General features: G+C 70.6%; 45 protein-coding genes, 2 tRNA genes and 1 pseudogene. 27 read left to right on the top strand and 21 right to left on the bottom strand.

Translation table 11 applies throughout. The annotated features are described in order from the left end of the window. Positions 1 to 30: 30 nt before the first annotated feature. A pseudogene (locus tag GVL03_RS22730) lies at positions 31 to 327 on the top strand (recombinase family protein); the annotation flags it as partial. An 838-nt stretch (positions 328 to 1,165) separates the two neighbouring features. Here the strand turns inward: GVL03_RS22730 and GVL03_RS12635 are convergent. Next, positions 1,166 to 1,241: transfer RNA gene (locus tag GVL03_RS12635), tRNA-Lys, on the bottom strand. Positions 1,242 to 1,381: 140 nt separating this feature from the next. After that, complete coding sequence (locus tag GVL03_RS12630; RefSeq protein ID WP_159501359.1) at positions 1,382 to 2,038, bottom strand: fasciclin domain-containing protein; 657 nt, start codon at positions 2,036 to 2,038, stop codon at positions 1,382 to 1,384. 235 nt (positions 2,039 to 2,273) lie between these two features. Between GVL03_RS12630 and sigK the strand changes: the two genes are divergently transcribed. The 4 genes from sigK to GVL03_RS12610 all read left to right on the top strand — a co-directional run bounded on the left by sigK (position 2,274) and on the right by GVL03_RS12610 (position 5,697). Beyond that, positions 2,274 to 2,864 (top strand): ECF RNA polymerase sigma factor SigK, encoded by a 591-nt coding sequence (gene sigK, locus GVL03_RS12625; RefSeq protein ID WP_159501358.1) that lies wholly within the window; start codon positions 2,274 to 2,276, stop codon positions 2,862 to 2,864. Next, positions 2,861 to 3,700, top strand: a complete 840-nt coding sequence (locus GVL03_RS12620; RefSeq protein ID WP_159501357.1) for an anti-sigma factor domain-containing protein — start codon at positions 2,861 to 2,863, stop codon at positions 3,698 to 3,700. Before sigK ends, GVL03_RS12620 begins: the two co-directional genes overlap by 4 nt. Positions 3,701 to 3,891: 191 nt before the next feature. Further along, positions 3,892 to 4,530 carry a DNA-directed RNA polymerase subunit beta gene (locus GVL03_RS12615; RefSeq protein ID WP_159501356.1) on the top strand — a complete coding sequence of 213 codons (639 nt, stop codon included), beginning with the start codon at positions 3,892 to 3,894 and terminating at the stop codon, positions 4,528 to 4,530. A gap of 282 nt (positions 4,531 to 4,812) precedes the next feature. Continuing rightward, on the top strand, positions 4,813 to 5,697 hold the full coding sequence (locus GVL03_RS12610) for an aminotransferase class IV (RefSeq protein WP_159501355.1): 885 nt from the start codon (positions 4,813 to 4,815) through the stop codon (positions 5,695 to 5,697). A gap of 147 nt (positions 5,698 to 5,844) precedes the next feature. On the opposite strand, the gene GVL03_RS12605 is transcribed toward GVL03_RS12610, so the two are convergent. The 5 genes from GVL03_RS12605 to pstS form a co-directional block, all read right to left on the bottom strand. After that, on the bottom strand, positions 5,845 to 6,675 hold the full coding sequence (locus tag GVL03_RS12605) for a type IV toxin-antitoxin system AbiEi family antitoxin domain-containing protein (RefSeq protein WP_159501354.1): 831 nt from the start codon (positions 6,673 to 6,675) through the stop codon (positions 5,845 to 5,847). A 244-nt stretch (positions 6,676 to 6,919) separates the two neighbouring features. Further along, the gene (pstB, locus tag GVL03_RS12600; protein WP_159501353.1) at positions 6,920 to 7,699 is read right to left on the bottom strand and encodes a phosphate ABC transporter ATP-binding protein PstB; all 780 of its coding nucleotides are present in this window, start codon (positions 7,697 to 7,699) and stop codon (positions 6,920 to 6,922) included. Between the two features lie 22 nt (positions 7,700 to 7,721). Further along, on the bottom strand, positions 7,722 to 8,825 hold the full coding sequence (gene pstA, locus GVL03_RS12595) for a phosphate ABC transporter permease PstA (RefSeq protein ID WP_159501352.1): 1,104 nt from the start codon (positions 8,823 to 8,825) through the stop codon (positions 7,722 to 7,724). 1 nt (position 8,826) lies between these two features. Then, the gene (gene pstC / locus GVL03_RS12590) at positions 8,827 to 9,783 is read right to left on the bottom strand and encodes a phosphate ABC transporter permease subunit PstC (RefSeq protein ID WP_159501351.1); all 957 of its coding nucleotides are present in this window, start codon (positions 9,781 to 9,783) and stop codon (positions 8,827 to 8,829) included. Positions 9,784 to 9,864: 81 nt separating this feature from the next. Beyond that, positions 9,865 to 10,959 carry a phosphate ABC transporter substrate-binding protein PstS gene (pstS, locus tag GVL03_RS12585; protein ID WP_159501350.1) on the bottom strand — a complete coding sequence of 365 codons (1,095 nt, stop codon included), beginning with the start codon at positions 10,957 to 10,959 and terminating at the stop codon, positions 9,865 to 9,867. A gap of 179 nt (positions 10,960 to 11,138) precedes the next feature. On the opposite strand from pstS, the gene GVL03_RS12580 reads away from it, so the two are divergent. Beyond that, complete coding sequence (locus GVL03_RS12580) at positions 11,139 to 15,083, top strand: Pls/PosA family non-ribosomal peptide synthetase (RefSeq protein ID WP_159501349.1); 3,945 nt, start codon at positions 11,139 to 11,141, stop codon at positions 15,081 to 15,083. Continuing rightward, positions 15,080 to 16,387 carry a M1 family metallopeptidase gene (locus GVL03_RS12575; RefSeq protein ID WP_159501348.1) on the top strand — a complete coding sequence of 436 codons (1,308 nt, stop codon included), beginning with the start codon at positions 15,080 to 15,082 and terminating at the stop codon, positions 16,385 to 16,387. The genes GVL03_RS12580 and GVL03_RS12575 overlap by 4 nt, the downstream gene beginning before the upstream one ends. On the opposite strand, the gene GVL03_RS12570 is transcribed toward GVL03_RS12575, so the two are convergent. The 4 genes from GVL03_RS12570 to GVL03_RS12555 form a co-directional block, all read right to left on the bottom strand. Next, entirely contained in the window at positions 16,326 to 16,943 is a 618-nt protein-coding gene (locus GVL03_RS12570) for a chemotaxis protein CheY (RefSeq protein WP_159501347.1), read from the bottom strand. The two genes, GVL03_RS12575 and GVL03_RS12570, sit on opposite strands and share 62 nt — an antisense overlap. 1 nt (position 16,944) lies before the next feature. Further along, positions 16,945 to 17,883, bottom strand: a complete 939-nt coding sequence (locus GVL03_RS12565; protein ID WP_159501346.1) for an NUDIX domain-containing protein — start codon at positions 17,881 to 17,883, stop codon at positions 16,945 to 16,947. Beyond that, positions 17,880 to 20,048, bottom strand: a complete 2,169-nt coding sequence (locus tag GVL03_RS12560) for an RNA degradosome polyphosphate kinase (RefSeq protein ID WP_159501345.1) — start codon at positions 20,046 to 20,048, stop codon at positions 17,880 to 17,882. The genes GVL03_RS12565 and GVL03_RS12560 overlap by 4 nt, the downstream gene beginning before the upstream one ends. 78 nt (positions 20,049 to 20,126) lie before the next feature. After that, positions 20,127 to 20,822: a winged helix-turn-helix domain-containing protein gene (locus GVL03_RS12555; RefSeq protein ID WP_159501344.1), complete on the bottom strand. Its 696-nt coding sequence runs from the start codon at positions 20,820 to 20,822 to the stop codon at positions 20,127 to 20,129. Between the two features lie 186 nt (positions 20,823 to 21,008). Here GVL03_RS12555 and GVL03_RS12550 point away from each other — a divergent pair, with 186 nt between their 5' ends. The 4 genes from GVL03_RS12550 (at position 21,009) to GVL03_RS12535 (ending at position 24,645) form a co-directional block, all read left to right on the top strand. Continuing rightward, the gene (locus GVL03_RS12550) at positions 21,009 to 21,305 is read left to right on the top strand and encodes a hypothetical protein (RefSeq protein WP_159501343.1); all 297 of its coding nucleotides are present in this window, start codon (positions 21,009 to 21,011) and stop codon (positions 21,303 to 21,305) included. 525 nt (positions 21,306 to 21,830) lie between these two features. Further along, on the top strand, positions 21,831 to 22,430 hold the full coding sequence (locus tag GVL03_RS12545) for an FABP family protein (RefSeq protein WP_159501342.1): 600 nt from the start codon (positions 21,831 to 21,833) through the stop codon (positions 22,428 to 22,430). Next, positions 22,430 to 23,536 (top strand): folate-binding protein YgfZ, encoded by a 1,107-nt coding sequence (locus tag GVL03_RS12540; RefSeq protein WP_159501341.1) that lies wholly within the window; start codon positions 22,430 to 22,432, stop codon positions 23,534 to 23,536. The genes GVL03_RS12545 and GVL03_RS12540 overlap by 1 nt, the downstream gene beginning before the upstream one ends. Next, a complete protein-coding gene (locus GVL03_RS12535; RefSeq protein WP_235038149.1) occupies positions 23,533 to 24,645 on the top strand; it encodes an FUSC family protein in 1,113 nt (370 codons plus the stop codon). Before GVL03_RS12540 ends, GVL03_RS12535 begins: the two co-directional genes overlap by 4 nt. Before the next feature lie 3 nt (positions 24,646 to 24,648). Here the strand turns inward: GVL03_RS12535 and GVL03_RS12530 are convergent, their stop codons facing one another. After that, entirely contained in the window at positions 24,649 to 25,464 is an 816-nt protein-coding gene (locus GVL03_RS12530; protein ID WP_159501340.1) for a class I SAM-dependent methyltransferase, read from the bottom strand. Between the two features lie 49 nt (positions 25,465 to 25,513). Between GVL03_RS12530 and GVL03_RS12525 the strand changes: the two genes are divergently transcribed. Further along, positions 25,514 to 26,263 carry a phosphoglyceromutase gene (locus GVL03_RS12525; RefSeq protein ID WP_159501339.1) on the top strand — a complete coding sequence of 250 codons (750 nt, stop codon included), beginning with the start codon at positions 25,514 to 25,516 and terminating at the stop codon, positions 26,261 to 26,263. Positions 26,264 to 26,325: 62 nt separating this feature from the next. Here the strand turns inward: GVL03_RS12525 and phoU are convergent, their stop codons facing one another. After that, positions 26,326 to 26,985: a phosphate signaling complex protein PhoU gene (gene phoU / locus GVL03_RS12520; protein WP_159501338.1), complete on the bottom strand. Its 660-nt coding sequence runs from the start codon at positions 26,983 to 26,985 to the stop codon at positions 26,326 to 26,328. A gap of 168 nt (positions 26,986 to 27,153) precedes the next feature. Here phoU and GVL03_RS12515 point away from each other — a divergent pair, with 168 nt between their 5' ends. Next, on the top strand, positions 27,154 to 28,410 hold the full coding sequence (locus tag GVL03_RS12515; protein WP_159501337.1) for a cell wall metabolism sensor histidine kinase WalK: 1,257 nt from the start codon (positions 27,154 to 27,156) through the stop codon (positions 28,408 to 28,410). Beyond that, complete coding sequence (locus GVL03_RS12510; protein ID WP_159501336.1) at positions 28,407 to 29,090, top strand: response regulator transcription factor; 684 nt, start codon at positions 28,407 to 28,409, stop codon at positions 29,088 to 29,090. Before GVL03_RS12515 ends, GVL03_RS12510 begins: the two co-directional genes overlap by 4 nt. Before the next feature lie 60 nt (positions 29,091 to 29,150). On the opposite strand, the gene GVL03_RS12505 is transcribed toward GVL03_RS12510, so the two are convergent. After that, positions 29,151 to 29,627 (bottom strand): DNA modification methylase, encoded by a 477-nt coding sequence (locus tag GVL03_RS12505; protein ID WP_159501335.1) that lies wholly within the window; start codon positions 29,625 to 29,627, stop codon positions 29,151 to 29,153. A gap of 175 nt (positions 29,628 to 29,802) precedes the next feature. Here GVL03_RS12505 and GVL03_RS12500 point away from each other — a divergent pair, with 175 nt between their 5' ends. Further along, on the top strand, positions 29,803 to 30,285 hold the full coding sequence (locus tag GVL03_RS12500) for a CarD family transcriptional regulator (RefSeq protein ID WP_159501334.1): 483 nt from the start codon (positions 29,803 to 29,805) through the stop codon (positions 30,283 to 30,285). 15 nt (positions 30,286 to 30,300) lie between these two features. After that, positions 30,301 to 31,500, top strand: coding sequence for a 2-C-methyl-D-erythritol 4-phosphate cytidylyltransferase (gene ispD, locus GVL03_RS12495; protein ID WP_159501333.1), 1,200 nt, complete (start codon positions 30,301 to 30,303; stop codon positions 31,498 to 31,500). Positions 31,501 to 31,779: 279 nt separating this feature from the next. Here the strand turns inward: ispD and GVL03_RS12490 are convergent, their stop codons facing one another. Continuing rightward, a complete protein-coding gene (locus tag GVL03_RS12490; RefSeq protein ID WP_373683843.1) occupies positions 31,780 to 32,238 on the bottom strand; it encodes a GNAT family N-acetyltransferase in 459 nt (152 codons plus the stop codon). A gap of 2 nt (positions 32,239 to 32,240) precedes the next feature. Next, positions 32,241 to 33,218 carry a DMT family transporter gene (locus GVL03_RS12485; RefSeq protein WP_159501332.1) on the bottom strand — a complete coding sequence of 326 codons (978 nt, stop codon included), beginning with the start codon at positions 33,216 to 33,218 and terminating at the stop codon, positions 32,241 to 32,243. Between the two features lie 62 nt (positions 33,219 to 33,280). Here GVL03_RS12485 and cysS point away from each other — a divergent pair, with 62 nt between their 5' ends. From cysS to GVL03_RS12470, 3 genes are read left to right on the top strand one after another with little or no spacing between them, the layout of a single operon-like run. Further along, positions 33,281 to 34,747: a cysteine--tRNA ligase gene (cysS, locus tag GVL03_RS12480; protein ID WP_159501331.1), complete on the top strand. Its 1,467-nt coding sequence runs from the start codon at positions 33,281 to 33,283 to the stop codon at positions 34,745 to 34,747. Next, positions 34,744 to 35,748: a 23S rRNA (guanosine(2251)-2'-O)-methyltransferase RlmB gene (gene rlmB, locus GVL03_RS12475; protein WP_159501330.1), complete on the top strand. Its 1,005-nt coding sequence runs from the start codon at positions 34,744 to 34,746 to the stop codon at positions 35,746 to 35,748. Before cysS ends, rlmB begins: the two co-directional genes overlap by 4 nt. A 21-nt stretch (positions 35,749 to 35,769) precedes the next feature. After that, on the top strand, positions 35,770 to 36,411 hold the full coding sequence (locus tag GVL03_RS12470) for an NAD(P)-dependent oxidoreductase (RefSeq protein ID WP_159501329.1): 642 nt from the start codon (positions 35,770 to 35,772) through the stop codon (positions 36,409 to 36,411). A 160-nt stretch (positions 36,412 to 36,571) separates the two neighbouring features. On the opposite strand, the gene GVL03_RS12465 is transcribed toward GVL03_RS12470, so the two are convergent. After that, positions 36,572 to 37,924 (bottom strand): DUF4032 domain-containing protein, encoded by a 1,353-nt coding sequence (locus GVL03_RS12465; protein ID WP_159501328.1) that lies wholly within the window; start codon positions 37,922 to 37,924, stop codon positions 36,572 to 36,574. A gap of 68 nt (positions 37,925 to 37,992) precedes the next feature. Then, positions 37,993 to 39,096 (bottom strand): ABC transporter ATP-binding protein, encoded by a 1,104-nt coding sequence (locus GVL03_RS12460; protein WP_159501327.1) that lies wholly within the window; start codon positions 39,094 to 39,096, stop codon positions 37,993 to 37,995. Between the two features lie 210 nt (positions 39,097 to 39,306). Here GVL03_RS12460 and GVL03_RS12455 point away from each other — a divergent pair, with 210 nt between their 5' ends. The 3 genes from GVL03_RS12455 to GVL03_RS12445 all read left to right on the top strand — a co-directional run bounded on the left by GVL03_RS12455 (position 39,307) and on the right by GVL03_RS12445 (position 41,630). After that, on the top strand, positions 39,307 to 40,242 hold the full coding sequence (locus GVL03_RS12455; protein WP_159501326.1) for a thioredoxin domain-containing protein: 936 nt from the start codon (positions 39,307 to 39,309) through the stop codon (positions 40,240 to 40,242). Positions 40,243 to 40,289: 47 nt separating this feature from the next. Next, positions 40,290 to 40,362 (top strand) — tRNA-Thr (locus tag GVL03_RS12450). Positions 40,363 to 40,667: 305 nt separating this feature from the next. Continuing rightward, entirely contained in the window at positions 40,668 to 41,630 is a 963-nt protein-coding gene (locus GVL03_RS12445; RefSeq protein WP_235038148.1) for a DMT family transporter, read from the top strand. 16 nt (positions 41,631 to 41,646) lie between these two features. Here GVL03_RS12445 and GVL03_RS12440 read toward each other — a convergent pair whose 3' ends face one another. Both GVL03_RS12440 and msrB read right to left on the bottom strand, forming a co-directional pair. Beyond that, the gene (locus GVL03_RS12440; RefSeq protein WP_159501360.1) at positions 41,647 to 42,162 is read right to left on the bottom strand and encodes a nitroreductase family protein; all 516 of its coding nucleotides are present in this window, start codon (positions 42,160 to 42,162) and stop codon (positions 41,647 to 41,649) included. Between the two features lie 20 nt (positions 42,163 to 42,182). Further along, a complete protein-coding gene (msrB, locus tag GVL03_RS12435) occupies positions 42,183 to 42,590 on the bottom strand; it encodes a peptide-methionine (R)-S-oxide reductase MsrB (protein WP_159501325.1) in 408 nt (135 codons plus the stop codon). A 67-nt stretch (positions 42,591 to 42,657) separates the two neighbouring features. Here msrB and GVL03_RS12430 point away from each other — a divergent pair, with 67 nt between their 5' ends. From GVL03_RS12430 to groL, 5 genes are all read left to right on the top strand, one after another. After that, the gene (locus GVL03_RS12430; protein WP_200847170.1) at positions 42,658 to 43,671 is read left to right on the top strand and encodes a DUF2332 family protein; all 1,014 of its coding nucleotides are present in this window, start codon (positions 42,658 to 42,660) and stop codon (positions 43,669 to 43,671) included. Between the two features lie 9 nt (positions 43,672 to 43,680). Next, entirely contained in the window at positions 43,681 to 43,977 is a 297-nt protein-coding gene (locus GVL03_RS12425; RefSeq protein ID WP_159501323.1) for a DUF3263 domain-containing protein, read from the top strand. A gap of 125 nt (positions 43,978 to 44,102) precedes the next feature. Beyond that, positions 44,103 to 44,615, top strand: coding sequence for a LytR C-terminal domain-containing protein (locus GVL03_RS12420; RefSeq protein ID WP_159501322.1), 513 nt, complete (start codon positions 44,103 to 44,105; stop codon positions 44,613 to 44,615). A gap of 135 nt (positions 44,616 to 44,750) precedes the next feature. Further along, the gene (locus GVL03_RS12415) at positions 44,751 to 44,954 is read left to right on the top strand and encodes a cold-shock protein (protein ID WP_159501321.1); all 204 of its coding nucleotides are present in this window, start codon (positions 44,751 to 44,753) and stop codon (positions 44,952 to 44,954) included. Positions 44,955 to 45,328: 374 nt separating this feature from the next. After that, on the top strand, positions 45,329 to 46,948 hold the full coding sequence (gene groL, locus GVL03_RS12410) for a chaperonin GroEL (protein WP_159501320.1): 1,620 nt from the start codon (positions 45,329 to 45,331) through the stop codon (positions 46,946 to 46,948). Between the two features lie 152 nt (positions 46,949 to 47,100). On the opposite strand, the gene GVL03_RS12405 is transcribed toward groL, so the two are convergent. Continuing rightward, positions 47,101 to 47,388 (bottom strand): WXG100 family type VII secretion target, encoded by a 288-nt coding sequence (locus tag GVL03_RS12405; RefSeq protein WP_159501319.1) that lies wholly within the window; start codon positions 47,386 to 47,388, stop codon positions 47,101 to 47,103. Positions 47,389 to 47,499 lie beyond the last annotated feature (111 nt).

The following is a 47,499-nucleotide window of genomic DNA, read 5'->3' as shown; positions in this document are numbered from 1 at the left end:
CAACGAGGTCCGCCCGCACGAGGCGATCGCTTGGAACCGGCCGATGGAGGTGCACCTCGGCCTGGCCGACCCCACCATCCCCAACTTCGAAAGAGAAGAAATCCTGCCAACTACTTGACGCGGGACACGGAGCTGGCAGAGGAGCTGTACTATCGGGGCCTCAAGACCCGCGCCACATCCACGCGGCCTGCTCGCCAGATCTCCGCGAACCAACTCGTGCGTATCCTGCAAGATCCGTACTATCTCGGCCTCGTCAAGTACAAGGGCGAGATCTTCAAGGGCAGGCATAACGCGCTCATCGACAGCGAACTGTTCGCGCGTGTTCAGGAGGTCGTCTCCCTGCGAAGCACGGGGGAGCGGAAGCGGATCCACGAGCACTACCTGAAAGGCAGCTTGTTCTGTGGCAGGTGCCGAGAAGAAGACCGCGTTGGCTGGATGGTGCTGGCCAACGTCAAGGGCCGTGGCGAGGAAACGTACCAGTACTTCTTCTGCCGTCAGAAGCAGGAACACCTCTGCGACAGTCGCTATGTCCAGACCCTCCGCGTCGAGCGAGCTGTCGAGCAGTTCTGGGACAGCCTGCGGCTCTCGCAGAAGCTTGTCGAGCACATTCGCGCAGGCATCCAGCGCACGGTCGAGCATGACCAGAAGACCACGCGTGAACTTCACGCTCACCTGACCGAAGAACTCCACCGGCTCGACGTCAAGCAGGAGAACCTGCTCGACCTGGCCGCTGAAGGCACGTTGCCAAAGGAAACCATCAAGAGGCGCATGAACGACATCGCCAAAGCCCGGAAGCGTCTCACCGAACGTCAGGAGGGCACCGAGCGCAAGTTGGCTTCGGTCCTGGACTACATCGACGCAGCGGTGGAGCTTCTTGAGAACCCGGGAGACCTCTACCGTCGTGCCAGTGACGACGTTCGACGCCAACTCAACCAAGCCCTCTTCAAGAAGCTCTATGTCTACATCGATGAGATCACCGATGCGGAGTTCAACCCACCGTTCGGGGACCTGATCGAGGCGGACAAGCTGCACCGGAGCGGTCAGAATGACGGCACGAGCCTGGACAGCAAAAGAGCCTCCGTCACCGAAGGCTCTTCGTTGTTGTTTTCTCCCTCTCAGGCTGTTCTCCGCATCGCTTTCGACGATGTTTCGAGTAACGACCATGTGGTGGGCCCCGTGGGGCTCGAACCCACGACCCGCGGATTAAAAGTCCGATGCTCTACCGACTGAGCTAGAGGCCCTCGTCCTCCACCCTACTTCTCCGGCGGGCGTGCCGATGCCGCATCGGCTGCTCCGAACCTGCGGCGACACGGCGTGGGATGGTGCGAGCACACGGAAGGGGCGCCGACGGAAGAACCCGCCGACGCCCCTTCCGAGGGGACTACTCTGCCGGCGGCATCAGCACCGTGTCGATGAGGTACACGGTCGCGTTGGCGGTCTGCACGCCACCGCAGATCACGGCGGACTCGCCGTTCACCATGATGTCGTCGCCGCTGCCGGTGACCTCGAGGTCCTGACCCTCGACCGTGGTGTGGGTGCCGTCGATCTCGTCCGGCGCGATCTGGCCCTGCACCACGTGGTACGTGAGAATCTTCGTCAGCAGCGCCGAGTCGGTCTTCAGCGTCTCGAGAGTCGCCGAGTCGATCTTCGCGAACGCGTCGTCGACCGGGGCGAAGACGGTGAACTCGCCGCTGTTGAGGGTGTCGACGAGGTCGACGTCGGGGTTGAGCTGTCCGCTGACCGACGCGGTCAGCTGCGTGAGCAGCGGATTGTTGGAGGCGGCCGTGGCGACCGGGTCCATGGCCATCCCCTCGACCGAGCCGGCGCCGTCCGGCACGGCCTCGGCATAGTCGGCGCAGCCGGCGCCGACGAGGTCGCCCATCGCGGCGTCCATCTCGGGGCTGCCCGACTCGGAGGTCATCGGGGCCGACGACTCCGTCGTCTCCATGGACGAGCCGCCGCTGCATGCGGCGAGAGCGAACGCACCCACGAACGCGAGCGAGATACCTGCTGTGATCTTCGTCTTCTTGGTGAGCATGACTTCCTCCGGTGTGCAGACCCCGCAGGGCCGTTCCGTGTCGGATGCGGCGGTGCGCCTCATCCCCGCCGCGGTGCGACGTGTACTCCCCATTCGTGCTCGTACGGGTATCGGATTGCGGTGGATCTCGAACGCGGCTGCGCCGGCTGTCGGGCCGGGCTGCACCGGAGAGCGACCCGGTGTCAAGCCGTCCGTGAATCCGACGGCGGCGCGCGAGGTCGTGCATGCTGAACGGATGGTGATCGACGGCATCGACGTGCCCGACGACGGGAGCGGGTCCGCCGACCACATCGGAGATCTGATTCAACTCGTCGCCGCGGGCGACCGACCGGCGTTCGCGCGCCTGTACGACACGCTGTCCCCTCGCGTGTTCGGACTCATCCTCCGAGTGCTCGTGGACCGCGCGCAGAGCGAAGAGGTTCTGCAGGAGGTCTTCCTCGAGGTCTGGCAATCCGCATCCCGGTTTGCTCCGAAAAGAGGGCAAGGAAGATCCTGGGTGCTCACGATGGCGCATCGACGTGCCGTGGACCGCGTGCGGTCCTCGCAGTCGAGCACGGATCGTGATGTGCGGGCGGGATTCCGCGACATGGGCGTGCCGCACGATGGCGTCGCCGAGCAGGTGGAGTTGAGAATAGAGGGAAGACGGGTGGTCGCGGCCGTCGCCGAGCTGCCCGAAGCGCAACGCGAGGCGATCACCCTCGCGTACTACGGCGGATACTCGCAGAGCGAGATCGCGGCACTGGTCGGAGCGCCGCTGGGCACGGTCAAGACACGGATGCGGGACGGATTGTCCCGCCTGAGGAACAGCATGGGGGTGGCATCGTGAGCGATCGCGACTTCGAGGAGCTCTCGGCGGGCCACGCCCTGCACGCCCTCACCCCCGAGGAGGAGCGTGCGCTGACGGACGCCCTGGCCGCCGACCCTGCGCGTCGCGCGCTGGTCGACGCGGACGCGGACTCGGCCGCGCTGCTGGCCGAGACGGTCACGGAGGTCGTACCGCCGCCCGCGCTGCGCGATGCCCTGCTCGCCCGCATCGTCGCGACACCGCAGGATGCGCCGGATGTCACCCCCGACGAGACGTCCGAGGCCGCCCTCGACGTGACCCCGGATGCCGCGCCCGACGTGACCGGGGATGCTGCGCCCGCTGTGACGCCGGATGCCGCGACGGCTGCGCCTGCGGCATCCCCGGTCCCCGCCCGCAGGGGCTGGGGTCCGCGCGCCTGGTTCGCGCTCGCCGCGAGCATCGCGCTGGTGCTCGTCGTCGGCGGCGCGGTGACGGTCGTCTCCTCCCAGCTCGCCCTGCCAGCATCCGTCGTCGCCCTGGAGCGGATCGAGAGCGCGTCCGACGCCCGGGTCGCCGCTGCATCCCTCGCCGGCGGGGGAGAGGCGACACTGCACTGGTCCGAGAGTCTCGGCGAGGCCGTGCTGGTCTCGGACGGTCTGCCGTCGATCTCCTCCGACCAGACGTTCGAGCTCTGGTACGTCCGTGACGGCGCAGCCATCTCGGCGGGATTGTTCTCGGCGGAGGGCGACGACGCGACGGCCGTGCTCTCCGGGACGGTCCGTGATGGGGACGTCGTCGCGGTGACGGTGGAACCCGCGGGCGGGTCGCCCGACGGCGCGCCCACCACGGATCCCATCGTGACGATCGACACCGCGTAGAGGTCGACACCGCGTAGAGGTCGACACCGCGTAGAGGCGCCACGAGGAGAGGGGCGGGCCCCAGGGCTCGGCCCCTCCGGCGTGCGCCCATGACGCGGGAGGCGCCCTGCCCGCCTCCTCGGCGGAGCGGTGGGGCCGCCACCGGGGACCCGACGAGAGGACGGCCGTGTTCCGCGGGTAGCCTGGTTCGGGTGACAGACGACTCGAGGTCCTTCCACAAGCCGGTCCGGCGGCCCGCGGAGCTGTTCGACCGGCTCTTCTCGGCGCAGGATCCGGCGGAGGTCTCTCGGGTCGCGCACTCGACCGCATCCACTCTGCTCACGCGCGTCCGCGCGGATCCGGATGCGGGAACCGTCGATCGCCTGGTGGCGTTCACCGACGATCACGGCATCGACGACATCGCGGAGCTCTGGTCGCGGGCGCCCGCGCGGTCGCTGCCCGGGGCGCTCTGGCGGCTGTACCTGCTGCAGGTGATGATCCACGACGACGCCCGCACGGCCGCGTTCCTCTACGACCGGGGGCGCATAGAGCTCTCGTCGGCCGACGAGGTGGTCGCCGGGGCGCCGGCGCCGGCCGGCCCCGAGGAGCTCGTCGCCCTGATCGACACGATCATGCGGGGGCTCTTCGAGGGCGACTTCGCGGTGGCGCTCGAGCGCGCCGCCGCGTTCTGCCGGGTGGTCGCCGCGGGAGCCACGCATCTGGCCGACGACTACGAGCCGACCGAGCCCGAGCGTGCGTCGACGCTCACGACGCGCGCACTGCGGTTGTCCACCTATGCCGATGATCTCGCGGCATCCGCGGGTCTCTGGCGGCGCGACTCGCTCACCTGACCGGGCTCGGCCCCGACGCTCGGGCTCGGATGCAGCCGCCATCTCGGTTGGGTGATCATGCCGCGGGGCGCGCGAAGCGTTCAGCGAGGTGGGCGTGACCGATTGCACGGCCCGAAGGAAACCGACCGCATGGCTCCAAGAGAAGTGCCGGGCCGCAGAAACGCCTCTCGGCGCAAGGCCGCTCGCAGCGGCAGAATTTGGAGCCCGGGGTTACTGCGGCCCGGCTGATCCAGTGTAACGGCTGCCGCACGATGGGTATTCCGTTCGGCGTAGGCTCTCGACATGGCCTGGCGTCACGCACTCCTTCTCGATCCCGCCGCATCCGATGACCCCGGCACCGATTTCGCAGCGACCCTCACGCCGATCGATCCGGCGGCCCCGGCCCTGAGCGTGGGCGAGCTCAGCACCCAGCGCGGCGACGGCATCTTCGAGTCGATCGGCGTCGTCGACGGGCATCCGCAGGAGGTCGGCGCTCACCTGGAGCGCCTCGCGCACTCGGCGCGGCTGTGCGACCTCCCCGTGCCGAATCTCACGCAGTGGGCGCAGGCCATCGCGGCCGCCGCGGCGGAATGCCCGCCGGGGGAGTGCGTCATCAAGCTGATCCTGAGCCGTGGCGTCGAGCACGGCCCCGCGCCGACCGCATGGGTCACGGCGTCGTCGGCACCCGACAACTCGGTGCCGCGTCATGACGGCGTGCGCGTGGTGACGCTCGACCGAGGCTTCGACAGCGGTGCCCCGGCCCGGGCGCCGTGGCTGCTGCTGGGGGCGAAGACGCTGTCGTACGCGACCAACATGGCGGCGCTCCGCGAGGCGCATCGGCGCGGCGCCGCCGATGCCGTGTTCGTCGCGAGCGACGGCGTGCTGCTCGAGGGGCCGACGTCCTCGCTCGTGCTGCGCTCGGGCGACCGGTTCGTCACGCCCGCCCCGGGCGCCGGCATCCTGCATGGCACCACGCAGCTCAGCCTGTTCGCCCACCTCGCCGACCGCGGTCACGAGACCGCCTACGAGACCCTGCCCGCCAGCGCGCTTCTCGACGCGGATGCCGCCTGGCTGGTCTCGAGCGTGCGCCTCGCGGTCGGCATCACCGCCGTCGACGACGCCCCGCTGCCGTACGACCCCGACTTCACCCGCGAGCTGAACGCCTACCTGCTCTCCCCGCGCGACTGACGTCCCCGCGCCCGCGCCCCCGCCCCACGACACAACGGCGGACGGTGGCGCCGACGCGCGGGCGCGCGGGCGGTCCGAACGGTGTGTCATCGACAATCTCTGCCGTTGTGCATGTGACACGGCGGGCGCCACCGGCCCGGTGACGGGTCAGAGGTGGTGGCCGGCGAGGATCTGACCCAGGATGGCGCGTTCCACCAGGTCCCAGTCGTGCACGATCAGCGCGTAGTCGAAGTGCAACGTCACGTATCGCCATGCGGCGGCGTTGGCATCCCGCACCAGATCCTTGTGACGGAGCGGCGCGGAGGCGTGGTTGTCGACCCCGTCGGCCTCGATGAGCAGACGATTCCCGATCAGGATGTCGACGACCCCGACAGCGTGGATCTGCCTCTGCGTGCGGATGCTCAGCCCCAAGCGGCGCAGCCGCCAGCGCAGGAGCGACTCCAGGCCACTGTCCGCGTCCGAACGTGCCAGCTCCATCGCGTCGCGAGCGGCCGGATTCGTGTGATCGCGCAACCAGCCGAGACCCTCGGCCGTGATCGATCCGTGTCGCAGGGCGGACTCCAGCATGACGAAGAACTCCTCGACGCCGCGGCAGGCGAGGATCTGCCGCAGGATCCGCGGAACGGATGGGATGCCGAAGGAGTCGACAGCCGGGCCCTCGTCCCAGTGCTCGACGCAGTCGCATCCGGCCGCCGGATCGTGCCGTCGATGACCGCTCGCCCGCAGCCACACGTGCACGGAGGTCTCCTCGCACAGCACCCACAGCCCGAGGTGTCGCGCCGCCGTGACACAGGCGAGCGCGCCGCCGTGGCTTGCTGCTGCCGATACCGCGGGGCACGCGTCACCGGTCGCGTAGACGCCGCGCCGGAGCCGCGTGAGGTCACCGGTCGCGAGCCGAGCGGTCAGCTCGGTACGGCTCACGCCGGCGTCCCGCAGCGCGCGATACGTCGTCACGGTGAGCTCGGGCGACACGCACATCTTGCCAGCGTGCCCGTCCAGGGCCCGTACGGTGATGCCGTCGGCCCGGACGGCGGACGGCTCACGGGAATCCGCCGTGGGGGAGGACAAGCGCCGCCCGACGTCGGCGGCGCTCGCGCGCCGACACAACGGCGGGGATTTCTGCCGACACCCCGTCCACGGATGCCTATGCCCGGTGTGTCGCGAGCGATCTCCGCCGTTGTGCTCCGCGGAGAGAGCGCGAACGAGGCGTCCGCTCCCGGGATCAGCCGAAGCGGCCGGAGACGTAGTCCTCGGTGGCCTGCACAGAGGGCGTCGTGAAGATCGCCGAGGTGTCGTCGTACTCGATGAGCTTGCCGGGCTTGCCGGTGCCGGCGATGTTGAAGAACGCGGTCTTGTCCGAGACGCGGCTCGCCTGCTGCATGTTGTGCGTCACGATCACGATCGTGTACTCGCTCTTGAGCTCGTCGATCAGCTCCTCGATCGCGTACGTCGAGATCGGGTCGAGGGCCGAGCACGGCTCGTCCATCAGCAGCACGTCGGGTGAGACGGCGATGGCGCGGGCGATGCACAGACGCTGCTGCTGACCGCCGGAGAGGCCCGAACCGGGCTTGTCGAGACGGTCCTTGACCTCGTTCCAGAGGTTGGCGCCCTGCAGCGACTTCTCGACCAGCGCGTCGGCGTCGGACTTCGAGATGCGCTTGTTGTTGAGCTTCACGCCCGCCAGCACGTTCTCGCGGATCGACATCGTCGGGAAGGGGTTCGGGCGCTGGAAGACCATGCCCACCTGCCGGCGCACGAGCACCGGATCGACGCCGGGACCGTACAGGTCGTCGCCGTCGAGCAGCACCTCGCCCTCGACGCGCGCGCCGGGGATGACCTCGTGCATGCGGTTCAGCGTGCGCAGGAACGTGGACTTGCCGCATCCGGACGGGCCGATGAACGCGGTGACGCTGCGCGGGTCGATCTGGAGGGACACGCCTTCCACCGCGAGGAAGTCGCTGTAGTAGACGTTGAGGTCGTTGACTTCGATGCTCTTGGACACGGAGGTTCTTTCTCTCGGGAGGTCAGCGGCCGGTCTTCGGCGCGAAGACCTTCGCGACGGTCCGGGCGACGAGGTTGAGCAGCATGACGATGACGATGAGGGTGAGCGCCGCGGCCCATGCCCGACCGACGTAGGCCTCGGGCGGAATGCCCTGGTTCATGTACTGCGTGTAGGTGAAGACCGGGAGGGTCTGCATCCGACCGCTGAAGAGGTCGTAGTTCATGGATGCGGTGAAGCCCGCGGTGATCAGCAGCGGCGCGGTCTCGCCGATGACGCGGGAGATGGCCAGCATGACACCGGTCGTGATGCCGGCGATGGATGTCGGCAGCACGACCTTGAGGATCGTCAGCCACTTCGGCACGCCGAGCGCCAGCGACGCCTCGCGCAGTTCGTTCGGCACGAGCCGCAGCATCTCCTCGGTGGATCGGACGACCACCGGGATCATCAGCACCGCGAGGGCGATCGACCCGATGATGCCCAGGCGCACGCCAGGCCCCAGGAAGAGCGCGAACAGGGCGTAGGCGAACAGGCCCGCGACGATCGAGGGGATGCCGGTCATGACGTCGACGAGGAACGTGATGCCGCGCGCGAGCCGATTGTTCTTGCCGTACTCGATCAGATAGATCGCCGTGAACAGGCCGATCGGGATGCTGATGACCGCCGCCGCGAGGGTGATCAGCACGGTTCCCACGATCGCGTGCAGTGCGCCGCCGCCTTCGCCCACGACGTTGCGCATCGAGCTCGAGAAGAACTCCCCGCTCCAGTTCGGGGCGCCGAGGGTGACGACCGTGTACGCCACCGAGATGAGCGGGACCATCGCGATGAGGAACGCGGCGGTCACGACTCCGGTGATGAGCCGGTCGAACGCCTTGCGGCGCCCCTCGATGATCGCCGACAGGACGTAGATCAGCACGAGGTAGACGATCGCGGCCGAGAGCAGCCAGCCTGCGACATTCAGGCCCTCGCCGCCGGCGGTGCCGAGCACCAGGAAGAGGACGAACGTGACCAGCAGGGAGGCCCCGAGCAGCGTCCACGGTGCCCATGCGGGGAGACGCCCATTCGTCAGCCGGGTAGGAGCGGCGCCCGCGTTCGCGGGCCGGGTCGGGGGAGTCGCGGTCGTGGTCATGTCAGTTGGCCCCCGAGAATTCCTTGCGCCGACTCACGATGTAGCGGGCGACGGCGTTGACGGCGAAGGTCACGACGAACAGGATGAGGCCCGTCGCGATGAGGACGTTGATGTTCGTCCCGTACGCCTCGGGGAAGCTCAGCGCGATGTTCGCCGCGATGGTGTTGGGGTTGTCCGGAGTGAAGAGCGCGAAGGAGATGCCGCCGGAGACCGACAGCACCATCGCGACGGCCATCGTCTCGCCGAGTGCACGGCCGAGACCGAGCATCGCGGCGGAGACGATGCCGCTGCGCCCGAAGGGGAGGACGGCCATCCGGATCATCTCCCAGCGGGTCGCGCCGAGTGCGAGTGCCGCCTCCTCGTGGAGGACGGGGGTCTGCAGGAAGATCTCGCGACAGATCGCGGTGATGATCGGGGTGACCATGACCGCCAGCACGACGGCGGCGGTGAAGATCGTGCGGCCGGTGCTCGAGACCGGGCCGCTGAAGAGCGGGAACCATCCGGCGTTCTCGACGAACCAGGTGTAGATCGGCTGGACGGCCGGTGCGAGCACGCCGATGCCCCAGAGGCCGAAGACGACCGAGGGGACGGCGGCGAGGAGGTCGACGACGTAGCCGAGCGCCTGCGAGAGGCGGCGCGGCGCGTAGTGCGAGATGAAGAGGGCGACGCCGAGCGAGAGCGGGACGGCCATGATGAGTGCGAGGGTCGCCGCCCAGACGGTGCCGAAGACGAGCGGCCAGACGTAGTCCCAGAAGTTCGTGGGGAGGATCGATGCCGTCTCGTTCGTGGCGACAAGCGCGGGCAGAGACTGCACGACGAGGAAGATCGCGACGGCGGCGAGGGTCACGAGGATCATCGAGCCGGCGGCGAGTGCCGTGCCCGAGAACCATCGGTCGCCGGCCCGCTGTTTGCCCTTCATAGGCGTCCCGGTCCGCGGCGCCGTGGGTGTGGAGGTCATGGCTCGATTCTCTCGCTGAGAAAGGGAGTGGTCGCACCGGTGCCCGGTACCGGACAGAGCCGGCACCGGGCACCCGCGAGATTACTTGATGGCCTCGATGGCGGTGTTGACCTGCTCGCGCAGGGTGTCCGAGATCGGGGCGCTGCCGGCCGCATCCGCTGCGGCGGTCTGGCCTTCCTCGCTGACGGCGTAGGAGAAGAAGCCCTTCACGAGCTCGGCGGTCGCGGAGTCGGTGTACTCGGCGCAACCGATGAGGTAGCTCACCAGGACGATCGGGTAGGTGCCGGCCTCGGCGGTGGCGCGGTCGAGCTCGATCGCGATGTCGGTCGCGGCGCGCCCCTCCTCCTCGGGGGAGGCGTCGACGATCGCGGCCGCGGCCTCGGGCGAGTACGAGACGAAGTCGTCGCCGACCTGGATCGCGACGGTGCCGAGGCTGCCCGCGCGGGAGGCGTCCGCGTAGCCGATCGTGCCCTGGCCGCCCTCGACGGCCGAGATGACGCCCGACGTGCCCTGTGCGGCCTCGCCGCCCGAGATCGGCCATTCCTCGACCGAGCCGTACGTCCACTCCGACTCGGCGGTCGCGCTCAGGTAGTCGGTGAAGTTGCCGGTCGTGCCGGACTTGTCCGAGCGGTGCACGGCGTTGATGGCGGACGACGGGAGGTCGACGCCTTCGTTGAGGGCGACGATCGCCGGGTCGTCCCAGGCGGTGATCGTGCCCGTGAAGATGCCCGCGAGGGTCGCCGGGTCGAGGTTGAGCGAGTCGATGCCCTCGAGGTTGAAGACGATCGCGATCGGCGAGATGTAGGCGGGGATCTCGACGAGGTCCGAGCCCTCGACGCACGCGTCGAAGGGGCCGGCCTCGATCTCGTCGGTCTTGAACGCGCGGTCGGAGCCGGCGAAGCCGACGGCGCCGGCCTGGAAGGACTCGCGGCCCGTGCCGGAGCCGGCGGGGTCGTAGTCGATCGTGAGGTCGGAGTTGGTCGCCTGGAGGCCTGCGGTCCACGCCTGGACGGCGACCTCCTGCGACGAGGCGCCGCCGCCGACGAGGTTGCCGGAGAGACCGCCTTCGGGAGCGGAGCTCGAGTCGCTGCCGCCTTCGTTCGATGCGCAGCCGGCGAGTGCGAGTGCTGCGACAGCGGCGAGGGCGCCCACCTGGGCGATGCGGTTGATCTTCACAGAAGAATCCTTCACAAGTCGGGGATACGTGCCCGGTGCAGGGCTCTGTCGACGCTAGACACGTGCGTTTACCAGAGTGGGCAGTGGTGGTGAACGGAAGGTGAACGACGGCGGGCCGGCAGGCGCGGGAGTGAGCGTGGCGTCACCGCTCGTTCATCTGCGCTCCCTAGCGTGGGGGGATGCACCATGATTCGCAGGCGGCGCTCGATCGCCGCGCGGATGCTCCGGCTCCCCGGACGCTTCTCGACATCCTGCGCGACACCGCGATGCGTCATCCGGAGGCGTCGGCGATCGACGACGGCTCCGACGCTCTCAGCTACCGCGAGCTCATGGCGCATGTGTCGCGGACGGCGGCACGACTGCACGAGGCCGGAGTGCGCCGCGGCGACCGGGTCGGGGTGCGGATGCCGTCCGGGGCCAAGGAGCTGTACATCTCCATCCTCGCGGTCATCGCGGTGGGGGCCGCGTACGTGCCCGTCGACGCCGACGACCCGGACGAGCGGGCGCGGCTCGTGTTCGGCGAGGCCGCGGTGCGGGGGATCATCGGTGCCGGCGGGGCGTTCGTTCCGGCAGGCAATGCGGATGCGGAACCCGCCGAGGCGGAGGAGCTGTACCGCGGCGCGCCGCCGCATCCGTCGACGCACGCGACCCTCACCGTGCCGTCCCCGACCGTCGACGACGACGCGTGGATCATCTTCACCTCCGGCTCCACGGGAGTGCCGAAGGGGGTCGCGGTCTCGCACCGCTCCGCCGCGGCCTTCGTGGACGCCGAGGCCCGCCTGTTCCTGCAGGATGCGCCGCTGGGCCCGGGCGACCGCGTGCTCGCCGGTCTGTCCGTCGCCTTCGACGCCTCCTGCGAGGAGATGTGGCTCGCGTGGCGGCACGGAGCCTGTCTCGTGCCGGCGCCGCGCGCCCTCGTGCGGTCGGGGGAGGATCTGGCGCCGTGGCTCATCCGCCAGGGCATCACGGTGGTCTCCACGGTGCCGACCCTCGCGGCGATGTGGCCGGCCGAGTCGATCGAGAACGTGCGGCTGCTGATCTTCGGGGGTGAGGCGTGCCCTCCCGAGCTGGTCGCACGTCTGGTGTCGGACGGTCGCGAGGTGTGGAACACGTACGGTCCGACCGAGGCGACGGTCGTCGCCTGCGGGGCCGTCCTCGACGGTTCCGTGCCGGTGCGGATCGGCATGCCGCTCGACGGCTGGGCGCTCGCGGTCGTGGACGCCGACGGGTTCCGGGTGCCCGAGGGCGGGATCGGCGAGCTCATCATCGGGGGAGTGGGCCTCGCCCGCTACCTCGACCCGGAGAAGGACGCGCAGAAGTATGCCCCGATGGACTCGCTCGGGTGGGAGCGCGCGTACCGCTCGGGAGACCTGGTGCGGTACGACCCGGAGGGACTCGTCTTCCAGGGACGCGCCGACGACCAGGTGAAGGTCGGCGGGCGGCGGATCGAGCTCGGCGAGGTCGAGTCCGCGCTGCAGGACCTCGGCGGGGTGACCGCGGCGGCCGCGGCGGTGCGACAGACCGAGGCCGGGGTGTCGGTGCTCGTCGGGTATCTCGTGATGGAACCGGGAGTGGGGCTGGATCGCGCGGCGGCGCGGGCGCAGCTCGACGAGAGCCTGCCTGCGGCCATCGTGCCCCTGCTCGCGACCGTCGACGAGCTGCCGGCGCGCACCTCGGGCAAGGTCGACCGGGCGGCGCTCCCCTGGCCGCTGCCCGGCGTCGAGGTGCCGGTGGCCGGCCTCACCGCCACCGAGGAGTGGCTCGCCGAGCAATGGCAGGCGGTGCTCGGGGTGCCGGTGCCCGGACCGAAGGCGGACTTCTTCGACCTCGGCGGCGGATCCCTCTCGGCGGCGCAGCTCGTCTCCCGCATCCGCGCCCGCGTGCCCGATTTCGCCGTCGCCGACATCTACGACGTGCCGCGGCTGGGCGCCATGGCGAAGGCGCTCGGGCCGTTCCTCGTGGACGAGGGTGCGGCGCAGTACCGGCGGCCTCTGCCGACCCCGCGCGCCGCGCAGTGGGTGCAGACCCTCGCCGGGGCGCCGTTGTTCATCCTGTCGGGCGTGCGCTGGCTGCTGTACGTGCTCACCGCGGGCACGGTGCTGAACCTGTTCCCCGGCTTCGGGGCCCTTCCCACGGCCCCGGTCTGGCTGCTCGTGATCGGGTGGATCGTGTTCGCGACGCCGTTCGGGCGGATGGCGATCTCGGCCCTGTCCGCCCGGATGCTGCTGGCCGGGGTGCGCCCGGGCGACCACCCGCGCGGCGGGTCGGTGCACCTGCGCCTCTGGCTCGCCGAGCAGATCGCCGACCAGGTCGACGCGGTGGGCCTCGCGGGCGCGCCGTGGGTGACCTACTACGCCCGGGCTCTCGGCGCGAAGATCGGCCGCGACGTCGACCTGCACACGCTGCCGCCGGTGACCGGGATGCTCGAGATCGGCGATCGCGCGTCGATCGAGCCGGAGGTCGACCTCAAGGGGTACTGGATCGACGGCGACCTGCTGAGGCTCGGCGGGATCCGGATCGGAGCCGAGGCGACCGTCGGGGCGCGCAGCACGCTCGCCCCGGGAACGCGCATCGGCCAGCGAGCCGCGGTGGCCGCGGGATCGGCCGTCTTCGGTCGGGTGCGCGCCGATCAGACGTGGGCCGGATCCCCGGCGGTGCGGGTGGGCGAGGTCGCGCGCGACTGGCCCGATCACCGGCCGCCGACGCGGCACGCGTGGCTGTGGGCGTACGCGGCATCTGCGCTGGGGCTCGCTCTGCTGCCGGTCGCGGCCTTCGTCGCCGGTGCGGTCGTGCTCGCCCTGGGGATGCGCAGCGCTCCCGATCTCGCCGCGGCGTTCGGCGCCGCGCTCCTGTGGCTCGTGCCCGCCGTACTCGTCACCGGCACGGTCTTCGCCGGCGCCGTGGTGATCGCGGTGCGACTGCTCTCGATCGGCCTCCGTGAGGGCACATACGGAGTGCGCAGCCGCGTGGCGTGGCAGGCGTGGACCACCGAGCGGCTGCTCGACTCGGCGCGCACCATCCTCTTCCCGCTCTACTCGAGCCTGTTCACCCCGGTCTGGCTGCGGATGCTGGGCGCCCGCGTCGGGCGGGACGTCGAGGCGTCGACGGTGCTGCTCATCCCCTCGATGGCCCGCATCGGGGACGGCGCGTTCCTCGCCGATGACACGATGGTGGCCTCGTACGAGCTGCACGCCGGCTGGCTGCGCGTGGGACCGGTGCGCATCGGCAAGCGGGCGTTCCTCGGGAACTCCGGCATGGCGGCGCCCGGGCACCGCGTGCCGCGCGACGGCCTCGTCGCGGTGCTGTCGGCGGCGCCCCGGAGGGCGAAGGCCGGCTCGTCCTGGCTCGGATCGCCCGCCGTGCGCCTGCGTCGCGCGGTCGCGGTCGGCGACGAGAGCCGCACCTACCGTCCGACTCCGGCCCTGCGGCTCGCCCGCACCCTGTGGGAGCTGTGCCGCATCGTGCCGGTGTTCGTGACCTGCGCGCTGGGGGTGGCCGTGCTGTTCGCGCTCGCAGCCCTCGTCGCGGTGGTCGGCATCGGGTGGACGCTGCTGCTGTCCGGGCTCGTGATGCTCGCCGCCGGCGCGGTGGCGGCCGGGATCACGGTCGTGGCGAAGTGGGGCATCGTCGGTCCGATCCGGGCCGGCGAACAGCCGCTGTGGTCGGGCTTCGTGTGGCGCACCGAGGTGGTGGACACCTTCACCGAGATGCTGGCGGCGCCGTGGTTCGCCCGAGCGGCCGTCGGCACGCCCGCGCTCGCGGTCTGGCTGCGTGCGCTGGGCGCCCGGGTCGGCCGCGGCGTCTGGTGCGACTCGTACTGGCTGCCGGAGCCGGATCTGGTGACCCTCGGCGACGGATCCACGGTCAATCGGGGCTGCGTCGTGCAGACGCACCTGTTCCATGATCGAATCATGAGCATGGATGCCGTGGAGCTCGAGCCCGGTGCGACCCTCGGGCCGCACAGTGTCGTCCTGCCCGCCGCGGTGATCCGGGCGGACGCGACCGTGGGGCCCGCGTCGCTGGTGATGCGCGGCGAGTCGGTGCCGGTGGGCACTCGGTGGAGCGGCAACCCCATCGGACCCTGGCGCGCGGTGAAGGCGCGCGCCTACCAGTCGACGTCGTGACGGCCGGCGACGCCTACGCCCCGCAGAGCGGGGATCTGTCGTACGACGTCGTGTCGTACGACCTCGAGATCGACTACCGCGTGCGCACGAACCGTCTCGAGGGGCGGGCGGTGGTCAACGCGATCGCCGCGCGGACGACGTCGACCGTGACGCTCGATCTCGTCGGGCTCCGCGCATCCCGGATCCGCCTCGACGGCACATCGTCCGTCTCCTTCCGCCAGGGACCGCGCGCTCTGCAGATCGGCCTGCCGCGCCGGCTCGAGGCGGGCGAGGAGTTCTCGCTCGAGGTCGTCTACGCCGGGGCGCCCGCGCCGCGGCGTTCCCGCTGGGGCTCGATCGGCTGGGAGGAGCTCGCCGACGGCGCGCTCGTCGCGAACCAGCCCACCGGGGCGCCCACCTGGTTCCCCTGCAACGACCGACCGGACGACCGGGCCCGGTATCGGATGCGGATCACCACCGACCGGGACTACGTCGCCGTCGCGACCGGCACCAGGGTCGAGGACCGCGTCGCCGGACGCCGCCGTGTCGCCGAGTACGTCTCCGACGTGCCCACCGCGACCTACCTCGCCGCCGTGCAGATCGGGCGCTACGCGCGCACCGAGCTGCCCTCGGCCGGCCCTCTGCCGGTGGAGCTCTGGGCGCCGCCCGCGCTCCGTGCTCCCGCGGTCGCCGCGTTCGACAAGGTCGCCGCGATGGGCGTCGTCTTCGAGGATGCGTTTGGCGCCTACCCGCAGCCGCAGTACACGATCGTGGTCACGGCGGACGAGCTGGAGATCCCGCTCGAATCGCAGGGCATGGCGGTGTTCGGCGCGAACCATCTGGATGCGGACAGCGAGCGCCTGGTGGCCCATGAACTCGCGCATCAGTGGTTCGGCAACAGCGTCGGCATCGAGAGCTGGCGCGATATCTGGCTGAACGAGGGCTTCGCCTGCTACGCCGAGTGGATCTGGTCAGAGGCCACCGGCGACGCGAGCGCCGAGGCCTGCGCCGAGGCGCACCACGCGAGGCTCCGCGCCGAGCCGCAGGACCTCGTGCTCGGCGATCCCGGTGCCGATCTCATGTTCGACGACCGCGTGTACAAGCGAGGCGCGCTGACCCTGCACGCTCTGCGGCTGACGCTCGGCGACGAGCGCTTCTTCGCGCTGCTGCGGGAATGGGTGGCGCGGTACCGGCACGCGCTCGCGACGACGGACGACTTCCGCGCCCTGGCGGTTGCTGCGGAGCCCTCCGCCGGCGAGCTGCTCAGGCGGTGGGTGGATCGGCCCGCGCTCCCTCGGTTGCCGCGGGCACGATCGCGACGCTGACCACGACGCCGTCGGGCCCGTCGACGTCACGACCCAGGACGGGCGCCGCGCGACCGGGGACGAGCGCGGTCCAGCCGTCCGGACCCGCCGAGACGGACACCCGACCCGGATCGACGGCGAGGCCGCGGCCATCGGCTTTCAGCGCCGCCTCGATCCGGGTCCAGTCCAGGAGCGTCGTCCCGGGGCGCAGCCGGTCGGCGGACGCGATGCCATCGGGCTCGCCGGCCTGCGCGTCGATGCCGATGGCGTCGGCCGCCGAGGACGGGACGGCGGCGACGATCGCGAGATCGTCCGTGTAGGACACGGAAACCTCGAACGCACGATCCGGCACGCGGGGGCGTCCGTGTGCGCCCCCGCAGCGCGGACACGGGCCGGACCGCACCGGCCCGGGTCCGCCGGCCAGCGCGCGAAGCAGCCGGTGCGAGGTCGACCGCCGGTCGGAGCCCTCGTGCCGCTCCCACGCGATCAGGATTCGATCGAGCGCGGGCGCCGCGTCGGCGACCCGCGGCCGATGCCCGTCCGGGAGGGCGGGGGAATCCCTCTCAGGGATCGTCACGTCAGACCTTCGGCAGATGCGTCTCGATCGCGGCGATCCCGGACCCCGGGTTCGTGCGCGACAGGTGCACGACCGAGAACGCGGCGACCTCGAGTGCCGAGGCGCTGCCGAGGTACGAGCCGCGGAGCGTGCCGGTGGCCAGGGCCAGCTCGCTCAGGATGTCGGGCAGCACGGGCCCGTGACTGCAGATCACGGCGGGCTTCCGGGCGCGCACGCGCCGGCCGACGACCGTGCGGGCGTCGGCCTTGCCGTCCTCCCAGGCGTCCTGGCTGATGAGGGCGCTCGTCTTGATGTCGCGGCCCAGGGCGGCAGAGAGGGGACGGACCGTCGACACGCACCGCTCGGCGTCGCTCGAGACGATCCGCCGCACCCCGAAGGCGCGCAGCGGGGCGACGATGGCGTCCGCCTGTTTGAGACCGCGTGCGGCGAGGGGGCGCGAGGCGTCCGAACGGCTCCACTCGTCGCGGGAGCGCGCCTTCGCGTGACGCAGCACGATGATCGGGAAGGTCTCGAGCACGCCGTCCTCGACGAACCGCAGGAAGTTCTCGACGATCTCGACGTCGACGGGGTAGCTGAGGTACGACAGGGCGCGCTTGGGCGTGACCCATTCGAGGGCGGCGATCTCCTTGTTGGGCACGAAGGCGGACTCGCGGATGGCCGCATCCGTCGCCTCTGCCGACCAGTAGTGCACGACCTTCTCGCGCTTGCTCGGCAGTCGGTAGCGCGAGACGCCGACCGGAAGGCCGAGCGAGACACGGACGCCGGTCTCCTCGAAGATCTCGCGCACGGCGGTCTCGACGAGCGCCTCGCCGGGATCGACCTTGCCCTTGGGCAGGGTCACGTCGCGATAGCGCGTGCGGTGGATCAGCAGGACGAGGAGCTTCCCCTCGACCCTGCGCCAGACGACTCCGCCCGCGGCGTACACGGCCGTCGCGGTCATCGCACCGCCCGGGAGCGCCGCCGCCGCTGCACCGACGCCATCGTCTTGTCCTGCAGGTCGACGAGCGCGGCACCGTCCGCATCCGTCGAGTGCCGGGTCCACGTGCCGTCTCCGTCGAGCCACCAGGAGCTCGTGCCGTCGCTCATGGCGAGGGCGAAGAGCTTCTCGAGCTCCGCCACCTGTGCCGGGGCGACGATGCGCACGAGCGCCTCGACGCGCCGATCGAGGTTCCGGTGCATCATGTCGGCGCTGCCGATGTAGACCTCGGGGGCGCCGTCGTTCTGGAACGCGAAGATGCGCGAGTGCTCGAGGTAGCGGCCGAGGATCGAGCGCACCGTGATGTTCTCGCTCATCCCGGCGACGCCCGGGCGGATGCTGCAGATGCCGCGCACCCAGACCTCCACCGGCACCCCCGCCTGGCTGGCACGGTAGAGCGCATCGATGATCTGCTCGTCGACCATCGAGTTGACCTTGATCCGGATGCCGGCGGGCCTGCCGTCGAGGGCGTGCCGGCGCTCCCGGTCGATCAGGCGGATGAGGCCCTTCCGCAGGTGCAGCGGGGCCACGAGCAGCCGCTTGAACTTCTTCTCGATCGCGTAGCCGCTCAGCTCGTTGAACAGGCGGGTGAGGTCGCGGCCGACCTCGGCGTCGACCGTGAAGAGGCCGAAGTCCTCGTAGATGCGGCTGGTCTTGGGGTTGTAGTTGCCCGTGCCCACGTGGCTGTAGCTGCGGAGGACCCCGTTCTCCTCGCGGATGACGAGCGCGAGCTTGCAGTGGGTCTTGAGGCCCACGAGACCGTAGACGACGTGCACGCCCGCCTTCTCGAGCTTGCGCGCCCAGACGATGTTGTTGGCCTCGTCGAAGCGCGCCTTCACCTCGACCAGCGCGAGCACCTGCTTGCCGGACTCGGCGGCGTCGATGAGTGCCTGCACGATGGGGCTGTCGCCCGAGGTGCGATAGAGGGTCTGCTTGATCGCGAGCACGTGCGGGTCCTTGGCGGCCTGCTCGAGGAAGGCCTGCACACTCGTCGCGAAGGACTCGTACGGGTGATGCACCAGGACGTCGCCCTTGCGGATCGACGCGAAGATGTCGGGGCGCTCGTTGTTGTCGCCCGGCTGGAACGCGACCGCGGTCGTCGGCACGTGCGGCGGGTAGTGCAGATCGGGACGGTCGATCCGCGACAGGTCGAACAGGCCGCGCAGATCCAGAGGTCCCGGCAGGCGGTAGACCTCCTGCTCGGTGATGTCCAGCTCCTTCAGGAGCAGGTCGAGGGTGAGGTCGTCCATGTCGTCGGTGATCTCGAGACGGATGGGGGGACCGAACCGGCGGCGCAGCAGCTCGGCCTCGAGCGCCTGGATGAGGTTCTCGGTCTCGTCCTCCTCGATCGCGACGTCTTCGTTGCGGGTGAGACGGAACGCGTGGTGGTCGAGGATCTCCATCCCGGGGAACAGGTCGCCGAGGTTGTTGGAGATGAGGTCCTCGAGGGGCAGGTAGCGCAGATGCCCGCTGTCACGGGGGACGCGCACGAAGCGCGGCAGCATCGGCGGCACCTTCAGACGCGCGAACTCCTGCCGGCCGGTCTTGGCGTTGCGCACCCGGATCGCGAGGTTCAGCGAGAGGCCGGAGATGTAGGGGAAGGGGTGCGCCGGGTCGACAGCGAGCGGCATCAGGACGGGGAACACCTGCGACTGGAAGTACTCGTACAGCCGGGCGCGGTCCTCGTCGTCGAGGTCGGACCAGCCGAGCACCTCGATGCCCGCGTCCGCGAGAGCGGGCTTCACCTGCTCCTGCCAGGCCTTCGCATGGCGCAGCTGCAGGGTGTGCGCGTCGCGCGAGATGTCGGCGAGGACGTCCTGCGCGGCGCGCCCGACGTTCGTGGGGACCGCGAGACCCGTGATGATGCGGCGCTTCAGGCCGGCGACGCGCACCATGAAGAACTCGTCCAGGTTGCTGCCGAAGATCGCGAGGAAGTTCGACCGCTCCAGCGCGGGCAGGGTGGGGTCCTCGGCGAGCTCGAGCACCCGCTGGTTGAACGAGAGCCAGCTCAGCTCGCGGTCGAGGTAGCGGCCTTCGGGCAGCTCCGCGTCGGCGACCTCCACGGCGGCATCGAAATCGTCGTCGTCCGCGTCTTCGAGCCCGGCGTCGAGCATCTCGTCTGCGATCATTCCCACATCATTGCAGGCCGACGTGACCGTCGTGTGAACGAGGGCGCGAGGCCGTCCACGAGTCGGCGTCGGGGCGTCTCAGGCGTCCGAACGATCCTTCGCGGCAGGGATCTGCTCGTCCTCGTAGACGTTGAACCGGTAGCCGACGTTGCGCACCGTGCCGATCAGCTGCTCGAGGTCGCCGAGCTTCGCGCGCAGGCGTCGCACGTGCACATCGACCGTGCGGGTGCCGCCGAAGTAGTCGTATCCCCACACCTCGCTGAGCAGCTGCTCGCGGGTGAACACCCGGGAGGGGTGCGTCGCGAAGAAGTGCAGCAGCTGGAACTCCTTGTAGGTGAGATCGAGCGGCTTCCCGTGCACCTTCGCGGAGTACGAGGACTCGTCGATCGTGATGCCGGAGGTCTGGATGCGGGTGGAGACCTGATCCTTCGACATCCGTCCGACCGCGAGGCGGATGCGCGCGTCGACCTCGGCGGGCCCGGCGGTGACCAGCACCACGTCGTCGACGCCCCAGTCGGTGGAGACGGCGGTGAGACCGCCCTCGGTCACGATGAGCATCAGAGGCGCGTCGAGTCCGGTCGTCGTGAGGATCTTGCAGAGGGACTTCGCGCCGACGAGGTCGATCCGTGCGTCCACGAAGATGATGTCGGCGCTCGGCGCGTTCACGAGCTGTGCCGGCTCCGCGGGGATCTGCCGCACGCGGTGGCTCAACAGTTCGAGCGCCGGCAGCGCGGGCGCGCCACCGGCGGAGCTCAGAACGAGAAGCTGTGCCAAAGGAATCCTCCCGGCCGGGTCGGCGGATCGTGCCTCATCATATGCCGTGTCGGCGGCCGAGGTCGCCGACTGCCCGGGATGACGCGGAGATCCCCCTTCGGGGAGCGCCGTGTCGGCGGCCGGGGCGTTCGTTCGCGGTGCGGGCGTGTGTGTGCGGTGTGCGTCGGGGTGCGCGAGAATGATCGTATGTCCACGTCGGAGCTCGTGCCACGTCGCCCCATCGGCGGCATCGTCGCCGTGTGGGTCGCGGCGCTCCTGGCGGGCGTCGCCGTCGCGGTCTTCGTGCCCGCCGAGGCGCGGTCGACGTGGATGGTGGTCACGCTCGGCGCAAGCCTCATCCTGGCGTTCGGCGTGCAGCTCGCCTACGGCCGCGCGCAGCGGTTCATCCAGCGGGTGGCGCTCAGCACGCTGGGCGCGCTGCTGGTCCTCGGCGTGATCAGCGCGTCGCTCGGGCTCGGCGCCCTCATGACCGCGGTCGTCTGACCCGAAAGTCTCCCCGGAGTGGGGAGATTTCGCTTCCTTCGTTGATCGTCAACGACCCAGGCCGCTGACCCGAAACTCTCCCCGGAGGGGGGAGATTTCGCTTCCTTCGTTGATCGTCAACGACCCAGGCCGCTGACCCGAAACTCTCCCCGGAGGGGGGAGACTCCGCATCCTTCGTCGGTCGTCAGCGACCCCGGCCGCCGGCCCGTACGTCTTCCGTCTTCGCGCCCTGAGCGAGGAAGCACGCATCCCGAGCGGAGGGGAATCGGCCGAGACGAGGGCTTTCGCCGGGCAGAGATCCTCGTCTCGGTCGAACACCCTCGTGCGGATCCTCCCGGATGGTCATCGACCGGGGTCGTCGACACGTCCGCATACGCCGCCGGTCGCGCTAAGCTGGGGGCATGGACCTCGTCGCTCTCGAACTGTTCTTCGTGGGTCTGCTGGCCCTCGCGTCCCTCGCGATCGTGTTCGTGTCCGGAGTCGTGATCAAGAACCTCTACCGCGGTCAGCGCTGACGGCCGAGTCGTGATCGAGCTTCCGACCGACCTGCCGGCCGACCTCGTCCCGCTCTCGTGGCTGGTCGGGGTCTGGGAGGGCACGGGTGTGCTCGACTACACCGCCGACGATCACCGCTTCACCGGTGAGTTCTCGCAGCGGGTGAGTTTCAGCCACGACGGCGGGAACATGTTGAACTATGCGGCATCCGCGTTCCTGATCGACGGGGACGAGCGCACGCCGCTGGTCTCCGAGGTGGGGTTCTGGCGCCTCGTCCGGCCGGCGGCCGACACGGATCCCGGTCCCGGACTCCTGCCCGGGCGCGGCACGGCCCCGATCCGCACGGTCGACGACGTGGAGGCGCTCCGCACCGGCGAGGGCGGTTTCGAGATCGAGGCCGTGATCGCGCATGCCGACGGCATCAGCGAGTTGTACGTCGGGCAGATCCGCGGGCCCCGCATCGATCTCGCGACCGACGCCGTCGTGCGCTCGGCCAGCGCGAAGCCCTACGCTGCGGCGACGCGCTTGTACGGCCTCGTCGACGGCCATCTGCTGTGGGCGTGGGATATCGCGGCGCTGGGGGCGGACCTCGCCTCCCATGCCTCGGCGCGCCTGGCCAAGGCGCAGTGATGCCCGACGATCTCACGCGAGTGCCGGGTGCCGTCCTCGACGGCGGCGTTCTCCAGCACGTCGGCCGGCCGCTCGTCGAGCAGCGCGAGCTGTTGCGCGGCACGGCGGTCGCCCCGCGGGCCGATCGTCGCGTCCTCGCGATCACCGGCGAGGACCGCCTGTCGTGGCTCGACTCGATCAGCTCGCAGGCGCTCACCGCGCTCGAGCCCGGCCGCTCCACCGAACTGCTCGTGCTCGATCCGCAGGGGCGGGTCGAGCACGCCGCGGCCGTGCTCGACGACGGCGAGACGACGTGGCTCATCGTCGACCACGGCGACGCGGACGCCCTGCTCGCCTGGCTCCTGCGAATGCGGTTCCGGTTGCGCGTCGCCCCGCGCGACGCGCACGAGGAGTTCGCGATCGTGGGGGTGACGGATGCCGGCCTGCCGCTCGTCGTCGCCGCGTCCCCGCACGGTGTGCCGCTGGTCTGGCACGATCCGTGGCCGGAGATCGGCTCCGGGGGAGTCGGCTACGCGAGCGACGTGCACCATCCCGGTCGCGACCTATCGTGGAACGAGGTGATCGTCGACCGCGCCGAGCTGGGCCGTCTCGTCGACGCGGCCGTCGCGGGCGAGCTCGCGCTCGCCGGTGCGCTCGCGGTCGACGCCCTGCGGGTCGCCGCGTGGCGGCCGAGTTGGGCGAGCGACGTCGACGAGCGCACGATCCCGCACGAGCTCGACTGGATGCGCACCGCCGTGCACATGGACAAGGGCTGCTACCGGGGTCAGGAGACCATCGCCAAGGTGCACAACCTCGGTCACCCGCCCCGGCGGGTCGTCGCCCTGCACCTCGACGGCAGCGACGACCTGCTGCCGCAGCGCGGCGACCGGGTGCTGGCAGGTGAGACGGAAGTGGGCCGGATCACCTCGGTAGCCCGGCATCATGAGGACGGTCCGATCGCGCTCGCCGTGGTGAAGCGCTCGGCGGCGACCGGTGAGACGTTGACGGTGGAGACCGCCGAGGGGGCGGTCTCAGCGACGGCGACCACGATCGTTCCCCCCGGGGCGGGCGCCACCGCCGCGGTCCCGCGGCTCACGCGCCTGTCGCGTCGCACAGCCGCGCAGTGAACGAGCACTCGGAGCCGGCGCCGGTCACGGCGCCGCTGTCGACGCCCGCCCGGGTACGCGGCACGGCATACGCCGCGATCCACCGCCTGCGCGAGTCCGTGCCGGCCATCGTGCAGATCGTGGTCGCCGCGTCCGCCGCCTACGCCTTCGCGCACTTCGTGCTGGGGCACGCGGCTCCGCTCCTGGCGGCCACCGTCACGGTCTCGAGCCTGGGACTGGTGCGCGACGCGCGGCCCCGCCGGGTCCTCGAGACGGTGATCGGGATGCTCGTCGGCATCGTCATCGCCGAGCTGATCTACCTCGTCGCCGGTGCCGAATGGTGGCAGCTGGCGATCGCGCTCGCGGCGACGCTGGCCGTGGGCCGGCTCATCTCTGCGCAGCCGGGCTTCGCGATCTCGGCGGGGATCCAGTCCATCATCGTCATGGTGATCGCGACCGGTGCGCCCTTCATCCGGCTGCTCGACGGCGTCATCGGGGGGATCGCCGCGCTGCTGGTCACCGTCCTGATCCCGCGCAACGCCACGCGCGGCGAGATCCGGGACGGCCGAGCGCTCTTCGCCGCCTTCGAGGACGCGGCGCGCGCCGTCGTGCAGGCCCTCCACCGCGGGGACCGGATGCGCGCAGAGCGAGGGCTGGAGAAGGCGCGGGCGCTGCAGCCGGCCGTCGAGAACTGGCGTGCATCGGTCGAGACCGGTATCGCCGTCGCCCGGATCTCGCCGCTCCTGCACCGGCAGCGCTTCGAGCTGCAGCGGCACCGCCGCATCCTGCAGTCCATGGACTTCGCGACCCGCAACCTCCGTGTCATCGCGCGGCGGGTGGTCTATCTCACCGACGACCGGACGGCGCATCCGGCCCTCGCCGATGCGCTCGGCGAGCTCGTGCGCGCCGGAGCTCTCGTGGGCGACACGCTCGACGATCTCGCCCTGGAGCCCGCGGCGCGGGAAGCGCTGCTCGCGCTGGCGTCGCGGCTCGACCCGCAGACTCTCCTGGCCGACGCCACGTTCGGCGAGCAGAACCTCGTGGCGGCGTTACGGCCCCTCGCGGTCGACTTCCTCACCGCGACCGGGATGACCGCCGCCGACGCGCGGGCGGCGATCCCGCGGGTGTGAGCGTCAGCGCGGTGCGACGCGGTCCCAGGGGACGCTGGCCTCGCCCAGGCGCCAGCGGGATCGCTGCCGAAGGGGCCATCCCGCATCCGTCATCGCCGCCATCGCGGCGCGCCAGCGCTGCGCGGGCCCGAACGCGGAGAGCGCCGACGCGCGCTCCCACTCGCGGTCGAGCGCGCGGAGGAAGTCGTGGATGCGCTCGCCCGCCACGTTCCGATGGATGAGGGCCTTCGGGAGGCGCTCGGCGGCGATCGAGGGCAGCTCCAGATCCGCGAGGCGCAGCGAGACCGTCAGCGTGCGGGGCGCGGCATCGGCACCCACCTCCACCCACGTCGCCACCCGGCCGACCTCGTTGCAGGTTCCCTCGACGAGGATCCCGCCCGGCGCGAGCCGCGCGGTCATCCGCGCCCAGGCGTCCGGCACGTCGGCCTCGTCGTACTGCCGGAGCACGTTGAGCGCGCGGATGACGGTCGGGCGACGGGGTGCGGGCACCTCGAACCCGCCGCGTTCGAAACGGACCCGAGCGGTCGGGCGGAACGGGGTGTTCCCGCCGCGGACGTTCTCGAGCTGCTCCCGCGCGGTGCGCACGCGCTCAGGATCGATCTCGAGCGCGAGCACCTCGACATCCGGGCGCGTCGCGTGCAGCCGGGCCTCGAGCTCGAGCGCCGTCACGCCGCTGGCGCCATACCCGAGATCGACGACGAGCGGCTCCGGTCCCGCCCCGCGCAGCGCGGGATGGCGGGCGATCCAGCGGTCGATCCGGCGGAGGCGATTGGTGCCGGTGGTGCCGCGCGTGATGCGTCCCACCGGTGCCGATCCCATGCGCCCATGATGCCAGCGGGGGAGGGGCGGTGCTCGATATCATGGCCTCATGACCACCCCACACACCCTGATCCTGCTGCGCCACGGCCAGAGCCAGTGGAACGAGCTGAACCTCTTCACCGGTTGGGTCGACGTGCGCCTGACCGAGCAGGGCCAGGCCGAAGCCCGGCGCGGCGGCGAGCTGCTCGCCGAGGCGGGGCTGCTGCCCGACGTGGTGCACACGTCGCTGCTCAGCCGCGCGATCCAGACCGCGAACATCGCCCTCGACGCCGCCGATCGCCTGTGGATCCCGGTGGTCCGCTCGTGGCGCCTCAACGAGCGCCACTACGGTGCGCTGCAGGGCAAGGACAAGGCCGAGACCCTCGCCGAGTTCGGCCAGGACCAGTTCATGCTGTGGCGTCGCTCGTTCGACGTGCCGCCGCCCCCGCTCGACGACGCGTCCGAGTTCAGCCAGATCGATGACCCGCGCTACGCCGGCATCGACGGCGAGGTGCCCCGCACCGAGTCGCTGAAGCTCGTGATCGACCGCCTCCTGCCGTACTGGGACGACGCGATCGTCCCCGACCTGACGGCGGGCAAGACGGTGCTCGTCGCCGCGCACGGCAACTCGCTGCGCGGCCTCGTGAAGCATCTCGAGGGCATCAGCGACGACGACATCGCCGAGCTGAACATCCCCACCGGCATCCCGCTGGTCTACCGGCTCGACGAGAACCTCGTGCCGCTGGGCCCCGGCGAGTACCTCGACCCCGCCGCCGCCGCCGCCGGTGCCGCCGCGGTCGCGAACCAGGGCAGCAAGTAGCGGGCGACGAAGAGGGGCGGGCGGATGCAGCATCCGCCCGCCCCTCTTCGCGTCGAGGCCGGTCAGGCCTCTTCGGGAGACGGCACCCAGTCGCCCGTCGCGAGGTAGACGATCTTCTTCGCCACCGACACGGCGTGGTCGCCGAAGCGCTCGTGGTAGCGGCTCGCGAGCGTGGCGTCGACGGTCGCGGACGCCTCGCCCTGCCAGGAGTCGCTGAGCACCTTCTCGAAGACGCTGACGTGCAGCTCGTCGAGCTTGTCGTCCTCGTTCCGGATCTCGTCGGCGAGCACGAGGTCGCGCGTGCGCAGCAGCTCGGTGAGCTTGCGGGCGAGCTCGACGTCGATCGCGCCCATCTTGGTGAAGGTGCCCTTGAGTCCGCGGGGGATCGCGCGGTCGGGGAAGCGCATACGGGTGAGCTGGGCGATGTGCTCGGCGATGTCGCCCATCCGCTCGAGCGATGCGCTGATGCGCAGTGCCGAGACGACCGTGCGCAGATCGCTCGCGACCGGCTGCTGGCGGGCGAGGATGTCGATCGCGAGCTCGTCGAGCGCCACGGTCTTCTCGTCGATGACCGGGTCGTTCTCGATGACCTCCTCGGCCAGGGCGACGTCGCTCGTGCCGAACGCCGTGGTCGCCTTCTCGATCGCCTCGGTGACGAGCTCGGAGATCTCGACGAGGCGGATGCGCACCTCGTCGAGGGACTGCTGGAATACCTCGCGCATGGAACAGGTACCTTCCTGGGGTCGATGGGCAGCACGTAGCCGCAGCCTCCGCGATTGTCGCGTCCGAAGGTTAACGAACGGTGCCGGAGGAGTGAATAGTACCGGTGCGGCGTCGCCGGCGCGGCCTGCGGAACCGGCATCGGTTCATCGCCCATTTACGCTGGAGCCATGAACTCGACGCAGCTTCCGCTGCTCGCCCTCGTGATGGGGGTCGTCATCGGTGGAGCGGTGGCCCTGCTCATCATCATCGCGCTGCGGGCGCGCGACCGGGTTCAGGCGCGCAACTCCAACGCCGTTCCGGAGGGCGTGAGCGACGTGCTCGCGGCCATGGACGACAGTGCCGTGGTGGTGGATGCATCCGGCACCGTGCGCGCGTCCTCCGCGAGCGCGGAGGCGTTCGGGATACAGCTGGGCGAGACCCTGCCCGACGACCGGCTCCGCGAGCTCGCCCGCTCGGTGCGCGCGGGCGGCGGGCACGGAACGGCCAGCCTCACGCTCCGACGCGCCGCCACGCCCGCGGAGCCGCGTCTGGTCTCCGCGCGGGCGACGGTCATCTCGCCCCGTCTCGTGCTGCTGGTCGTCCGCGACATCACCGAACGCGAGCGGGTCGAGCAGATGCGACGCGACTTCGTGGCGAACACCTCGCACGAGCTGAAGACCCCGGTCGGGGCGATCAGCCTTCTCTCGGAGGCGATCGAGTCCGCGGCCGACGACCCCGCGCAGGTGCGGATCTTCGCGGCACGCCTGAACGCCGAGGCCGCGCGCCTCGGGTCCCTCACCTCGCGGGTCATGAACCTCTCCCGGCTGCAGTCCGCCGATGAACTGGCGGAGGTGCGCGACGTCTCGGTCGACGCCGTGGTCACGGCGGCCGTCGAAGCCCACGCGCTGCCCGCCTCCTCGGCGGGCGTCACGCTCGTGCGCGGTGGCACGCGCGGCCTGTTCGTACGCGGCGACCAGCAGATCCTCTCCGAGGCGCTCGGCAACCTCGTGGCGAACGCGGTCGCGTACTCGTCGCACGGCTCGAGCGTCGGGATCGGCGTCAAGCGGGTGCACAACGTGGTCGAGATCGCGGTCACCGATCGCGGCATCGGCATCTCCGAAGAGGACCAGCAGCGTGTCTTCGAACGCTTCTACCGGTCCGATCAGGCCCGGTCGCGGCGCACCGGTGGCACCGGGCTCGGGCTGTCGATCGTCAAGCACGCCGTGCAACGCCACGGCGGTGAGGTGCGTATCTGGTCGCGGGTCGGACACGGCTCGACGTTCACCATCCAGCTTCCGCTGGCGTCCGCGCCCGATCCCCTCGATCCGGGGAAGGACGCGCGGTCGAAGCGGCGCCCCAAGAAGCTCAAGAAGGTGTTCGCCGACTCCGCCGCCACGAAGCCCGTCCCTCCTCCCGTTGAACCGATGAACGGAGTCACCGAATGACCCGCGTCCTGATCGTCGAAGACGAGCCGGATCTCGCCGATCCTCTCGCCTACCTGCTCCGGCGCGAAGGGTTCGAGGTGGAGATCGCCGAAGACGGCGCCACCGCCCTGGTCGCCTTCCGCGATCGGGGTGCCGACATCGTGCTGCTCGACCTCATGCTCCCCGGCATGTCCGGGACGGAGGTCTGCCGGCAGATCCGGTCGTACTCCACCGTCCCGGTCATCATGCTGACCGCCAAGGACAGCGAGGTGGACATCGTCGTCGGGCTCGAGCTCGGCGCCGACGACTATGTCACGAAGCCGTACTCCGCGCGCGAGCTGCTGGCCCGCATGCGCGCCGTGCTGCGTCGATTCGCGCAGGTCGAGGCCGACCTCGACGACCGGGTGCTGAGCAACGGTCGTGTCGTGCTCGACATCGACCGCCATACGGTGTCGGTCGCCGGGGCGGAGATCAACATGCCCCTCAAGGAGTTCGAGCTGCTCGAGGTGCTGATGCGCAACGCCGGACGCGTTCTCACGCGCGGACAGCTGATCGATCGCGTGTGGGGCACCGACTACTTCGGCGACACGAAGACGCTCGATGTGCACATCAAGCGCATCCGGTCGCGGATCGAGCAGAGCCCGGGCGATCCGGTCATGCTCGTCACGGTGCGAGGTCTGGGCTACCGCTTCGAGGCCTGAGGGACGAGAAGAGAAGGAGGGCGCTCCCGCGGGGGCGCCCTCCTTCCGGTCCGTCGCGTCCTACGGGACGAGCGGGGCGAGGTAGTCCAGGGTGCCGTCGAGCACGGGGATGTCGGTGCGTGCGCCTTCGCCGTCGCCGGACTGGAAGTAGACCGAGACGGTGGCGCCCGGGATGGTGTCGAGTCCCTGGATGAGCAGAGGCCGGGTCTCGCCGTCGCCGAGGCTCTTGACGGAACCGGCCGGAACCCTCACGGTGAGCGCCACGGCGCCGGCGCCTTCGCCGACCTCGATGTTCAGGACCTCGGCGGCGTCGCTCGCATTGACGATCGCGGCCACGAGGTTGCCCTCGCTGCCGTCCTCGTTCGCGACGATCAGGGCGTTGCGCACCTGGAGCGGGCCGCTCGAGTCGGGGACGTTCATCCCGTCGGCGGGGGAGTACTGGATGGTCGTTCCCTGCGGTGCGAGCATGGCGCATCCGCTCGTTCCCAGGACGACGGCGGCGCCCACGGCGATTGACGCGATCAGGCGCGTTCTCACGGTTCCTCCCACAATGCAGACGGCTTCCCTGTCATCCTACGGGGTCGACGCCGCGCCGCCGCCCCGCGCCGGGACGGGCCCGAACGCGACGATCGGCGGGGACGGATGCCAGGGCGCGAACCTTAGCGCATTGCGCTCTGTGGTATCCTGGTCGTTGCCGAAAGGACATAACTCCATGCTTTTTGAGGTTGGCGAAACGGTCGTTTACCCCCACCACGGTGCCGCGACGATCATCGAGGTCAAGGAACGCGTCATCAAGGGCGAGACCAAGAAGTACTTGAAGCTCAACGTCACCCAAGGCGATCTGGTGATCGAGGTCCCCGCGGACAACGTCGACCTGGTCGGCGTGCGCGACGTCATCGGCAAGGACGGCCTGGAGCGCGTGTTCGACGTGCTGCGCGCACCGTTCACCGAGGAGCCCACCAACTGGTCGCGCCGGTACAAGGCGAACCTCGAGAAGCTCGCCTCCGGCGACGTCATCAAGGTCAGCGAGGTCGTGCGCGACCTGTGGCGTCGTGACCAGGACCGCGGTCTCTCGGCCGGGGAGAAGCGCATGCTCGCCAAGGCGAAGCAGATCCTCGTCTCCGAGCTCGCGCTCGCGGAGAAGACCGACGAGGAGAAGGCCAGCATCCTTCTCGACGAGGTTCTCGCCAGCTGAGTCGCTGACGCTCCGATGGTCGCACCGGTGCCGCGCATCGCGGTGATCGTGGTCGCCGCAGGATCGGGCACCCGTCTCGGCGAGGGCGTTCCGAAGGCGTTCGTCGGCATCGACGGGCACAGCATCCTGCGTCATGCGCTCGAAGGAGTGCTCGCGGGTCCCCGGGCGCAGGTCGTCGTCGTCGCCCCCGCGGGCCGGGAGGGCGAGGCGTTGACCGAGGCCTACGCGGCCGCGGGCGACCGGCGCGATCTCGTCTCGGTCGTCACCGGGAGCGACACTCGTCAGCGCTCGGTCGCGGCCGGCCTCGGCGGCGTCTGGGCGGATGTCGAGATCGTTCTGGTGCACGACGCCGCGCGTGCGCTCACCCCGCCCGACGTCTTCGAACGCGTCATCCGTGCGATCGACGAGACCGGATGGGGCGCGATCCCCGCGCTGCCGGTCGTCGACACCATCAAGCGCATCGGTGAGGGCGAGGTGCTCGGCGTCGTGGACCGCGCGGAGCTCGGCGCCGCGCAGACCCCGCAGGGGTTCCGCCGCGACGTGCTCGTCGCCGCATACGCCGCGGCCGACCGGGAGTTCACCGACGACGCGGCCCTCGTCGCCGCGGCCGGGCATCGTGTCGCCGCCGTCGAGGGCGACGCGCGGGGGTTCAAGATCACGACGCCCGCGGATCTCGAGCGTGCGCGTGCGCTGGTCGCCCCGAGCCGGCCGCATCCGGTCACGCTGGACCGCGCCGCGCGGGGCCCGCGCGTGGGAGTCGGCACCGACGTGCACGCCTTCGGCGGGGAAGGAGAGCTGTGGCTCGCCGGTCTCGCCTGGCCCGGTGAGCCGGCGCTGTCGGGGCACTCCGACGGCGACGCGGTCGCGCACGCCATCGTCGACGCGCTGCTGTCTGGGGCGGGGCTCGGCGACATCGGCACGCACTTCGGCACCGATCGTCCCGAGTACAGCGGTGCGCACGCCGGCGTGTTCCTCGCCCGCACGCGGGCACTCCTCGGCGAGGCGGGCTGGGCGATCTCCAACGTGTCGGTGCAGGTGCAGGCCGCGCGTCCGCGTTTCGCCGCCCGTCGCCGCGAGGCCGAGACGGCGCTGTCCGACGCGCTCGGCGGAGCGCCGGTCTCGGTGTCTGCGACGACGACCGACGGCCTGGGTTTCACCGGCCGTGCCGAGGGCGTCGCGGCGTTCGCCGTCGCCCAGCTCGTGCCCGCATCCTGAGCCTTTCGGCCGCTGCCCTTCGTCTCGGAGCTTGCGCTCCTCGCTCAGGGGCCGCGAGCGCAGCGAGACGAAGCGTGAGGACTTTCGGGTCAGCTGCTCAGCACCCCTGCGGGACGCTCCGTGGGGTGGGGAAAGTCCAGGCAATGCGCCTGTTCAACAGAACCGGGGCGGGGAGACTTTCGGGTCAGCTGCTCAGCACCCCTGCGGGACGCTCTGTGGGGTGGGGAGAGTCCAGGCAATGCGCTTGTTCAACAGAACCGGGGCGGGGAGACTTTCGGGTCAGAGCGTGTGGGTCATGAAGAGCGAGTGCGGATCCTCGACGTAGTCGGCGAACGGACCGCAGACGGCGAAGCCCTCGCTCTCGTAGAGACGCACCGCCGGGACGAACTCGGGCGAGCTGCCGGTCTCGAGCCAGAGGCTCGTGACCGCACGGGCCCGCGCATCCGCGATGATGTGTCGCAGCATCCGGCGGCCCACGCCCGTGCCGCGGAAGGCATCGGCGACCCGCATCGACTTGATCTCGCCACGCGCCGCATCGAGGCGCTTCAGGGCGCCGATGCCGGCGATCTCGCCGCCGATCCACGCCGACCAGAACCGCACCGACGGGTCTGCGAGCGCGTCGATCCCGAGGGCGTGGACGCTCTCGGCGGGAGAGTTCTCGTGCATCCCGGCGAGGTGCGCGGTGATGAGATCGCGTGCCGGCGGTGTCGTCGGGTCGTCTTCTCGGATGTCGATCACGATCAACCCTCCACGGCGAAGGGGCGGGGAGTCCGGTATCCCCAGGCGAGGAGCACGAGACCCGCACCGAGGACGGCCAGGCCCGCGAGCGCGACGGGGGCGAGGCGCTCGCCGAGCACCGTGATCCCGAGGGACGCCGCCGTGAGGGGCTCGGCGAGGGTGAGCGTCGCGGCTGTCGCTGCCGTGAGGCGCTGCAGGCCCCAGGTGAACAGCGTGTACGCGACCGCGATCGTCGCGATCCCGAGCCACAGCGCCATGGCGATGCCGGCGGGCTCGCCGATCCAGTCGAGTGACGTGAACGGCAGCATGACGAGCGCCGTCAGGGCCGAGCCGAGTCCCATGGCGCCCGCGACGGTGAAAGGATCCCACCCGTCGTCCATCAGGCGGCGCTGGGCATTGGCGAACACCGCGAACGACGCTCCCGCGCCGAGCGATCCGAGGACGCCGATCGGGTCGGCACCGCCCCCGTCTCCCGCGCCGAGCGCGAGCAGCACGACGCCGAGCAGGGCGAGCGCGGTCGCGACCATCCATGCCCGGCGTGGGATGCGGCGGGTCAGCGCCCATTCGATGATCCCGGCGAGCACGGGGGCGGATCCGAGCGCGATCACGGTGCCGACGGCGACGCCGGAGCGCTCCGTGCCGAGGAAGAACAGGGGCTGGTAGGCCGCGAGGCAGATGCCCGTCAGCGCCATCAGCACGAACGCGCGCCGGGTCAGCGGCCTCCGGCCGATGGCCGGCCGGGACGATGCGGGCGTCCCTCCCGGGGACCTCCGCATCGTCGGCCGCTTGGCGGGAGTCGTCGCGCGGCGCCGCTGCCGCCGGGCGAGCCCGAATCCGAGGAGGGCGAGCGCGGTGCCGCCGACGACCAGCCGCATCGCGCCGACGCCGAGCGGGCTCGTGCCCTCGGGGCCGAGCACCTGTGCGGTGCCGGTCGTGCCGAAGAGCACCGCGGCGATGACGACGGCGAGCACGGGAAGCATCCTCCTTTTCTACCGCGGCCGTGTGACGGGCCCGTGACAGGGGCCGCCGGTAGGCTGGGACGGTGACGGTCCGGCTCTACGACACCCAGGCGCAGGCGCTGCGCGACTTCGTGCCGCTCGATCCCGGAAACGTCACGATGTACGTCTGCGGGCCGACGGTGCAGTCGGGCCCGCACATCGGGCACCTGCGTGCGGCGCTCGGCTTCGACATCCTGCGACGCTGGCTCGAGCATCGCTTCGGCCGGGTCACGTTCGTGCGCAACGTCACCGACATCGACGACAAGGTGCTGGCGAACGCGACAGACGGCGAGCCGTGGTGGGCACTGGCCTATCGCATGGAGCTCGAGTTCTCCCGCGCCTATGCCGAGATCGGCATCGCCGCGCCCACCTACGAGCCGCGGGCCACCGGATCCATCCCGCAGATGATCGAGCTCATCGAACTGCTCATCGCGCGCGGCCACGCGTATCGTGCCCCCGACGGATCGGGAGACGTCTACTTCGACGTGCGCTCGTGGCGCGAGTACGGGGCGCTGACCCACCAGTCGGTCGATGCGATGGAGGCGGCGACGGATGCGGACCCCCGCGGCAAGCGCGACCCGCACGACTTCGCCCTGTGGAAGGGCGCGAAGCCGGGCGAGCCGGCGGATGCGGTGTGGTCGGCGCCGTGGGGAGCGGGCCGTCCCGGCTGGCACATCGAGTGCTCGGCCATGTCGCGGCGCTACCTCGGCGCCGAGTTCGACATCCACGGCGGCGGACTCGACCTGCGGTTCCCGCACCATGAGAACGAACTGGCCCAGTCGACCGCGGCGGGCGACGCGTTCGCCCGGTACTGGGTGCACAACGGACTCGTGACGGTCGACGGGCAGAAGATGTCGAAGTCCCTCGGCAACGTCGCGCTCGCCGCCGACGCGCTCGCCACCCGCGACCCGCTCGTCGTGCGGTATGCCCTGGGCGCCGCGCACTACCGCTCGAGTCTCGACGTCTCGGACCGCGCCTTCGACGAGGCGGAGGCGGCGCTCGACCGGATCCAGGGCTTCCTTCAGCGCGTTCTGCGGTACGCGGGAGCCGACCCGGCCGTCCTCGTCCACAGCGCCCTGCCCGACGCGTTCGTCGCCGCCATGGACGACGACCTCGGCGTGCCGCAGGCGCTCGCCGTACTCCACGAGACGGTGCGCGCGGGCAACGCCGCGATCGACGCCGACGACGCCGCGGCGATCGATGCCGCCCGCGCCGTCAACGCGATGCTGACGGCGCTCGGGCTCGAAAGGGCGCAGGCTGCCGAGGCCGTCGTCGCGGGGCCGGAGCAGGCAGCGCTCGATGCGCTCGTGCAGACGATGATCGTGCAGCGCGCCGATGCGCGCGCCACGAAGGACTGGGCGGCGGCCGACCGCATCCGCGAGGCGATCGCGGCGGCCGGCATCGCCCTCGAAGACACCACCGACGGGACTCACTGGAGCCTGTCGCCCGCACAGACGACTCCGCCTCGCGGAGCGGACGGGGCCGAGCCCCGCACGAAGGAGAACCGATGACGAAGCCAGGACGCCCCGGCGCGAGCAGAGGCAAGAAGAAGGGCCCGCTCAAGGGCACCGGCGGACACAGCCGCAAGGCGCTCGAGGGCAAGGGGCCGACCCCCAAGGCCGAGGACCGAGGCTGGCACGTCGCCGGCAAGCGGAAGGCGGCGCAGGAGCGGTTCGCCGCCGCGGGAGGAACGGGCAAACCCGGTCAGCGCTCCCAGGCGCCGAACTCCAGCCGCGGCGGCCGCGCGAAGCAGAACGACGACACCGAGACCGTCACGGGCCGCAACTCCGTGCTCGAGGCGCTGCGGGCGAAGATCCCGGCGACCGCGTTGTACATCGCGCAGCGCGTCGAGATGGACGACCGGGTCAAGGAGATGCTCTCGATCGCCACGCACCGCGGGATCCCCGTCCTCGAGGTGATGCGCCCCGAGCTCGACCGCATGGCCGGCTTCGACGGTGTGCATCAGGGCGTTGCGATCAAGGTGCCGCCGTACGAGTACGCGCACCCCCAGGATCTGCTGGAGCAGATCGTCGACCGCGGCGAGACGCCGCTGCTCGTGGCGCTCGACGGTGTGACCGATCCGCGCAACCTCGGTGCGATCATCCGCTCCACCGCGGCGTTCGGGGGGCAGGGCGTGCTCATCCCGCAGCGACGCAGCGCCGGGGTGAACTCCGCCGCGTGGAAGACCAGCGCGGGCGCTGCGGCCCGCATCCCCGTGGCGATCGCGGCGAACCTGACCGCGACGCTCAAGGAGCTCAAGAAGCAGGGCGTGTTCGTGCTCGGCCTCGACGGCGACGGCGACGTCTCGCTGCCGGCGATCGAGCTGGCCGATCGGCCGGTCGTGGTGGTCGTCGGCTCCGAGGGCAAGGGGCTGTCGCGCCTGGTCACCGAGACGTGCGACCAGATCGTGTCGATCCCGATCTCGGGCGCCACCGAGTCGCTCAACGCCGGCATCGCCGCATCCGTCGCGCTGTACCAGGTGTCCACGATGCGTGCGACACCGCCCGCCTGATCTCGATCGAAGGAGCAGAGCATGACCCGTATCGCCGTCATCGGAGGCACCGGCTACGCCGGCAGCCACATCGTCGCCGAGGCCGTCCGCCGCGGCCACACCGTGTTGTCCGTCGCGCGCACCGTGCCGGGCGAGCGGGTGGAGCACGCGACCTACCTGGAGGGGACCCTGCTCGACATCCCGAGCCTCGCGACCGAGTTGCAGGGCGTGGAGGTCGTCGTCTCGGCGGTCGCCGCGCGAGGCGACATGCTGGGGCTCGTGCGGCCGGCGCTCGCGCAGCTGAACTCGGTGCTCCCGGAGGACGTTCGGATCGGCGTCGTCGGCGGTGCCGGCGGCAGCCTCGTCGCCGAGGGCGGACCCCGCCTGATCGATACCCCGGAGTTCGCCGAGGAGTACAAGCCGGAGGCCCGCGAGGCTCTCGACGTGCTCGAGGACCTGCGGGCGGATGCATCCGGACGCGACTGGTTCTACGTGCACCCCGCCGGCGGCTTCGGCGTCTGGGCGCCGGGGGATCGGACGGGCGCGTACCGCGACGGCGGTCACGTGCTCGTGACCGACGCGGATGGCGAGTCCTTCATCTCGGGCGCCGATCTCGCCGTCGCCGTGCTCGACGAGATCGAGAACCCGCGCCACTCGCGCGACAACTTCGCCGTCGGCTACTGACGCGGGCGCCTCCCGTATCGGTCCCTGAGCGAGGAGCACAGCTCCGAGAGGAAAGGGGGCGCGGTGCCTCGTCTCGCGGTGCTCGCTCGGCGACCGGGCTTTCTCCATCCCACGCCGTATCCCGCGGGATACCTCCTCCCGGGTGGCGGCGCGGCAGTGGTCAGACGAGATCGCGCCAGTCGATCTGCTCGTCCTCGTCCTCGTCGTCGGATGCGGAACGCACCACCGGGATCGACATGGTCTCGGTGGGCGGCCCCATCACGGTGGCCTCGTCGCGGCGGTGCCGCAGCACGTCGTCGATGTAGCTCGTGAGCACCTCGGCGAGGGGGACCGCCCGGCCGCGGCCCTGCGACATGTACCAGCGGTGCTCGAGCACCTGGTGGAACACCTCGGCCGGCTCGAGCTTCGCGCGCAGGTCGAACGGGATGGCCTTGACGACCGGTTCGAAGACCCGGGTCAGCCACTCGTGGGCGACCATGTCCTCGTCGGAGCCGATCCGGGAGACGCGGGCGCGGAACTCGTCGAGGTCGTTGAGCAGGCGTCGTGCCTGGTTCTCCTCGACGTCGAGGCCCGTGAGGCGCAGCAGGCGCCGCTGGTGGTGCCCGGCGTCGACGACCTTCGGCTGGATCGAGACGCGGGTGCCGTCGGGTGCGGTCTGGATCGACATCTCGCCGATGTCGAAGCCGAGGGCGTTCAGGCGCTGCACGCGTTCGGTGATGCGCCAGGACTCGTCGACCGAGAAGGACTCCTGATCGGTCAGCGCGCTCCAGAGCGAGTAGTACGACGAGAGGATGCCGTCGGCCACCTGGAGCGCGTCGACGCCGCCCTCGAGCCGCCCGCCCGCCTCGAGGTCCATGATCTCGCCCGCAATGTTGGTGCGGGCGATGTCGAGGTCGTGCTCTCGCTGGCCCCGGGTCAGCCCGCCGTCGTGCAGCTCGCCGGTCTCGGCGTCCACGAGGTAGGCGGCGAAGGCGCCGGCGTCGCGCCGGAACAGGGTGTTCGAGAGCGAGACGTCGCCCCAGAAGAACCCGACGTTGTGCAGGCGCACGAGCAGCACGGCGAGGGCGTCGACCAGGCGTGCTGCGGTGTTCGGACGCAACACCTGGGTGAACAGGGCCCGGTAGGGGAGGGAGAACTTGAGGTGCGCGGTCACGAGGGCCGCGGGCAGTGGCGTGCCGTCGGCATCCTCCCCACGCCTTTCCCCACGCTGCCCGGAGCCTTCGGGCGCGGGGGCCCAGCGTCCGGCGATCACGGCGACGCGTTCCACGCACGGCACATCGAGGCGGGCGAGATTGCCGAGCATGTCGTACTCGCGGCGGGCCATCTCTGCGGTGGTCTCCTTCACCGCGATGACGCGTCCGGACAGGGCGGAGAAGCGCACCAGGTGGCGGGAGATGCCCTTCGGCAGGTAGACGATGTCCGAGCCCGACCAGTCCGCGAGCGGGGTGGTCCACGGCAGGGTGAGCAGGCCGGGGTCGACCGAGCTCGCGGTGATGGTCAGTGATTCCGACATGGTCCTCCGTTCACACGCCGCGGCGCGACGGATCCTCCGGATCCGCCGCGCCGCGTTCGATGTTCCGATCAGGCCGAGGCGATGGCCTTGTCGGTGAGGCGGTCGCCCGACTCGAGGTCGAAGACGTGGATGTGTCCCGGCACGGGCGCGAGCACCACGGTCTCGCCCGCGTTCGGGTGCCGACGGCCGTCGACGCGCGCCACGATGTCGGTGCGCTTGCCGTCCAGCTCGGCGTGTCCGTACAGGTAGCCGTCCGCGCCGAGCTCCTCGACGAGGTCGACGACGACCGACAGCCCCTGGCCGTCGGCGGGAGCGACCTGGATGTCCTCGGGGCGGACGCCGATGGTGACCTCGGAACCGTGCGCCTTGCCCAGCGTGTCGGCCTCGACGGCGACGACGAGGTTGCCGAAGCGGACGCCGCCCTCGGCGAGGTCGGCCGGGAACAGGTTCATCGCGGGGGAGCCGATGAAGCCGGCGACGAACACGTTCTTCGGGCGCTCGTACAGGTCGCGCGGGGTGCCGACCTGCTGCAGGAGGCCGTCCTTCAGCACCGCGATGCGGTCGCCCATGGTGAGCGCCTCGGTCTGGTCGTGGGTGACGTAGACCGTGGTGACGCCGAGGCGGCGCTGCAGCGACGCGATCTGCGTGCGCGTCTGCACGCGCAGCTTCGCATCGAGGTTCGACAGCGGCTCGTCCATGAGGAACACCTGCGGCTGGCGCACGATGGCGCGACCCATCGCGACACGCTGACGCTGACCGCCCGAGAGCGCCTTCGGCTTGCGGGTCAGGTACTCCTCGAGGTCGAGGAGCTTCGCCGCCTCGAGCACGCGCTTGGCGCGCTCGTCCTTGCCGACGCCGGCGATCTTCAGGGCGAAGCCCATGTTCTCGGCGACCGTCATGTGCGGGTACAGCGCGTAGTTCTGGAACACCATCGCGATGTCGCGGTCCTTCGGCGGGACGTCGGTGACGTCGCGCTCGCCGATGCGGATGTGGCCGGAGTTGACCTCCTCGAGACCCGCGAGCATTCGCAGCGAGGTGGACTTTCCGCAGCCGGACGGGCCGACCAGGACGAGGAACTCGCCGTCCGCGACCTCGAGGTTCAGCTTGTCGACGGCGGGGCGCGTGCCCCCGGGGTACAGACGTGTCGCGTTGTCGAACGTAACGGTCGCCATTGTCTCTTCTCCTTCACCGGCAGGTACGTGCCGGACGATCCGTAGTGAATGGAATGTGCGGGGGCTTGTCCCGCGCGCCCTCCATTGGACGCACGATCAGTATGGCACGCGCGTCTGGGCATTTCCCAGGTGCGCTGGCTAGCATCGATGGGGCCGTTCACCCGTGCGGCCTCCGCCGGCGAGTCCGGCCCGTGTGCAATCAGAGGTTCCATGTCCAGCGACGACCGTTCGAACGTTCCGGTGCCCCGCGACCGTCGTGAGGCGGTCCGCGAGAAGGCTCAGCAGGTCCAGGCGCGCCATGCTCGTGCCGGCCGCATCCGTCTCGTCGCCCTCGTGACGAGCGGCGTCGTGGTCGTGGGTGCCGTCGTCGCGGGTGTCGTGTTCGCCGTGTCGTCGTCGACCAGCCAGCTGCAGCTGTCGCCTCGCGGTGAGAGCGACGGCGGGTTCGCGATCACGTCGGTCGACGGGGTCGCACTCGGCTCCGCGACGATCCCGGACACCGTGGCCACCCCGCAGGCCGAGGAAACTGAAGAAGAGGCCGTGCCGTCGCCGACCCCGACGAGCGCCTCCACCGCCGACATCCGCATCTATGTCGACTACCTGGCGCCCGGTGCGCAGCAGTTCGAGCTCGCGAACGCGCAGCAGCTGTCGAACTGGGTCACGAAGGAGGCGGCGACGCTCTCGTACTATCCGGTGGCCATGCTCACCGCGAAGTCGAACGGCACCAAGTACTCCCTCCGTGCCGCGGGAGCGGCGGCCTGCGTCGCGACGTTCTCGCCCGAGAAGGTCTTCGCGTTCAATCACGCGTTGCTGGTCGAGCAGCCCGACGCGAACTCCGACGGGCTCTCCGACGACGAGCTCGCCACCCTCGCCGAGACGGCCGGTGTGTCCGAGCCGAAGAAGGTGCGCTCCTGCATCGAGGACGGCGATTACATGACGTGGGCGAAGTCCACCACCGACGAGGCGGTCGCAGGCATCCCCGACACCGATGGGCTCACCCTCACCGGGACGCCGATGATCCTCGTCAACGGTCAGCAGTATCAGGGCGCTCTCGACGATCCGAAGGAGTTCGCGCAGTTCGTGCTGACGACCTCGAGCGATGCGTACTACCGGACGCCGACCCCCACGCCGTCGACGACACCGTGACCGGCGGCTGCGGGGTGGATCGAGCACCCCGATAGACTGGCGGCCTCGCCGGCTTGGCGCAATTGGTAGCGCACCTAACTTGTAATTAGGGGGTTGCAGGTTCAAGTCCTGTAGCCGGCACTGAAAACACTGGGGACGGGGCGACGATCCCGTGGCGGGATGTGTCAGATCCATCGGTTACCGTGCTGCGACGACCGTCAGAATCCGCTTCGGAGCGGACGCCGGGGGCGTTCTTCGTCGTTCGTTCCCTGAGGCCACGGGTGACCCCCGTTCCGCGGCCTCAGCCCCCCAGCGGGCGACGTGCCCCCTCCTCGCCCCGAGGCTGCACATCAGTAAGTGTTTCGTCACCGACGCCAGAACGGATTGCACGGGTCCGTCTCGGGCTGCGATCCGTCGCCACGAGCGGAGCCGCGTAGCATCGGTCGGTGACCTCTCGCCCGACTCCGTCGTCCAGCCGCCGCCTTCCGCTCGGCGTCGCGCTCGCCGGTTCGGTGCTCGTGGGGGCGCTCACGAGCGTGCAGGCGCAGATGAACGGCGCGCTGGGCGCCGCGCTCGACGACGGCTTCGTCGCCGCGCTGATCTCCTTCGGATCGGGCTTCGCGATCCTCATCGTGCTCTCGGCGGCGACGCCCGCCGGGCGAGCCGGGGCGGCGCGACTGTTCCGCGGGGTGCGCGGCGGTCACGTACCGCTGTGGATGCTGATCGGAGGGTTCGCCGGGGCGTTCACCGTGGTGGCGCAGGGACTGATGGTCGCCGTCATCGGCGTCGCGACCTTCACCGTCGGCGTGGTCGCCGGGCAGACCGTGAACGGCGTGCTCCTCGACCGGTTCGGCTACGGGCCGTCGGGAGTGGTCTCGGTCACCGTCGGCCGCCTCGTCGGCGGTGCGCTCGCGGTCGCCGCCGTGGTCGTGACGCTCCTCGGCGAGGACTCCTCGCGCATCCCGCCGTGGATGCTCGTCCTGCCGTTCCTCGCCGGTGCCGGCATCGCGTGGCAGCAGGCGACCAACGGCAGGCTCCGTCACGCGGTAGAGAGCCCCCTCACGGCCACCCTCGTCAACTTCGCCGGTGGCACGCTCGCGCTCGCCGTCGCAGCCGGCATCCGCGTCGCCGTGGCCGGCGCGCCGCAGAGTCTCCCCGCCGAACCGTGGCTCTACCTGGGCGGGGCCACCGGAGTCGTCTACATCTTCTTGTCGGCGGCGCTCGTGCGGCACACCGGCGTTCTGCAGCTCGGCCTCGGCTCGGTCGTGGGCCTGCTCCTCACGTCGGTCGCGATCGACGCGCTGTGGCCGGCGCATGCCGCTCCGCCGCTGGCGGTCGCGCTCATCGCGGTCGGCGTCGCGCTGGTCGGCGTGATCATCGCGGTGCTGCCGCGCTGGCGGCGGCGTTGATGCGGCTCGCCGTCGCTCAGCGGGGCATCGGCGAGAGGAACGTCGCCCCGTCCACCGTCTTGATCCGGCTCGGACGCCTCTGCTCCGGTCTGCCGCCGACGTACAGCCAGCCCAACAGCCGCTCGTTCTTCTCGAGCCCGTGGGCTTTCGCGACCGCCTTGCTGCGGGTGTGGTCACCGGTGCGCCAGAAGACACCCCAACCCTCGTCGTCGAGCGCGAGGCTGAGCAGGTGCGCGACTCCCGAGGCGACCGCCTCCTGCTCCCAATCGGGCACCTTGCCCTTGCGGATGCGGGCGACCACGGCGATCAGCAGCGGGGCGCGCAGCGGCTTCGTCGAGCGGCCGGGCTTGTGCTCGGCCTTGTGGATGGCGCGGCCGAGCCGCTCGCGATCCCTGCCGCGCAGCTCGATCAGCCGCCACGGGCGCAGAGACGAATGGTCGGCCAGACGCCCGGCGGCGCTCACGAGGTCGACCAACTGCTCATGGGTGGGCGCTTCGTCGGTCACCTTCGACCACGACCGACGGACGCGCATCGCCTCGACGGCGGTACCGGTCACTCGCCCGCCTCGGGGGTGAACTCCAACGCGATCGAGTTCATGCAGTAGCGGTCGCCGGTGGGTGTGCCGAACCCGTCGGGGAAGACATGGCCGAGGTGGGAGCCGCAGGTCGCGCAACGCACCTCGGTGCGCTGCATCCCGTGGCTGTCGTCCTCGATGAGCTCGACGGCCTCGGGTCGGACCGACTCGTAGAAGCTCGGCCACCCGCAGTGGGAGTCGAACTTGGTGCCGCTCTGGAAGAGCTCCGCGCCGCAGGCGGCGCAGGCGTACAGGCCGGCGCGGCTCTCATCGAGCAGCTCGCCCGTCCAGGCCCGCTCGGTCGCGGCCTGTCGGAGGACGGCGTACCGGTCGTCACCCAGTTCCTCGCGCCACTGGTCGTCGGACTTGTTCACTGCATAGCTCATGGCTCCTCCTTCGTCACTCCCATTCAACCCGCTCCACGCCGGTCGTGTTCCGTGTTCGCGGCGGAGAATGGATGCCGTGAGCGACCTCGACGACGTCTCGGCCCGTTACGACCGGTTCGCGCGGGAGGAGGCACCCGGCCGATCCGCACTGTACGCGATCTGGGCGGCCACCGTCTCCGCGGACACCGCGGTGGCGGGCGTGCTCGCCCGCATCCCGGACACGCACCGTCAGCCTCCGCTCGTCTTCGCGGTGAGCCGGATGCTCGGCGCACCGGAGGAACCGGCCGACGCGTGGGGTGCATGGGTGCCGGCGAACGCCGACCTCCTCGTCGCCGAGTGCAGAGCGCGCAGCATCCAGACCAACGAGCCGCTGCGCTGCGCGGCGCTGCTGCCGGCGCTTGCCCTTCTGCACGGCCCGCTCGCGCTCCTGGAGGTCGGGGCCAGCGCCGGGCTCTGCCTCTACCCGGACCGCTACTCCTACCGGTATCGGAGCCCGGACGGCGCGGTCGCGACGATCGACCCGCCCGCGGGACCGAGCGCCGTCGTCCTGGACTCGGCCTGGAGCGCAGGCGCGCCGCCGACACGGGTTCCGGAGATCGTCTGGCGCTCCGGGATCGACCTGGCGCCGCTGGACGCGGCCGACCCCGAGGACCGCGCCTGGCTGACGGGACTCATCTGGCCCGGAGAGGACGGCCGGCGCGAACGGATCGCCGCCGCCGCGGACATCGCGGCCGCCGACCCGCCGCGCCTCGTGCGCGGCGATGCGACCGAACCCGGTGTGCTCACGGCGCTCGCCGCTTCCGCGCCCGCAGACGCCACGCTGGTCGTGACGACGCCGGGCGTGCTGGCGCACGTGCCCCGGAGGCGGCGCCGCGCGCTGATCGGTGCGGCGCGCGAGGTCGGCCACTGGATCACGCTCGACGCCCCGGGGCTGCACGACGGGTGGACCACGGTGATCGACGAGGACAGCTGGCCGCGCGCGGCGTTCGCCCTCGCGCTCGACGGCGAGGTGCTCGCGGCGGTCGATCCGCTCGGGGCGAGCGTGGAGTGGCGTCACGGATCCGGCACCCACGGCCGTTAGCGTGGAGGAGTGCCTCTCACCGACCCCGATGCGACGAGCGGAGCGGGCCTTCGCGCCGGTCTCGGCGACCGTGACCGCGGGATCCTGGCGTTCGAGTCCCGTTGGGGCGCGCACGCCGGGGCGAAGGAGGAGGCCATCCGCTCGGAGCTCGGTCTCGCGCCGGCCCGGTACTACCAGCTGCTGAACCGGATCATCGACACCGAGGCGGCCCTCGCCCACGAGCCCATGCTGGTCGGGCGCCTGCGCCGCATCCGCGACGAGCAGCGTCGTTCCCGTGCGCCCCGTTCGGCGCGCGCCGCGGGGTGACCGCGCTTCCGAGGCCGGTTGGGTAGCATCGGGGGGTGCCGCGTCAGAGCTTCCCCCACGATCGCTTCGACGATCTTCCGGAGGGATCGGGCCGTGTCGGTGCCCACCGGGCGGAGAATCCCCGCATGCGTGCCGGTGCCACCGTGCTGTGGGCACTCGTCGCGACGATCCTCCTGGTCGGCATCGGCATCTTCGGCAGCCTGATCGCATCGGGACGCGTGACGCTCTTCCCCGCGGCCAGCCCCAGCGCGACGGTGGGGCCCGAGGTCGAGCCGGAGGTCGACACCTCCTTCTCGGTCAACGTGCTGAACGCGACCGGCGAGCAGGGGCTCGCGACCACGCTCAAGGACCAGATCGTCGCGGCCGGATGGAACGCCGACACGGTCTTCGCCAGTCAGGCCAGCGTGACCGACTTCCCGCAGACGACCGTGTACTACGCCTTCCCGGCGGACGAGGCCGCGGCGAAGGGGATCGCTCAGGTGATCGGTGGCGCGGAGGTCGCCCAGAGCGACGTCTATCAGCCCCAGGACGACCCGGAGACGGGCGACGTCGACGAGAGCCAGGCGAAACTCCTGACCGTCGTCATCGGCCTCGACCGCACCGAGGCAGGGGCCGATTCGTCCTCGCCGGCCTCCTGAGGGGCGCTCTCGACGGCCGAGTGTTTCCCCGGCGTAAACAGTTCGCGGCACCCGTGTCAACACTGCCGATTCCGGTCATCCTGCGGGATTCCGGCTGCATACGATTGCTCCGTTCCATAGCATCAGGAGAATCGCATGGCCCAGGGCACCGTCAAATGGTTCAACGCTGAGAAGGGTTTCGGCTTCATCACCTCCGGCGACGGTCAGGACGTCTTCGTTCACTACTCGAACATCGACATGACCGGGTTCCGCGTGCTCGAAGAAGGCCAGGCGGTCGAGTTCACCGTCGGGAACGGGCAGAAGGGTCCGCAGGCCGAATCGGTCCGCGTCGTCGCCTGACTCGAGAGTCTCCGCTCTCGGTCCCTGAGTGAGGAGCGCGAGCTCCGAGACGAAGGGCAGCGACCGGCCTTTCGCCACTCCACGGAGGAGCCCGCAAGGGCCCTGAGAAGCTGACTCGAAAGTCTCCCCGAGGGGGAGGTCTCGCCTCCTTCGTCGTTCGTCAGCGGCGCAGGCCGCTGATCCGCATTCGTCCTCTCGACCCCGGCGGCCCTCGGGCCCCGGGGTCGAGGCATGTCCCCGGGCGGACGTCGCATGTCGTCATGAGGTCCGCGGTGGCTTGCACTCGATGGGGTCGAGTGCCAGAATGAGTTAGCACTCGTCTCAACTGAGTGCTAACTGTTCGTAAGCCAACGTCCGGGAGGGACGACACACACATGGCAAAAATCATCGCTTTCGATGAGGAGGCCCGTCGCGGCCTCGAGCGCGGCCTCAACATCCTGGCCGACGCGGTCAAGGTGACCCTGGGCCCCCGCGGTCGCAACGTCGTTCTCGAGAAGAAGTGGGGCGCTCCCACGATCACGAACGACGGTGTGTCGATCGCCAAGGAGATCGAGCTCGACGACCCGTACGAGAAGATCGGTGCGGAGCTGGTCAAGGAGGTCGCCAAGAAGACCGACGACGTCGCCGGTGACGGAACCACGACCGCCACGGTCCTGGCTCAGGCGCTCGTGCGCGAAGGCCTGCGCAACGTCGCGGCCGGCGCCGACCCCATCTCGCTCAAGCGCGGCATCGAGAAGGCCGTCACGGCCGTGACCGAGGCTCTGCTCGCCGCGGCGAAGGAGATCGACTCCAAGGAGCAGATCGCCGCGACCGCGTCGATCTCCGCTGCCGACACCGCGATCGGCGAGCTGATCGCCGAGGCGATCGACAAGGTCGGCAAGGAGGGCGTGGTCACCGTAGAGGAGTCCAACACCTTCGGCACCGAGCTCGAGCTCACCGAGGGAATGCGGTTCGACAAGGGCTACCTGAACCCCTACTTCGTGACCGACCCGGAGCGTCAGGAGGCGGTCTTCGAGGACCCCTACATCTTGATCGCGAACCAGAAGATCTCGAACATCAAGGATCTGCTGCCGATCGTCGACAAGGTGATCCAGGACGGCAAGGAGCTCCTCATCATCGCCGAGGACGTCGAGGGCGAGGCTCTCGCGACTCTCGTGCTCAACAAGATCCGCGGCATCTTCAAGTCGGCTGCCGTCAAGGCCCCCGGCTTCGGCGACCGCCGCAAGGCGCAGCTGCAGGACATCGCGATCCTCACCGGCGGCCAGGTCATCACCGAGGAGGTCGGTCTCAAGCTCGAGAACGCCACCCTCGACCTGCTCGGTCGTGCCCGCAAGGTCATCATCACCAAGGACGAGACGACCATCGTCGAGGGCGCCGGCGAGTCGGCGCAGATCGAGGGTCGCGTGACCCAGATCCGTCGTGAGATCGAGAACACCGACAGCGACTACGACCGCGAGAAGCTCCAGGAGCGTCTCGCCAAGCTCGCCGGCGGCGTGGCCGTCATCAAGGCGGGCGCGGCGACCGAGGTCGAGCTCAAGGAGCGCAAGCACCGCATCGAGGACGCCGTGCGCAACGCGAAGGCCGCCGTCGAAGAGGGTGTCGTCGCCGGTGGCGGTGTCGCGCTCATCCAGGCGGGCAAGACGGCGTTCGAGACCCTCGAGCTCTCGGGTGACGAGGCGACCGGTGCGAACATCGTGAAGGTCGCCATCGAGGCGCCTCTCAAGCAGATCGCGCTCAACGCCGGTCTCGAGCCCGGCGTCGTCGCCAACAAGGTCGCCGACCTTCCGGTCGGTCACGGCCTGAACGCGGCCACCGGCGAGTATGGTGACCTGTTCGCGCAGGGCATCATCGACCCCGCCAAGGTCACGCGCTCGGCGCTGCAGAACGCCGCGTCCATCGCGGGCCTGTTCCTCACCACCGAGGTCGTCGTCGCCGACAAGCCGGAGCGGGCCGCGGCCGCTCCCGCTGACCCGACGGGCGGCATGGACTTCTGATATGACGGGGTTCCAGGTCGCGAAGCGGCATGGAACCCCCGGGCGTATCGCCGCCGATCGAGGCACGCCGAAGGCGTTCCGAGACGAAGCGCACGTCCTTCACGAACGGATGCCCCGGTCCTTCTGGACCGGGGCATCCGTCGTCTCCTCGGTCAGCGGAACAGGCTCATGTTCGCCTGCTCGACCTCGGCGTACTGCTGTCCTGCGGCGGTCAGCGCGAGGTTGATCGTCGCGAGGGCGTCCTCGACGGTGCGCTGAGCGCCTCGCCACTGCTCGACGCTTCCCTGGAACAGACCGGATGCAGCGCCCGTCCACGAGGCCTGCAGCGCGTTCAGCTGCGCCATGAGCGATGTCGACTCGCTCTGCAGACGATCGACGGTGCCGCGGATGGCGGTGGTCGCGGTGAAGACCGCGTCGCTGTCGACGGAGAAGACGGCCATGGGGGTTACCTCCAGTTCTCGGAAGCCCCCAGGTTAGGGTTCCCGGTCCTCCGGGTCCGTACCCGCACTGGACTCCGTGCACGGCGGGCACGTGCGGCGGGGCTGGGGAGG

It is taken from the genome of Microbacterium sp. 18062, assembly GCF_902706225.1.
In the GTDB taxonomy this organism is placed as follows: Bacteria; Actinomycetota; Actinomycetes; order Actinomycetales; family Microbacteriaceae; genus Microbacterium.
This window is presented reverse-complemented; position numbering and strand designations above follow the sequence as displayed.

Excerpts from the sequence above, each read along its gene's own strand:
- GVL03_RS12415 (WP_159501321.1), top strand. The coding sequence starts at position 44,751 with ATGGCCCAGGGCACCGTCAAATGGTTCAACGCTGAGAAGGGTTTCGGC.
- pstA (WP_159501352.1), bottom strand. The coding sequence starts at position 8,825 with ATGACCACGACCGCGACTCCCCCGACCCGGCCCGCGAACGCGGGCGCC.
- GVL03_RS12560 (WP_159501345.1), bottom strand. The coding sequence starts at position 20,048 with ATGATCGCAGACGAGATGCTCGACGCCGGGCTCGAAGACGCGGACGAC.
- phoU (WP_159501338.1), bottom strand. The coding sequence starts at position 26,985 with ATGCGCGAGGTATTCCAGCAGTCCCTCGACGAGGTGCGCATCCGCCTC.
- GVL03_RS12405 (WP_159501319.1), bottom strand. The coding sequence starts at position 47,388 with ATGGCCGTCTTCTCCGTCGACAGCGACGCGGTCTTCACCGCGACCACC.
- GVL03_RS12605 (WP_159501354.1), bottom strand. The coding sequence starts at position 6,675 with ATGTGCGTGTCGCCCGAGCTCACCGTGACGACGTATCGCGCGCTGCGG.
- GVL03_RS12500 (WP_159501334.1), top strand. The coding sequence starts at position 29,803 with ATGCTTTTTGAGGTTGGCGAAACGGTCGTTTACCCCCACCACGGTGCC.
- GVL03_RS12440 (WP_159501360.1), bottom strand. The coding sequence starts at position 42,162 with ATGCGCGTCCGTCGGTCGTGGTCGAAGGTGACCGACGAAGCGCCCACC.
- GVL03_RS12515 (WP_159501337.1), top strand. The coding sequence starts at position 27,154 with ATGAACTCGACGCAGCTTCCGCTGCTCGCCCTCGTGATGGGGGTCGTC.
- GVL03_RS12630 (WP_159501359.1), bottom strand. The coding sequence starts at position 2,038 with ATGCTCACCAAGAAGACGAAGATCACAGCAGGTATCTCGCTCGCGTTC.
- GVL03_RS12485 (WP_159501332.1), bottom strand. The coding sequence starts at position 33,218 with ATGCTTCCCGTGCTCGCCGTCGTCATCGCCGCGGTGCTCTTCGGCACG.
- GVL03_RS12580 (WP_159501349.1), top strand. The coding sequence starts at position 11,139 with ATGCACCATGATTCGCAGGCGGCGCTCGATCGCCGCGCGGATGCTCCG.
- GVL03_RS12470 (WP_159501329.1), top strand. The coding sequence starts at position 35,770 with ATGACCCGTATCGCCGTCATCGGAGGCACCGGCTACGCCGGCAGCCAC.
- msrB (WP_159501325.1), bottom strand. The coding sequence starts at position 42,590 with ATGAGCTATGCAGTGAACAAGTCCGACGACCAGTGGCGCGAGGAACTG.
- GVL03_RS12420 (WP_159501322.1), top strand. The coding sequence starts at position 44,103 with ATGCGTGCCGGTGCCACCGTGCTGTGGGCACTCGTCGCGACGATCCTC.
- GVL03_RS12530 (WP_159501340.1), bottom strand. The coding sequence starts at position 25,464 with ATGGGATCGGCACCGGTGGGACGCATCACGCGCGGCACCACCGGCACC.
- sigK (WP_159501358.1), top strand. The coding sequence starts at position 2,274 with ATGGTGATCGACGGCATCGACGTGCCCGACGACGGGAGCGGGTCCGCC.
- GVL03_RS12460 (WP_159501327.1), bottom strand. The coding sequence starts at position 39,096 with ATGGCGACCGTTACGTTCGACAACGCGACACGTCTGTACCCCGGGGGC.
- GVL03_RS12565 (WP_159501346.1), bottom strand. The coding sequence starts at position 17,883 with ATGACCGCGACGGCCGTGTACGCCGCGGGCGGAGTCGTCTGGCGCAGG.
- ispD (WP_159501333.1), top strand. The coding sequence starts at position 30,301 with ATGGTCGCACCGGTGCCGCGCATCGCGGTGATCGTGGTCGCCGCAGGA.
- GVL03_RS12510 (WP_159501336.1), top strand. The coding sequence starts at position 28,407 with ATGACCCGCGTCCTGATCGTCGAAGACGAGCCGGATCTCGCCGATCCT.
- GVL03_RS12525 (WP_159501339.1), top strand. The coding sequence starts at position 25,514 with ATGACCACCCCACACACCCTGATCCTGCTGCGCCACGGCCAGAGCCAG.
- GVL03_RS12540 (WP_159501341.1), top strand. The coding sequence starts at position 22,430 with ATGCCCGACGATCTCACGCGAGTGCCGGGTGCCGTCCTCGACGGCGGC.
- pstC (WP_159501351.1), bottom strand. The coding sequence starts at position 9,783 with ATGACCTCCACACCCACGGCGCCGCGGACCGGGACGCCTATGAAGGGC.
- GVL03_RS12465 (WP_159501328.1), bottom strand. The coding sequence starts at position 37,924 with ATGTCGGAATCACTGACCATCACCGCGAGCTCGGTCGACCCCGGCCTG.
- GVL03_RS12455 (WP_159501326.1), top strand. The coding sequence starts at position 39,307 with ATGTCCAGCGACGACCGTTCGAACGTTCCGGTGCCCCGCGACCGTCGT.
- GVL03_RS12610 (WP_159501355.1), top strand. The coding sequence starts at position 4,813 with ATGGCCTGGCGTCACGCACTCCTTCTCGATCCCGCCGCATCCGATGAC.
- GVL03_RS12430 (WP_200847170.1), top strand. The coding sequence starts at position 42,658 with ATGGATGCCGTGAGCGACCTCGACGACGTCTCGGCCCGTTACGACCGG.
- GVL03_RS12550 (WP_159501343.1), top strand. The coding sequence starts at position 21,009 with ATGTCCACGTCGGAGCTCGTGCCACGTCGCCCCATCGGCGGCATCGTC.
- groL (WP_159501320.1), top strand. The coding sequence starts at position 45,329 with ATGGCAAAAATCATCGCTTTCGATGAGGAGGCCCGTCGCGGCCTCGAG.
- rlmB (WP_159501330.1), top strand. The coding sequence starts at position 34,744 with ATGACGAAGCCAGGACGCCCCGGCGCGAGCAGAGGCAAGAAGAAGGGC.